This window comes from Lysobacter sp. N42 (genome assembly GCF_004344885.1).
Map to the genome: position 1 here is coordinate 57,672 of NZ_SKFB01000003.1, position 57,671 is coordinate 115,342.

Here is a 57,671-nt window from a genome sequence, read left to right on the forward strand (position 1 = left end):
CTTTGGTTAGGAACGCCAAGTCAGATTCGCGTACCATTGAAGAGCTTCCTACGTTACAAACCGTAAGGGTTGAACGATAGCCTAATGTTTTCGCCAAACGCAGAGCCGCAAGGGTGTCTGCGGTTTCGCCTGACTGAGAAATAGTGACGAGCAAGCTGCCTGGGAACACGTGCGACTTGCGATAGCGAAACTCTGAAGCAATTTCCACATTACAAGAAACACCAGCGAACTCTTCTAACCAATATCGCGCCACCATTCCTGCGTGGTAGCTCGTACCACAAGCAACAATTTGTACATGGCGAATGTCTTTAAATATGTCTTCTGCGTCCTCGCCGAAAGCGTCTAAGGTTACGTGATCACCATTCACACGACCTTCCAAAGTGTTGCGCACTGCAATCGGTTGTTCGTGAATTTCTTTCAGCATGTAGTGGCGATATTCGCCTTTTCCGCCCGCGTCGTACTGAAGATCAGACGTAATTACGTCGCGTTCTACTGGAGCGCCGCTTTCGTCGAATATGCTTACTTCTGTGCGTGAAACAGAAGCTACGTCGCCTTCTTCTAGGTAAATAAACTTACGTGTTACCGGAAGTAGAGCAAGCTGGTCTGAAGCAACGAAGTTTTCGTCGATACCTAAACCAATAACTAACGGGCTACCCGAGCGAGCAACTACTAAGCGACCTGGTTCACGCTGGTCCATAATTACCGTGCCGTATGCACCTTCTAGCTTTTTCACAGCAGATTTCACTGCCGCCAATAAGTCTTCTGCAGTTTTAAGTTCTTCATGAACTAAGTGGCAAATAACTTCGGTATCGGTATCAGAATTAAAGGTATAGCCCTTCGCTTGAAGCTCTTTGCGCAAACTCTCGTGGTTTTCAATAATACCGTTGTGAACAACTGCAATGGTGTCATTTGAAAGGTGAGGGTGGGCGTTGGCTTCAGTTACGCCGCCATGGGTAGCCCAGCGCGTATGCGCTATACCCGCGAACCCATTTAAACCACTTTCTTCTTGCGCGTCGCTTAACGCTTTTACTTTGCCGACACGGCGAAGCTGATGTAAACCGTCATCATTTAATACTGCGATACCTGCAGAATCGTACCCTCGGTACTCTAAGCGGCGTAATCCCTCTAATAAAATTCCTGCAACTCTACGCTCTGCCGTTGCACCTACAATTCCGCACATATTATTCTCCGCTCTTCTTCTCAGGCCTTTTCCAGCCCGTTATATTTCTTTGTTTTGCTCTGCCTACGGCTAAAGTGTTGTCGGGCACGTCAGCGGTAACCACTGAGCCAGCGCCTGTTGTAGAGCCATGGCCAATATTCACCGGCGCAACCAATGAACTATTAGAACCAATAAAAGCCTTTTCACCGATAACCGTTGCGTGTTTATTTACACCGTCATAGTTACAAGTAATGGTACCTGCACCAATATTTGCTCCTGCACCGACAATAGCGTCGCCAAGGTAAGTTAAGTGACCGGCTTTCGCGCCTTCACCTAGAGTAGACTTCTTCATTTCTACAAAGTTGCCCACCGCAGCATTTTTCTCTAGTTTCGCACCAGGTCTTAAGCGAGCAAAAGGTCCTGCTTGCGCACCTTCTTGTAATTCTGCACCTTCAACAATGCTATTGGCTTTTATGCGCGCGCCGTCTCCAATTTTACAATCACGTAAAATACAGTTAGGCTCAATCACTACGCCTTCGCCAAGTTCAACCTTACCTTCAAAAACCACATTAACGTCAACCACAACATCATTGGCAATAGAAACTTCACCGCGAACATCCACGCGCGCAGGGTCGATAAGTGTTGCGCCGTCTAGCATCAACTGTTCTGCCAAGCGAGCTTGGTACGCGCGCTCTAACGCCGCAAGTTGTACGCGGTTATTCGCACCTTCTACTTCAGCAGTTGCCTGCGGTTGTGCGCTGGCTATTTCAACACCTTCATTAGCCGCCATAGCCACGATATCTGTAAGGTAGTATTCGCCTTGAACATTGTTATTGTCTAACGCACTCAACCATTTCTTTAATGACTTGCCATTCGCCGCCAAAATACCTGTGTTCACTTCCTGAATACGGTGCTGTTCTGGTGTCGCGTCTTTGTGTTCAACAATACCAGTGACTTTACCCTCGCTATTACGCAAAATTCTTCCGTAACCCGTTGGGTCCTGAAGGTTCACGGTAAGCAGCGCAAGCTCATTTTTTCCTTTTGCTGCCAATAGTGCTTCCAGTGTTTCAACGCGGGTAAGTGGCACATCGCCATAAAGAACGAGTACGTTTTCGTCGTCTGCAATATGCGGTATGGCTTGCTGTACTGCATGGCCCGTACCTAACTGATCTTTTTGCTCTACCCAATTCACCGCATAGTGGCTTAAACGCTGCTGAAGAAGCTCGCCGCCATGACCATAAATAAGCTGAATATTTTCAGCACCTAGCTTTTTCGCGCTATCAATAACATGGGCTACCATTGGCTTTTGCGCTACAGGATGCAAAACCTTAGGTAAATTTGAACGCATTCTGGTGCCTTTACCGGCAGCAAGAATAACTACATTTAGTGCATTCGCCGACATTTTATTTCCTTGTGAGCGAGCCTAATGGCAATTTGTTTTTAAACTCGACTGAACCGCTTATTCTATCAGGGTTTGGCGCCTTCTCAAATGAGCCTTAACTGACTTTTTAACTTTTTGTTTACTTTTTGGTGGCGGATTTATAGGATATCTCGCTTTTTTCAAGCAGGTTCAACAATACGGAATCACTCAATTAAGGAAAACAATGAAAAAATTAGTTTTGTTAGGTACCGCGCTTTTGGCATTGTCGTCATTACCCTCATTCGCGAAAACCTCAAGCAACGAGGTCGCCGAAGCGAAGAAATTCACCGTGAGTGTAGGTTCTTATGCACGTACATTTTCAAACAGCAACACAGACGAGTCATTCGTAGGTTTCGCTGTAAGCGGAATGGGCGTATTTGCAGAGTCAGAAAGGTTTGATTTTGCCGGCCACGCTGTCGCAACTTTTCTTGAAAACGAGAACTTAAGCGCGCTGGAATCAAACGATTTCGAAATGAACGCGTTAATTGGCCAAAACTTAACAGGCTTAGGCTTTAAGTGGTACGCAGGTGCAGGGTTCTTTAACGATAGTTGGGAGTTCTCTGGTGGTTCACTCGACTTTTCAGGCCCACAACTAGCTGGCGGAGTCGGCTACAACACAGAAAAAGTTTCTTTCGATTTATTTATAAACATTCGTTCAGAGTCATCTTACGACGACATACCAAATATAGACTCTGTTGCTAGTGCCATGTTCTCTATTGGATTACGTTTCTAACCTAAAATTTTGAAACGAATACAAAAAACCCGGCCTTATGAGCCGGGTTTTTTCTTTTCATCGCCTTTGCGAACCTGTTTAGTTGCCTTTGCGTTTCTTCAGTTGCTGAAGTACTCGCAACTGTGCAATCGCGCGGGCTAGTTCGGCAGCCGCTTCTGCGTAAGACATATCCGGTGAGGAATCTGCTAACGCTTCGCGTGCTTGCTGCATTGCTTTCTCTGCAGCTTGCTCGTCGAGGTCATCACCACGTACTGCGGTGTCCGACAACACTGTAACTGAATCTGGTTGAACTTCCATAACGCCACCGGCGACATAAAAGAACTCTTCTTCACCTGCTTCAGTCACAATGCGAACCATGCCAGGTTTCAAGGCGGTCAGCAAAGGAATGTGACCAGGCAAAATACCTAGCTCACCTTCGCTACCTGTCACCTGGATAGACTGTACGTCACCGGTAAATAACCGATCTTCCGCACTTACTACATCCAGACGTACTGTTGATACCGCCATTACAAACCTCCCGTTCGATTACATTTTGTTGGCTTTTTCGATCGCTTCGTCGATGGTGCCAACCATGTAAAACGCCTGTTCAGGCATGTGGTCGTATTCGCCGTCTAGGATGCCTTTAAAGCCAGCAATAGTGTCTTTCAAAGATACATATTTACCTGGCGCACCGGTGAATACTTCCGCTACGAAGAACGGCTGAGACAAGAAACGCTGAATCTTACGAGCACGGTCTACAGTGCGCTTATCTTCTTCAGAAAGCTCGTCCATACCCAAGATTGCGATAATGTCTTTCAACTCTTTATAACGCTGAAGTACAGACTGTACGCCACGCGCTACGTCGTAGTGCTCTGAACCGATAACTTGCGGGTCAAGCTGACGTGAAGTTGAATCAAGTGGATCAACCGCTGGGTAAATACCCAAAGACGCGATATCACGAGACAATACAACGGTTGCGTCTAAGTGAGCAAAGGTTGTTGCTGGTGATGGATCGGTCAAGTCATCCGCAGGTACATATACCGCTTGGATAGACGTGATTGAACCTGTCTTAGTAGACGCGATACGCTCCTGAAGTACACCCATCTCTTCAGCAAGTGTAGGCTGATAACCTACCGCTGATGGCATACGGCCTAGAAGTGCTGATACCTCAGTACCGGCTAGCGTATAACGGTAGATGTTATCTACGAAGAATAGAACGTCGCGACCTTCGTCACGGAATTTCTCCGCAATAGTTAGACCAGTAAGTGCAACGCGCAAACGGTTACCCGGTGGCTCGTTCATCTGACCGTAAACCAACGCTACTTTATCAAGTACGTTAGAGTCGTTCATTTCGTGATAGAAGTCGTTACCCTCACGCGTACGCTCACCAACACCTGCGAATACAGAGTAACCGCTGTGCTCGATTGCGATGTTACGGATAAGTTCCATCATGTTTACGGTTTTACCTACACCGGCACCACCGAACAAACCAACTTTACCACCCTTAGTGAATGGGCAAATCAAGTCGATAACTTTGATACCCGTTTCAAGTAGCTCAACTGCGTTTGACTGTTCTTCATACGAAGGCGCTTCACGGTGAATAGACATACGCTCTTCTTCACCGATTTCACCTGCTTCGTCAATTGGCTCACCCAATACGTTCATGATACGGCCGAGAGTTTTTGTCCCGACTGGCACCATGATTGGCTCGCCTGTATTTTCTACGCTTAACTCACGACGCAAACCGTCTGTAGTACCAAGCGCGATAGCACGAACAACACCACCACCTAACTGTTGCTGAACTTCAAGGGTTAGTCCCTTGAGGTCACCTTCAGTGATGCGTAGTGCGTCGTAGATCTTTGGAACGCTGTCTTGTGGAAACTCGATGTCCACAACAGCGCCAATGATTTGGACGACCTTACCTTGACTCATGACTTATCCTCTAAATTGCAAAATCTTTCTGACCTTTGCCCGGTATTAAACCGCACCAGCACCCGAAACAATTTCTGAAATTTCTTGGGTAATGGCAGCCTGACGAGCTTTGTTGTATACCAACTGCAAGTCGTCAATAAGCTCCCCTGCGTTATCGGTTGCGGCTTTCATTGCAACCATTCGCGCTGCTTGCTCACTTGCCAAGTTCTCTACTACACCTTGGTAAACTTGGCTTTCGATAAACCGACGCAACAACACATCTAGAATAGATTTTGCATCCGGCTCATACAGATAGTCCCACGCATGATTGCGATCGACATCTTCTGATTTCGGCAAAGGCAATAACTGGTTAATCACCGGCTCTTGCGTCATTGTATTCACAAAACGGTTATACACGAGAAATAGGCGGTCAATTTTGCCATTCTCGTATTCTTTCAACATGGCACCAACCGTTCCAATTACGTCTTCAACCTTAGGTTTGTCACCTAAGCCTGAAGCTTGAGAAACGATGCTACCTGTTAACCGTTTAAAGAACCCTGACGCTTTACTGCCCACGGCAGCGAAGCTGACATCAACGCCTTTTTCATCCCACTGTTGAACATCACGAACTACTTTTCTGAATTCGTTACTGTTCAAACCGCCACATAAACCGCGGTCGGTAGAAACGATGATGTAACCTACGCGTTTAACCTCGCGCTCTTCCAACCATTCATGGCGGTACTCGAGGTTACCTTGAGCAATATGGCCGATCACTTTCCGAATGGAATCAGCATACGGACGGCTCGTGTCCATCTGTTCCTGCGCCTTTTTCATTTTCGACGCAGCTACCATTTCCATTGCGCTGGTGATCTTTTGAGTATTGTTAATACTCGCGATCTGAGTTTTTATCTCTTTACCAACGGCCATAATTAATCTCCCGCGTTACAACGTTGAAAGGCCGCAACAAAGTTACGGCCAAACTCATTACCAAGCTTGAGTAGACTTAAACTTCTCAATACCTGCTTTGATTTCACCTTCGATGGTGTCGTTGTAATCGCCTGTTTCATTGATTTTCGCCATGAGATCAGCGTGTTCGCTGTTGAAGTAGCTTAATAATGCTTCTTCAAAGTCCTGAATTTTGCTGTTATCAACACCTTTCAGGAAGCCTTTCTCTGCTGCATAGATAGAAACACCCATTTCTGCAACACTCATTGGCGCATATTGGTTCTGCTTCATCAATTCAGTTACACGTTGACCGTGTTCAAGCTGCTCACGTGTTGCTTCGTCTAGGTCAGAAGCGAACTGAGCGAATGCCGCCAATTCACGATACTGAGCTAGTGCAAGACGAATACCGCCGCCCAACTTCTTGATGATTTTAGTTTGTGCAGCACCACCAACACGAGATACCGAGATACCTGCGTTCACAGCTGGGCGAATACCCGCGTTGAACAAGTCAGTTTCCAAGAAAATCTGACCGTCGGTAATTGAAATTACGTTGGTAGGTACGAATGCAGAAACGTCACCTGCTTGCGTTTCAATGATAGGCAATGCAGTTAATGAACCTGTTTTACCTTTCACTTCACCCTTAGTGAACTTCTCAACGTAGTCAGCGTTTACACGAGCAGCACGTTCTAGCAAGCGAGAGTGAAGATAGAAAACGTCACCTGGGAATGCTTCACGTCCTGGTGGACGGCGTAGCAACAATGAAATTTGACGATAAGCAACAGCTTGCTTAGACAAATCATCGTATACGATTAGCGCGTCTTCACCGCGGTCGCGGAAGAACTCACCCATAGTACAACCAGAGTAAGCAGCCAAGTATTGTAGTGCAGCAGACTCAGAAGCCGATGCAGCAACAACGATGGTGTGCTCTAGTGCGCCGTGCTCTTCAAGTTTGCGTACCACGTTAGCGATAGTCGATGCCTTCTGACCGATTGCTACGTACACACACTTAATGCCAGTGCCTTTCTGGTTAATAATTGCGTCAACCGCCATTGCTGTTTTACCAGTCTGACGGTCACCGATGATCAGCTCACGCTGGCCACGGCCGATTGGAATCATCGAGTCAATCGCTTTGTAACCTGTTTGTACAGGCTCGTCTACTGATTGACGTTCGATAACGCCCGGTGCGATTTTTTCAACTGGCTCATAGCCATCAGCGTCGATTGCACCTTTACCGTCGATAGGCATACCAAGCGTGTTTACCACGCGGCCTAACAATGCACGTCCTACAGGTACTTCAAGAATACGACCCGTAGATTTAACTTTTACACCTTCTTGCAGGTCCCCATAAGGACCCATAACTACCGCACCTACAGAGTCACGCTCTAGGTTCAATGCGATAGCATAGCGATTGCCAGGAAGCTCAACCATTTCACCCTGCATACAGTCAGCTAATCCAGTAATACGGATAATGCCGTCTGTTACAGCAGTGATAGTACCTTCGTTGCGAGCTTCGCTAACAACTTCGAACTGGTCTATACGTTTTTTGATCAGTTCTGCAATTTCATTTGAATTCAGTTGCATGCTCTCGTCCCCGATTATGACTGCAGTGTATTGGCAAGCCTTGAAAGCTTGCTGCGTAATGTACTGTCGATGACTAAGTCACCGGCTTTAATTAGCAACCCACCAACTGTGGTTGGGTCGACACTGCAATTGAGCTTAACTTTACGTTCGAGTCGTTTTTCCAATGCTTGAATAAGGCTCTTTTCATGAGCTTTAGTCAATTTCACCGCAGACGTTACATCTACAGTTACTTCTTTGTTGTAATCTGCACGAAGCTCGCCGAATAAACGGGCAACTTCAGGTAACGCATGAATACGATCATTGGATGCCATCATCTTCACAAGATTCTGGCCCTTCTCGTCGAGCTGTTCGCCACACACACCAAGAAAAACTTCTAATGCGTGTTCGCGATTCAAAGCGCCTTTAAGAAAAACCTGCATTTCTTTGTTTTGTTCCACTTCAGAAGCGAACGCCAACATTTCATGCCATTTTTCAATCGCGCCCTGCTCAACAGCAAAGTCAAAAGCTGCTTTAGCATAGGGGCGAGCGACCGTTGTGTATTCGGACATCTGCTCAACCCCCGTGATTACAATTCAGCGACAAGTTTTTCAACAATGTCGCTTTGCTTCTGTGCATCAATCTCGCGCTCGATGATTTTCTCTGCGCCAGCAACTGCCAATACAGCAACTTGCTTACGCAATTCTTCACGAACTCGACTGCGCTCAGCTTCCACTTCTGCATAACCGGAAGCGATAATTTTTTCGCGCTCTGCGTTACCGCGTTGAGTTTCCTCTTCAACTAATGCTGCAGCGCGTTTCTTCGCTTGCTCAATTAGTTCAGCTGCTTGTGTTTTTGCAGCTTTGAGTTCGTCATCGGCTTTCGCACGAGCGTCTTCGAGGTCTTTCTCTGCGCGTTCTGATGCCGCAAGACCGTCAGCAATTTTCTTCTGACGCTCTTCAATGGCGTTAATCAGTGGTGGCCATACGAACTTCATGCAGAAGATCACAAAGACCACGAACGCAATAGACTGACCAATCAGAGTAACGTTGATATTCACAACGGATCTCCTCTATGTTGGTGACCGTCGAGTGAAATTAGCCTAACAAACCTACGAATGGGTTAGCGAATACGAAGAATAGTGCAATACCTACACCGATCATCGCGATAGCATCCGTAAGACCTGCCATGATGAACATTTTAGTTTGAAGCTGAGAAGCTAGTTCTGGCTGACGCGCAGTAGCTTCTAAGAATTTACCGCCCATAAGACCGAAGCCGATAGCAGTACCCACAGCGCCTAAACCAATGATGATGGCAACAGCTAAGATTGTGTAAGAAACGACTAGTTCCATTGATATCTCCAGTTTTTCAGATAGTTAAAGTTAAAAATTAAAGTTAAAACAATTAAAACGCTTTACTAGAGGAGCAGGGTTAACCCCACTCCAAATTACTAATGTTTTTCACTCGCCATACTTAGGTATACCACTGTAAGCATCATGAAGATGAACGCTTGCAGTACGATAACCAAGATATGGAAAACAGCCCACGCGAAGTGCATTGGCAACTGCGCCAAACCTACCATCGCGATTAGAATGAAAATAAGCTCACCCGCATAAAGGTTACCAAACAAACGTAGTGACAAGCTTAATGGCTTCGCCAATAACGTTACGGTTTCAAGAACCAAGTTGAACGGGATCATCGACCAGTGATTAAACGGGTTCATAGTCAGTTCTTTTACAAAACCGCCCAACCCTTTATGTTTCACTGAGTAGAAAATAATTAGAACGAATACACCCAACGCTAACGCCAAAGTGGTGTTCAAGTCTGTTGTTGGAGCAGCTTTCATGTAGCTCCAAGGGTGCATCATGATAGTTTCGATAAACCCATAACCACCAAGAATAGATACTGCTGCCGCTTCTAGTTCTGCACCAGAAAGGCCAGCAAGTTGAGCTGCGTATTGCTCTTTGCCTGCCATGTACTCATACAACGCAGTAGGGTTTAAGTAGTAACCCAACGTACCCGCAAGTACAGGAACCCAGTCTACTGGAATCAGTTTCATCAGGTTCATAAGGAATACCCAGACAAAAATAGTCAGGGCAAGCGGGGCAATAACTTTGCTTTTCGCATGGAACGACTCTTTAACCGTTGTAGCAATAAACTCTACAACCATTTCGACAAAGCACTGAAGCTTGCCAGGCACGCCAACTGTCGCTCTACGACCTACGCGTGCAAAGAGCCAAATAAATAAAGCACCGAGTACAATACCAATACCCAACGAATCGACATGGAATGTCCAGAAGCCTTCACCGGCACTCGCGTTCGTTAAGTGGTGGTTGATGTAGTCAGTAGGATTCATCTTTCCTTCTGCAGCCATGTTTCACAACCCAAGTTAGTTAATTTTAAGATTTAAAAACGGTGTAATCCATTGCAGTACTGTTATGGCTATAAACACGGCAAATAAAGGAAACCACGGGCCGTTTAATATAACAAAAGCAATAACGAACAGTACTATGGTGAAAAGCATCTTCAGCATTTCACCTAAATAAAAACTCTGCACCACTTGTGATGCTGCGCGCGCTCCGCCAAAACGAAACATGTAATGCGCGAAAATCATGTTGGGGATAAGGCCAATACAAGCACCAGCAAATGCGGTTTTCGCACCTTCAATCCCGAATATTAGTCCCATCAGAGCTACCAAAATAGCAGCTGCTATGGCTTGTACCAGTAACACCGTTCTAGCTATACGGCGACCCTTCTGATTCAGCATATTATTATTTTGAACTGTCATTGCTGAAACCTAGTTATGGGTTTGCGATACACGTACTAAAAACTGCGCCGATTATAAAGTTTTAGCGCCAAAATGCAACCTAAGTCGCGTCGAAATAGCCCTTGCACAGACTGGCTTTCACAGATTGATTAAAAAACAATTAACAAAACCAATACATTAAAGTCGAATTTCGAAAAACTAGCTGTACTTTAAGACATACCTTATGAAAGGTGTTCAAGAATCCCGTCAAGTTCATCAAGACTATTGTACGAGATCACCATTTTGCCTTTCCCTTTCCGATTGTGACTTATACTTACTTTCGCACCAATCCGATCAGCTAGGTCACGCTCTAATTTTTGTACATCAGCGTCTGGTTTTTGAGGTTCTTTCTTAGAGGTAGGGTTTAACGCGGTGTTGACTAATTTTTCAGACTCACGAACCGTTAAGCCTTTCGCTACAATAACTCGCGCTAATTCGCTTTGCTGTTCGCCCTCAACGGCCAACAACACTTTTGCATGGCCAAGCTCAATGTCGCCACGTTCTAAATGAGTTCGAACATCGTCGTTTAGTTGCAGTACACGAAGTAAATTGGTCACTGTAGTTCGTGACTTACCCACTGCTTCTGCAACAGCTTGGTGGGTCATATCAAATTCTTCAATAAGGCGTTGAAGTGCGAAAGCCTCTTCCAGCGCATTTAAGTCCTCTCGCTGAATATTCTCGATAAGCGCTATAGCTACAGCAGCTTCGTCGGGTACGTCTTTTACTAAGCAAGGTACAACGTCTAAACGCGCAAGTTGAGATGCTCTCCAACGACGCTCACCGGCAATAATTTCGTATTGATCGTTACCAACTGGGCGAACCACGATAGGCTGAATAATACCTTGCGCTTTAATAGAGCTTGCTAACTCTTCTAACGCTTCAGGCGACATATCTTTACGAGGCTGATAACGACCAGGACGTAAAAATTCTACCGGTAGCTTTCGTAATTCGCCTTTTTCGCTAACCACAGATTCATTCGACTGTTCTTGCTCATGACGAGCGGCTGCGTTAGCACTGGTCGTAAGTAACGCGTCGAGTCCTCTTCCTAAGCCACGTTTTTTAGTCGTCATTTTTTATCCTCAAGAAGCTTTTTGTGTGGTTTCGTCTCGGCGAATCACTTCACCTGCGAGCGCAAGATAAGCGCGACTACCTGTCGAACCTTTGTCGTAATACATGGCCGGTGCACCGAAACTAGGTGCTTCAGCTAAGCGCACATTGCGTGGAATAACCGTGCGGTAAACTTTATCTCCGAAGTGATTCTTCAGCTGTTCTGAAACGTCGTTTGCCAAACGATTACGCGGGTCGTACATGGTTCTTAGCAACCCTTCAATCTGTAAATTAGGATTCACTACCGCAGCAAGTTGGTCGATGGTGTCCAGAAGTGCAGTTAAACCTTCGAGTGCGTAATACTCGCACTGCATCGGAACCATTATAGAGTCTGCCGCAGCCATAGCGTTCACGGTAAGCAAGTTAAGCGAAGGAGGGCAGTCAATAAATATATAATCGTAGTGGTCACGAACAGGCTCTAACGCTCTGCGAAGCTTGGTTTCACGAGCAAATACGTCCATTAACTTTATTTCGGCAGCGGTAGCGTCGCTATTGGCCGCGATGAGATCATATTTACCGCTAGTTTCTGAAACCACAACGTCTTTTAAAGGTTCGTCTTCAACTAGAAGGTTAAAAATCGTTTTTTCGACTTCATACTTGTCAACGCCACTGCCCATAGTTGCGTTGCCTTGTGGGTCTAGGTCTATCAGTAAAACTTTGCGACGAGTTGCTGCCATAGACGCAGCAAGATTCACCGCGGTCGTTGTTTTTCCAACGCCGCCTTTTTGATTAGCAATCGCGATGACTTTTCCCACAATCGAATACCTTTTACAGGACTTATAATTATTCTGAATTTGCTGGCGAGATAACTACTACATGCCTTGCAGCGTCTAATTGAGGTACTGCAATAGGGTAGGTTTCCCGAACTTTAAAAGGTGCTTTAACTTGCTCAAACTCTGCTTCGTCGAGCTGGCCTTTCAATGCCACAAACACGCCTTTGTCTGACAGCAAATGATGACACCAGCCGAGCATGTCTGCAAGTGATGCGAATGCGCGACTGACGATACTGTCGAAGCCGCCTTCAAAAGCATAGTCTTCAACGCGTGATTGTACCGCAGTTACATTGTTTAATTTCAGTAAATGTACCACTTGGCGGATAAAAGAAATTCTTTTGCCTAAGCTGTCGAGCAGTACAAATTCTTTTTCGGGGTTCAAAATAGCAAGCGGCAAACCAGGTAAGCCAGGACCAGTGCCAACGTCGATAACCTTATCACCGTGTAAATGAGGGCTAACCGCAATACTGTCTAGAATATGGCGAACCAACATGTCTTCAGGGTTGCGCACCGAAGTTAAGTTGTAGGCGTTATTCCATTTGTGTAGTTGTTCCAGCAAAACCACAAGCTGTTGTTGCTGTTCTTTGGTTACCGACAAATATTTCAGTTCTTCGGCGCGTAATGCTTCAGACAATTGTTGTTCAATCACTTGCTTTGGAAAGGGAGTCGATTTACGCATTAGGCGAGTTTCTTCTCCGTTTTACGCAACAAACCCTGCTTCTTAAGATGCACAAGTAACATGGAAATAGCCGCCGGCGTTATGCCAGAGATACGCATAGCTTGCCCAATAGTTTCAGGCTGATGCGACGCTAGCTTGGCAACAACTTCATTCGACAATCCAGAAATAGAACCGTAGTCGAAGTTTGCTGGTAGTTTGGTGTTTTCGTGACGAATTGTTTTTGCAATTTCATCAACCTGACGTGAAATATAGCCCGCATATTTAATTTGAACTTCAACTTGTTCTGCAGCCTGAGGGTCAGACTCAACCAAGCCAGGACCGATACCTTCAACCGACATAAGATCGTTGTATTTCATCTCAGGTCTGCGAATAAGTTCTTCTAAATTAGCTTCTTTAGAAATAGGGCTTTTCAACATGGTGTTTAACGACTCTACCGCCGCATGGTCTTTATGCACCCAAGTAGAACGCAAACGTTGTTTTTCTTGCTCAATATTTTCCATTTTTGCTTCGAAACGAGCAAAACGTTCGTCGTCAACTAAGCCTAGCTCACGACCTTTTGCAGTTAAACGTATATCTGCGTTGTCTTCGCGTAGTAGTAACCTGTATTCAGCACGCGAGGTAAACATACGGTAGGGTTCTTTGGTGCCTAATGTTGCTAAGTCGTCTATGAGCACACCTGTGTAGGCCTCATCACGGCGAGGTGTCCAAGACTCTTTACCTTGAACTGCCAATGCTGCATTCATACCCGCGACTAAGCCTTGTGCACCAGCTTCTTCGTAACCGGTTGTACCGTTAATTTGACCTGCAAAATATAACCCCTCAATAAACTTAGACTCTAGCGACTGTTTTAAGTCTCTAGGATCAAAGAAGTCATATTCAATGGCGTAGCCCGGGCGCGTAATATGCGCGTTTTCGAAACCGCGAATAGAATGCACAAGTTCGACTTGCACGTCGTACGGCAAACTCGTGGAAATACCATTTGGGTAAAGTTCTTGGGTATTTAGTCCTTCGGGTTCAACAAAAATTTGATGCGAATTTTTGTCTGCAAAACGCATAACTTTGTCTTCGATAGACGGACAATAGCGCGGGCCCACACCCTCAATTACGCCAGAGTACATAGGCGATCGGTCTAAGCCACTGCGAATTACGTCATGGGTTTGATCGTTAGTATGGGTAATAAAACAACTAATTTGCTGCGGATGATCTTCAGATTTACCCATGTAAGAAAAAATTGGTGTTGGGAAATCACCGGGTTGTTCCTGCATTACGCTAAAATCAACAGACTTAGCATCAATTCTTGGCGGTGTACCTGTTTTAAGACGATCAACACGTAGAGGTAATGCACGCAGACGTTCTGCCAACGCAATCGCGGGCGGATCACCAGCGCGGCCGCCTTTGTATTGAGAAAGTCCAATGTGAATTTGACCACCCAAGAATGTTCCAACGGTAAGCACCACGCGTGAAGCAAGGAATTTCAGCCCCATTTGCGTAACAACGCCTTCAACACGAGGGCCTTGGCCTGTTTCTGAAACGATTAAGTCGTCGCAAGACTGTTGGAATATTTTAAGATTCGGTTGGCTTTCAAGAGCTTGGCGAATGTAATTGCGATACAGCGCTCGGTCTGCTTGAGCACGCGTAGCTCTTACTGCAGGTCCTTTTGACGCATTTAAGGTTCTGAATTGAATACCCGCATGGTCAGCACCGCGCGCCATAATTCCGCCTAGAGCGTCGATTTCTTTAACCAAATGACCTTTACCTATACCGCCAATAGCAGGGTTGCAGCTCATTTGGCCTAAAGTGTCGATGTTATGCGTAAGCAGTAGCGTGCTTTGCCCCATACGCGCAGCAGCAAGTGCAGCTTCAGTGCCTGCATGGCCTCCGCCGATCACAATTACATCAAAACGCATATCTGAACTCATAACTTACCTTTCAACACTTTTTAAAACTTGCATGAACTCTTGTGCAGCTGAATAGAACAAAGAGCTCGTAGATTTTTGCTTAAAGACTTATCAATCACTTACCAAATGTTCCGTAAAGAGAGCTTCAAGCTAGCCGAATATTATAACTCGGATCGGGGTTGGGAATAAATGATCAATCTATCGGTTATTTCTGAAATGCTAATTTCGGTTTCTAAGCGATGGTAGTAAAAATATATATATATTTATTTATAAAAGATTATTACTACTATTATTAGCTTCGCTATTTTCTGTGGGAAACCCAAATTTTTCTATATAAATAAGTTAGTTAAAGACTAAGTTTGGTTGTGATCAACTCGCTATGATCAGTATGAATATCCAGTAGGAAAAATCGAGGCTTTTCCACAATTGAAGTTATCCCCAAATTTATACCTCGATCAGATCACATTTAAGATCATAGTTTATCCACACGATCTTATTTCGGTAGATATGAACGTGAATTATATGTGGATAAGATCGTTCTAATTGGTCGATAATCTTATTTATCTGGATTTTAACTGTGGAAAAGATCTATTCACGACTACGCTATTTTATCGATCCACTGAGCTAACCACTGTATCGCGGAAGTTTCAGGTTCTAGGTCGAACATCATGTCTATTTCTAAAACATCATGTATAGGCACACCGCCGAGACTTTGAACAAGTGCGTCTGTGTCTCGGCCAGCTTGGCAAAATGTATCGTAGCTCGAGTCACCAATAGCGATAATGGCAAACTTAATATTGGAGAGATCAGGCTTTTCTTGGTTCAGTTGTTCCATAAAACCCTCAATACTTTCTGCATATTCACCTGCACCATGAGTTGCAACACAGAATAACCAAATGCCTTGTTTAGTCACTTCCGGTAAATTCGGAGCGTCGTGAAACGTGGTGGTGAAACCTTTTTGTTGAATCTCAGTTTCAAGTTCTGAAGCCAAAAACTCTGTGTTTCCTGCCGTCGTGCCAACCAATATTTCAATATGTTCTGCCATATAGTACTCCGTTTCCTATTTTTAATAGGTGAAAGTTCTTTAGCGCTATTTTAGCAAACTTAGCGCGACAAAAAGAGTTGAAATGGTTGAGATCACTTTACGCGGTGCGTATCATTTGCACTCTTTTCTATTTGGTTCCTTGCCTAATTAAGGTCATTAACGCCAAATAAACTATGTTTTTTAGCATGTATTGAGTGAAAGTACTGTGAAATAGTTAAAAATTCAGTTTTTTTACTCTACCTAATCTTATTGAAGTGGCGAAAGGCTGATTATTTCTAGTTTTTAGCTACATTTAACACTTGGTTATTTTGCAATCACTTGCTCAAAGTACCGTATCAAACGACACAAACACTTGGAAAACCGTTATGAAAAGTAATTGGAAAAAGGAATGGTTTGGCACCATTCGCGCAGACGTTCTTGCTGGAATGGTTGTTGCGTTAGCGCTCATTCCAGAAGCAATCGCGTTCTCTATTATTGCAGGCGTCGACCCGAAAGTGGGTTTATATGCGTCTTTTTGTATTTGTGTCGTTATGGCGTTTATTGGTGGTCGTCCTGGGCAAATATCGGCGGCTACTGGTGCAATGGCCTTGTTAATGGTTACCTTGGTGAAAGAGCATGGACTTGAATATCTATTAGCAGCAACCATTTTAACCGGTGTTATTCAGCTTATATTTGGCCTTCTTAAGCTGGGTAGCCTTATGCGTTTTGTGTCACGCTCTGTGGTTACTGGGTTTGTGAATGCCTTAGCAATACTTATTTTTATGGCGCAATTGCCAGAGCTTATTAACGTAACCTGGCATGTATATGCCCTAACTGCCGCAGGTTTGGCGATTATTTATGGTTTACCTAGAATCACTAAGATAGTGCCTTCACCGCTAGTAACCATAGTTTTACTTACTGCGGTAACTATCTACTTTGGTATCGACGTGCGTACTGTAGGTGACATGGGCGAACTCCCAGACAGCTTACCGGTATTCTTCTTACCGAATATTCCGCTTAACCTCGAAACGTTAGAGATTATTCTACCTTACGCATTCCCACTGGCGATTGTGGGTTTACTTGAGTCGATGATGACGCAAACCATCGTTGATGACTTAACAGACACCAAGTCCGACAGAAATAAAGAATGTCGTGGCCAAGGTATTGCTAATATTGGTGCGGGTTTAATGGGCGGCATGGCTGGTTGTGCAATGATCGGGCAATCCGTTATTAACGTGAAGTCGGGTGGTCGCGGTCGCCTCTCAATGTTAGTTGCCGGTGTCGGCCTCATTATCTTGGTTGTGTTTTTAAGTGACTGGGTGCGTCAAATACCGATGGCTGCGTTAGTAGCAGTCATGATTATGGTGTCGATTGGTACGTTTAGCTGGCAGTCGATTAAAGACCTAAAGAAGCACCCTATGAGTACCAATGTGGTGATGATAGCCACAGTGGTTATTGTGGTATGGACGCATAATCTAGCGTTAGGTGTGTTTATTGGTGTGCTACTGGCGGCGCTTTTCTTCGCGGCTAAAGTGGGTAATTACATGCATATTTCTTCAACGCTTTCTAAAGACGGAGAACATCGGGAATATCAGGTTATTGGTCAGGTATTCTTTAGTTCCTCTGAGAAGTTCGCGGAATCTTTTGATTTTGGAGAAGCGCTTGCTAAAGTGACCATTGATTTAGACCGAGCACACTTCTGGGACATTACGTCTGTAGCTGCGTTAGACAAAGTCGTACTGAAGTTTCGCCGTGAAGGTACGGAAGTTGAAGTTAAAGGCATGAACAAAGCAACAGCTACCGTAGTCGACAAATTCGGTGTTGCAGATAAGCCAGATGCTATTGACAAGCTTATGGACCATTAAGGAGATTGAACATGACTACACATACTGTTGCATGTATTGACGGTTCATCATTAAGTGATGTGGTTTCCGACTATGCGGCTTGGTCTGCAAAGCGATTAAACAATTCATTAGTGCTGCTTAACGTGTTAGACGACCCTCGCGGAGTCGACGAGTCTGACTTTAGCGGCAACATTGGTATGGACGAGCGCCAGCGGTTACTCTCTGAATTGGCAGAACTTGAAGAAAAGCGAGCTAAGCTGTCGCGCCAACAAGGACATACCTTTTTAGAAGCCGCAAAAACCCATGTGGAAAAAACAATTGCCGAGCCACTACTGCGCCAGCGCCATGGTGATCTAGTAGATGCTTTATTAGAAATTGAAGATGAAATCAGATTGTTAGTCATTGGCAAACAAGGCAAACGTGGTAATGGCGTAGGTCAGAAAATTGGTCACCAAGTAGAGCGCGTTATTCGTGCGATGACCAAACCGGTGTGGGTAGTGAGTGGTGAGTTTAAAGCGCCTGAAAAAATCATGATTGCATACGACCACAGTGCTACAGCCAAGAAAGCCGTAGATATGGTTGCAGGAAGCCCGTTATTCCGCGAATTACCCGTAGACTTGGTTATGGTGGATAATGACTCTATTGAACATCAGTCACAAGTTAACGAAGCCGCGGAAAAGCTAAAAAGTGAAGGTTTCTCAGTAACCACGCACATCATTCAAGGAGAAGTAGAGTCGGCAATTAATAGCTTCGCCGAAACTAATCAAATTGATGCCATTATTATGGGTGCCTATGGTCATTCGAGAATTCGTGAATTCCTAGTAGGAAGCCATACCAATGCTCTTATTGGTAGCGCTAAGGTTCCTCTACTATTGCTGCGGTAAAGTGATTAGCCATGGAGTATTGGCTCGACAAACTTGCTTGGATTGAACCCTGGTTGCCCTGGATAGTGAGCATAAGTGTGCTCATTATCCTGCTGTCACTTGTGTTGGTTCCAATGCTTGTCATAAAAATGCCCACTGACTATTTTGTTGAAAAGAGTCGGCCAAGGCATTGGACCTTATCGCGCAGGCTTTTGTACCTCATTAGAAACTTATTCGCACTTATATTGCTATGTGCAGGCATACTTATGCTCGTGTTGCCTGGGCAAGGGCTACTCACTATTTTACTCGCAGTAGTTATTTCTGACGTACCTGGGAAGTTCTACGTGGAACGTTGGCTAGTTTCCCACAAAAGTGTAATGCGGGCGTTAAATTGGATACGTAGGCGTTACAACAGGCCTGAACTAATTAGTCCGCTATAGGCTCTTCGATAAATTTCAAAGATACAGCCTGTCCTGTTGAATTCATGCCGCTCACAAACCAGTGTTTATTGATTGGGTTCTGAGTAACACGTCCTTTCAATTCGTATGTTTCTCCGTTGTCGAATTCAACCTCTAACGTGCATGGGTGGTTGGCTTCCTTTTTAAAATGAAACACCTCAACCCGAATGGGCTGAGGTGTCTTTTCTGCACGTCTTCTTTTGTGCCAACTTAGTTGGCGTATTTCAAAGGGCATGTTTAGTCTTTTGCTGCGTTGTCCACAAACAGGGCAATAGCGCCGTCGCCCGTTACGTTACACGCCGTACCGAAGCTGTCTTGCGCCATGTAAAGCGCAATCATGAGTGCTATGGCGCTGTCGCCAAAACCGAGCATAGAGCCCAATAAGCCCACTGCTGACATTACTGCACCACCTGGAACACCCGGTGCAGCAAGCATGACTAAACCAAGCATAAAAATGAACGGAAGCATGGTAAGTAATGAAGGTACTTCTAAACTGCCATGTAAAACCATTACCGCAACAGCACAACTGACGATGGTAATGGTTGAGCCTGCTAAGTGCGTAGTTGCACAAAGTGGAACGGTAAAGTTGGCCACTTCATCTTTAACTTTATTGTTTTTCACTGCTTGTAGCGTTACTGGAATAGTTGCCGCACTCGACATTGTTCCTAGCGCCGTGAAGTATGCAGGAAGCATATTTTTAATGAGAAACAATGGTGATTTACCCGCCTTAGCACCTGCCATAAGAAACATCACGGTAAGGTAAACCCAGTGCAGTACTACGGCTAACACAAGAATAATGCCGAAGGTTTTTAGTGTTTCAAATACAGTGCCACTAGAGGCCATCTCAGCGAATACGCCGGCAATATAAACCGGTAGTAGTGGAATAATGATTTTCACGAGCACACGTTCAATAATGCCGCGGCCCTCGTCGCTAATGGTATGAAGCTGATTAGCGTTGGTTGCGTTAATACCCAGACCAAGAATAAATGCTAAAACCAAAGCGGTCATGACGCCAAATACCGGTGTAACGTCGATAGTAATTAACGGCTCTAAAGCTTGCGCTGCTGCTTGGGTAAGTTCGCGACTTTCGTTGGCCAACATAGGCACCACAAAAGAGGCCACAAGAAATGCCCCTACACCGGCAATAATGGTTGAAAGGTAAGCTATGCCTAACGTTCTACCTAATAATCTGCCAGAGTTTTTCGGCAGTCCAGCAATACCACTGGTAATAAAGAATAGAATAAGTAGTGGAATAATGAAGAATAGCAATTCGCCGAAAAGCGACTTGAAGGTAATTAAAATGCGCGTAAGCACGTCTGGTGCAAACAAACCAATAAGTGTACCGGCAACAATACCGATCACGAGTTTAATGATTAACCCCATAATGAATTCTCGTTGTTGTTAGGAGAGTGGCAGAAGCATAACACGGGTTATGCGTGTGTCGCATCCGACCTGATAAGGCTTTCAGCAATAAATCGATTACCAGCATTCTCGCCTTGCCGATACCCCATATCTAATGCAGAAAGCTCCATAGTAAAGCGCGATACCGGGAAGTTAGACGGCGGCGCAATAATGTTGATGTCGCAGTCTTTGGGTGGGTTAGCAATAAATTCGAGTGCCTCATTGTATTGAGTGCCTCTACGCACAACGGCTTCAAACAAAGCTGGGTGGTCTTTGAATAAGGGTTTAAGTAAGCCGGGAAAACGGTCAGAGTTTTTCTTAAAACCAAGCGGTTGCGACAATATCACCGTAATTTGTTTAGCTCCCTGTTCGTACGCATGGACCACCGGAATAGAATCGGCAAGTCCGCCGTCAGTCATAGGTTCTTCTTCAATAGGTGGAAACTCCCGGAAAACTACCGGCATAGCGCAAGACGCTGGGAAAAGATCAACAAGGTTGTCTTTGTTGGCCGTGAAATAACAAGCTTCACCGGTTTTAACACTGGTGGTGACTACTGTAAGTGGAATTTTACGCTTCATAAAAGCGTCGATGTCGAGTGGAAGCTCGTCTAACGAACTATGCCAAAGCCAACTTACGTCACAAAAGTGTCCGCCTCTTAAATAGCGGCGAATGTTCATGAATTCGTCGCGGCGAGCATATTCGGTAATTATTTTATAGCTACGCTGATAATTCCCGGCCAAATAACCAATAGAGTTGGTTGAACCTGCTGAAACACCAACGACAGCGTCAAACGGGTAAAAGTCTTGCTCTATAAAAGCGTCTAACACGCCAGCAGCAAAAATACCTCGCATAGCACCACCTTCAACCACTAAGGTATGCTTACGGTCGCTGTCTACGGGTTCGTCGGTAGTTTCAATGAGTGGCTCAGCCATGTGACTCCTTGTCTTTTAGAAGCAATATTGTCGCAACGTGTGTACAACACCTATATCATTATGAGAGTTCCACGATAAAGATCAAACATGCCTATGTTTTCGTTTTTAAAGTCTAATTTGGGTCAGTATGCCGTTATCACTGGCAACTACTGGGCGTTTACGCTTACCGACGGCGCTCTACGTATGTTGGTTGTGCTCTATTTTTACCAATTAGGGTACAGCGGATTAGAAGTCGCTTTGTTGTTCGTGTTTTATGAGTTCTTCGGCATTGTGACCAACTTATTTGGGGGTTGGCTGGGTGCAAAGTGGGGATTAAATCGAACCATGAATATAGGCTTAGCGTTGCAAGTGCTTGCGCTTTCGATGCTGCTGGTTCCTACTGCGTGGCTCTCTGTGATCTGGGTTATGGCGGCGCAAGCGCTTTCGGGCATTGCCAAAGATCTCAATAAAATGAGTGCCAAAAGCACCATAAAAACCTTAGTGAGAGACACTGAGCAGTCTAAACTTTACAAATGGGTCGCTATTCTTACGGGTTCGAAGAACACGTTGAAGGGTGTTGGCTTTTTCCTTGGCGGCTTAATGCTCACGCTAGTCGGTTTTCAAGGCGCAATTCTAATTATGGCCATCTCCTTAACTGCGGTTTGGGTTTCAAGTTTATTGCTACTTAAGGCAGACACCGGTAAAGCCTCGTTTAAACCTAAGTTCTCTGATATTTGGTCGAAGAGCAGGGCGATTAACATGCTGTCTGCGGCACGTTTGTTTTTGTTTGGTGCGCGCGACATTTGGTTTGTTATTGCATTACCGCTTTTCTTGGCAAGCCAGCTTGCTTGGTCACACTGGCAAGTAAGCGCTTTTCTTGCGTTTTGGGTTATAGCTTATGGCTTTGTGCAAGCACTTGCGCCTCGGTTTGCTCAAGCAAAACATCTATCGTTTTGGGGCATTTTACTGGCGCTAACACCTGCTGCTATTGGCTTTTATTTAGCGAACCAGCAAGCAGAAACCACCAGCCAAGTATTAGGTTATGCACTGATATTAGGACTTGGGTTATTTGGGCTTTTGTTCGCCGTAAACTCGTCTATTCACAGTTATTTAATTGTGTCTTCAGCAAGAGCCGATGGCGTTTCGCTCGATGTGGGTTTTTACTATATGGCGAATGCTGCAGGAAGGTTATTGGGTACGGTGCTTTCGGGTTGGATTTACCAAACAGCAGGGCTGGTGCCCTGCTTAATTGTGTCTAGTTTATTCTTATTGTTGGCAACCGCCATTGTTGGCGGTTTACCCAAAACTGCTGATGTGTAGAGAATTAGTTTGCTTGCTGAAACCGAGCTATGAAGGCTTCCGATTCGGCAATAGACGCTTCCATATTCTCTATTAACGTTGCGACGTCGCTTTGAATACGACCCAACTCACCTTCTAGCGCGCCAATCGCCTGCGCGTTCAAGTTATGTTTAAGAAACAATACTTGGTCGCGGAATGCGCTAAGTACAGGTGCCATACGCGATTCAGCCTGGCGCATACGTGAAATTAAGCTGTCGTACTGGCGCTGTGTTTCACGCATTTGCTGTTCACTCATACGACGGTAATTCGCGTTTTCGTATTGGTTAAGTTCGTCTTCCCATTCTTCAAAAAGATCGTGCGCTACACGCTCTACGTCGTTAATGCGGTCAGTTACGTCTTCTGCGGCTTTTTCACTGTCTTCAAACGCATTGTTTAAACGACTATAAGTTCTGCTGAGTTCTGTTTCGGGTGTACCTACCACAGTTTGAAACTGTTCCAAAGCAGAGCGAAACGTTTCTTGTGCTTCATTCTGTGCATCTCGAGCATTGCCCACCCGATCCACCAAAATATCACGTTTTTCAATGCCGAACTTTTCCATGGTGTCGTAATACACGGTAGTGCAACCGAATAAAAACAACGACATAACAAGGGTAACAAGCGCTTTCATCTGACATTCCTATCATTTAGCCAAACACGTTGGGAATATTCTTTCATACCCCAAACGGAAAAGGTACAAAGTTAAATACAGTGTAAACGTGAATGAGTTGTTTTGCATAAGTTTGGCAGTGGTTTGCTGCTGAGAATTCAAAGCAAAGTTATTACCCAACTTATAAACCCGCACAGTAGCACCAGAAGCCAAGGTGACAATTTCCAATACTTCAATGCAATAAATGCAGCTAAAGCTAGTGCTAGAGACTGGGCGTTAGTTATCGAGCTTGTCCACACTGGGTTGTAAAAAGCAGCAAGCAGTAAACCGACAACGGCAGCGTTCACTGCGCTCAGAGACGCTTGCATTGTTGTGTTGGTTCGCAGCGTCTGCCAAAACGGGAGCGCGCCGAATACCAACAGAAACGAAGACAGGAACATAGCTACAAGGCACAGTAAGGCTCCTGCCCAGCCGTTAATTGAGGCTCCGAGGAAGGCCGCGAAGGTAAATAGAGGGCCTGGTACTGCTTGTGCCGTTCCATAGCCGGCCAAAAAGGTGGTTTCGCTCACCCACCCGGTGGCAACAACTTCGGATTGCAATAGAGGTAACACAACATGACCGCCGCCAAATACTAGAGCACCAGCGCGGTAGAACGCGTCGACAACTGCAAGCCATTGTTGAGGGAAAAAGAACTGTAACGTGGGCAGCGCTAGAAGTAAGGCCAAGAACAACACCAACCAAAGCACCCCACTTCGCTGGCTTATGGGTACGTGAAAGTGGGTTTGCTGCAGTTGAGGTTCAGTTTTAAAAAGGAAGCGACCTACAATCGCTGCAATTCCAATAACAGCGACTTGCCCCCAGGTCACGGGTAGTAATAAAACTGTTAGTGCAGATAAAAGCATTAATAGAGTCTTTGCTTTTCCACGACACAAGCTTTGAGCCATACCCCATAACGCATGGGCTACAATGGCAACAGCCGCAATTTTTAAACCTTGTAAGACACTTAAAGGAATACTGTCACCGAAGTGGGCAAGACCTAATGCAGTAAGAGTCATCATGAGTGCAGAAGGAAGCGTGAAACCAACCCAAGCGGCTAGTGCGCCCGAATAGCCACTGCGAGTAACCCCGAGAGCAATACCCACTTGGCTACTTGCAGGACCAGGAAGAAACTGACAAAGCGCGACTAAGTCTGCGTAATTGGCGTCTGAAAGCCATTTTCTGCGATTCACAAACTCTTCGCGAAAATAACCTAAGTGCGCAACAGGGCCGCCGAAAGAGGTTAAGCCCAGCCGCAAGAAAATAAGAAATATGGATAGTGGGTGAACACGGTTTTCTGTGTTATCCATGCATTATTTCCCGATACAGAAAGACCCAAATATCTTGCCGAGCAAGTCATCACTGGTGAATTCGCCGGTAATCTCGTTCAGGTGAGATTGAGCGAGACGTAGTTCTTCAGCAAGTAATTCGCCTGCTGCGAACTCATGGAGTTGCTCTTGCCCGGTTTCAAGATGGCTTTTTGCTTTTGCGATGGCGTCGAGGTGCCTGCGCCGCGCCATAAAGCCACCTTCTATGTTGGTGTTTAACCCCATGCTTTGTTTTAAGTGATCACGTAGCAAATCTATGCCGTTGCCTGTAGAAGCGCTTAAAGATATTACGGGTATACCTTCGTAGTCGGCTTCGCCTATGCTTTCACCGGTTAGGTCTACTTTATTACGAACTACGCTAAAGGGCATGTTTTCTGGTAATCGGTGGAAAAACTCCGGCCAAATATCATGTGGGTGTATTGCATCGGTTTCGGTGCTGTCTACCATAAATAACACGCGGTCCGCTTGTTCAATTTCCTGCCACGCGCGTTCAATACCGATTTGTTCTACTTTGTCGGGGCTTTCCCGAAGGCCTGCGGTATCTATAATATGAAGCGGCATACCATCGATTTGAATATGCTCGCGAAGTACGTCGCGAGTCGTACCTGCTATGTCGGTTACAATCGCTGACTCCCTACCGGCAAGGGCATTCAGCAAGCTCGATTTACCTGCATTGGGACGCCCGGCGATAACGACGCGCATTCCCTCTCGCAAAAGCTGACCTTGTTTGGCTTCTCCCTCAACTTTGCTCAGTGATTCTAAAATTGCGCTTAAGTCGCCAGCGACTTTACCGTCGCCGAGAAAGTCGATTTCTTCTTCTGGGAAGTCGATTGCTGCTTCTACGTACATACGTAATTGAATAATGGCGTCTACTAGTTGGTCGACACGATGTGAAAAAGCACCTTGCAAGCTTTGTAGCGCCATTTTAGCTGCTTGTTCAGAGGTGGTTTCAATAAGATCGGCAATGGCTTCGGCTTGCGCTAAGTCGAGCTTGTCATTGAGAAAAGCGCGCTCACTAAATTCACCTGGTCTTGCGGCTCTGGCAAGTTGCGTCTCAAGTATGGCGCGAATAAGCATGTCTATAACGACTGGACCACCGTGCCCTTGCAACTCCAAGACATCTTCACCTGTGAATGAGTTTGGGCCCTCAAAATAAAGTGCTATGCCTTGGTCTAAAAGCGTGCCTTGGGGATCTTTAAACTCGGTGTAATGGGCAAAACGTGTTTTCGGTGTAAAGCCTAATATGTGCTTCGCTATGGCTTTTGCGTGAGTACCACTTACACGAACAATACCCACACCACCTTTCCCAGGAGGAGTGGCTTGGGCGACTATGGTGTCAAAATCAGTGGAATGTGAGTCGTGCGTACTCATGCCGTGCTACCTTTGAGCGTTGAAAGGCATAGTATAACGAGTAAAACAAAGGGTTGCAGTATTAGTGTTGCGCGTACTGATCGCGAGAAATAATTTCGCGGATTTGTTCGGTAAGGGGTTCTACCAAGTCTTCATGCGACTTGTGAATATAATGATAAAGCTCCCAACGCTCTAAGTCAGGCTGTACAAGATAAACATTGGGCAGATTCATTTCTTCAAATACCGGTGCTGCAATATCGCCAGGTACTACGAATACTTCTGACCGACCGTTTGCTAACCGGCGGAAGCCTTGTTCAATAGTGGTTACCGGATTCCAAGGGATATCACCTAATCTACTGGCAAGTACGTTTGTTCCAGCGACAAGGTCGATTCGTCTTCCAGCCAGTTGTTCCCAGCTTGTTGGCTTAAAGTCGGGATCATTGGTGTAAGCGACAGCTGAAGTGTAATGATAAGGCACTTGAATGCGAATCATACCGTCGGAAATAACCTCGTTGGTTCTTGCTAGTTCGGCGTCGATAATTCTGCCGCGATTACTCTCATACCAGCTTCGTGCATAGGGCAAGTTCAGAAGTTCAACTTCATATCCAAGGTTTCTATAAGCTTCTGACACAATTTGGAATGTTCTGTGACTTTCTGACACTTCGGTCATAGAGCCTATGACTAATGTCGGCTTAGTAGAAGTGGAGCGTGACTGAATGCTGTCGACAATAGCGTTGTCTACATCAGGGGTTAGGTAAACACTGCTGTCGCTTTCTGTTGTGTTCGAGTGAAGTTTTGCAGCCGCGAGCACGGAAGTGACTAGCAGAAGAGCTAGTAAAACTTTCATTATGTTCACTATATTCCTTGCGCTAACCACTTGCGATTTCCAACCTTGTAACAGCGTTTTATTAATCCATTATCACGCTAGATGTTTTGTTTCTAAAATTCTAATCAAAAACATTAACGAATGTTAGAGAATTGTAACATCTGCTTTTTTTGCTGTCACCAAAAGAAAACCCCAAGCTCATCAATGAACTTGGGGTTTTTAGAGTCTTTACGCTTACTTAGCTTAAGCTTTTTTCGTGCCTAAGCCTTTTTTGTCCAGTTGGCGATATATCCAAAGCATTTGGCTAATCGATATAAGGTTACTCACCAACCAGTAAAGCACTAGGCCTGCAGGGAAGAATAGGAAGAATACCGTAAACATAATCGGCATCAGCTGCATAATCTTCTGCTGCATTGGGTCGGTCATCGGCGTTGGCTGTAGGCGTTGCATAAGGAACATGCTGGCGCCCATGAGTACCGGTAAAATGTAATACGGGTCTTTACTTGAAAGATCGTTAATCCAAAGCATAAAGTCTGCGTGGCGGATTTCCGGGCTTTCTAGCAGCACCCAGTAAAGCGCTAAGAAAATAGGAAGCTGTAACAACATAGGCAAGCAACCACCAAGTGGGTTTACCTTTTCGTCTTTGTACATCTTCATCATCGCTTGCGACATTTTCTGTCTGTCGTCGCCAAAGCGCTCTTTCAATTCTTGCATGCGCGGTGCAATTTTGCGCATTTTTGCCATAGAGGTGTATTGCGCTTTTGTTAGTGGGTATAAAGCACCTTTTACAACAAGCGTAACCAGAATAATGGCAAAGCCCCAGTTGCCTACAAAGCTATGTAGGAATGAGAGCAACCAGTGAATAGGCTGTGCTAACCACCACAAGAAGCCGTAGTCTACGGTTAGGTTCAGGTGCTGCGCTAGCTCTGCCAAACGGTCTTGGTTTTTCGGACCCATATAAATGCTGCTTTCGAAGGTTTCTGTAGCACCTGCAGCAATCGTTTGTGTTGGACCAACGTAACCAATAAGCGCATTGCCAGAATTCGCTAAGTTAGTTGTGTACAGACGATTGTTCGCTTGTTGATTCGGTACCCAAGCCGTTACAAAGTAGTGCTCGAGCATAGCTATCCAACCAGCTTCTGTTTGACGGCTTAGATTTCTCTTCTCAATGTCTTTAAAGCTGTACTTTTCATAGCGTTCGTCAGAAGAAGAGTAAGCAGCACCGCGGTAGGTAGGCATAAACATGCTGCCACTATCCGCATTAGCTACAGTTTGTTTCAACTGACCATAAGGCGCCATTTGAATGTCACCACCGGTGGTATTTCGAACTTGGTGAGCTACTTCAATCGCGTAGTCGCCGCGGTTGAAAGTAAATGTTTTAGTTACTTCAACGCCGTTTTCGGTAACGTAAGTCAGTGGAACTACGAAGCGGTCTTCGCCGTTCATTACGTATTCGCGCTGCGAAGCTTGATAAAGTGGACGGTTATCCGCTCGGTCGATACCGTTAGGACCGATTAAACCACTTTGAGCGATGTGCACATGTCCAGGGTCTTGGAAAAGAATGGTGTAGCGCTCTTGTTCGCCCAGCGTTCTGGCGTGCTCAAGGAGTTCACTGCGCACAATGTCACCACCGCGAAGCGCAATTTCAATTTCAAACACGTCGGTGCGAATAACAACGGTGTCGCTATTATTGGTTTCGCTAGCTTCTGGTGTGCCCGATGCGTCGGCAACAGGTAAGGTAGAAGACTGAGAACCTGCCTCTGGAACTGAAAATTCGGCATTGCCACTCGTTGTTTGAGCAACCGTTTGAGTGTTCTGTGCTGCCGGGTTAGAAGCGTTCACACCGGGAGTATTGCTTGGGTCTTCAAGAAGCCATTGCTGGTACATGAAGAACGACAATACAAGTAGCAAGATAACTAATATTGTACGACGCGAATCCATAATTAATGTGTCTCTTTTTTCGTGTTTTTTTGTGAATTTTTTTCTGGCACCGGGTCGAACCCACCGGGATGACCAGGGTGACATTTACTAATTCTTCTAGCCGCTAACGCAATTCCTTTTATCACACCATGAGTGCGAATGGCTTCGATTGCATATTCAGAACATGTAGGAACAAAACGACACCGCGGCCCTAATAGTGGACTAATTAGGAGCTGGTAGAGTCGGATAAGTCCGATACATATTGCTTGCAGCGCTTGCTTAATTTTCGCCATAAATAATCGCTTAAATCCCTTAGCGCAGACTTGTCTAACTCTGTCACTCCAGGTTTGGCGATGACGATAATATCAAAGCCAGTTAATTTGTGCTGCTTTAACCGAAAAGATTCACGAATAATTCTTTTAATTTGATTTCTCTGCACGGCAAGCTTTGCATTTCGCTTGCTTACGGTAATACCTAATCTAGGATGCGAGAGCTGATTGGGTTGCGCAAGCAAAGTTAAATGCTTACTGACCGCTTTGACAGGAGGTTGGTTAAAGACTTGCTGGAAATGCGCGGGAGTTAACAGACGTAACTCCCGAGGATAGGCAAACTGCTTATTCACTCAGAGACCTGAGCTAACTGCAATTAAGCAGTTAGGACTTTACGTCCTTTCGCACGACGACGTGCTAGAACTTTACGTCCGTTTTTAGTTGCCATGCGAGCACGGAAACCGTGGTCACGCTTACGCTTTAATACACTCGGTTGAAATGTTCTTTTCATTGCTCTAATTCCGCTTAGTTAAATACTTGTTCACTATTGTCTTAGTGAGGTGCTCAGCGAAGTTAACTACTTGAGCTAACTTCCTTCACTCACGTTCGTTCACGTGAATGTAAAATTACGTGGTTGAACCGTGTGTCAAAATGAGCGCGGATTCTACCGTTAAAAAGGATCTGTGTCAAACCTAAAAGCGATCTTTTCCCTGTGGATAACTGCGATAAAATGCAGGTAAAAAGGTGGCTTCCAAGCAGCGAATTTCGTATGATGGGGGAATAGTTTTCGCGGTGATCAAAGACGTACAAAACGTTCTTTATAAGAGTATAAAAATACACCGCTAGGTCATTTTTTAGCCTTTTAAATTGAGCAGTTCAAACACTTAGCATGCTATGCGTGTATGTGAAGCGCTTTACGTACGGCTCTGTTTAAAGTGGTTCAGGAGAGATGAGTGGGTTCTTCTTTGTGGCAGCAATGTCTTTCTCGCCTTCAAGGCGAGCTTGCGTTGCAACATTTCAATACTTGGATTCGTCCATTACAAGCAAGTATTCAAGAGAATACCTTGTTTTTGTACGCACCAAACCCGTATGTCATGGAATGGGTTAAAGACAAATACCTGAAACAAATTATCGGTTTCTTGCGTGAGAGCGCGGGTGACAAAGCACCTAATGTGGAATTGAAAGTAGGTTCTATAAAAGAACAGCCGAGTCAGGCGTCAGAGAAACCTCGCAAAACTGAGCCAACAAATAAAAGGCAGCAGCCTGTAACAGCAGAGAAAGCAGACCGCCCAAGCTCATTGAATAATAGTAACTTGGTTAAAGCTCATCGCTTTGAAAACTTTGTTGAGGGTAAATCTAACCAATTAGCTAGAGCAGCAGCTTCACAAGTTGCAGAGAAGCCGGGTGAAGCCTACAACCCCTTATTTATATATGGCGGTACGGGATTGGGTAAAACTCACCTTCTGCACGCCGTTGGAAATGCCATCCTAGAGAAAAAGCCCGACGCGAAGGTTTATTACTTGCGGGCTGAGCGCTTTGTGCAAGAAATGGTTTATGCCATGAAGCACAACAAAATCGACGTATTCAAAGAGAGTTATCGCTCTGTGGAGGCGTTGCTCATCGATGACGTTCAATTCTTCGCTAAGAAGGAGCACTTCCAAGACGAGTTTTTTCACACTTTTAACTGGCTACTTGAGGGTAACCAGCAGGTTATTTTAACCAGCGACGTTTATCCAAAGGAGATAGAAGGCCTAGACGACCGACTAAAAAGTCGTTTTGGTTGGGGTCTTACCGTGGCGATAGAGCCGCCTGATTTACCCACTCGTGTAGCTATACTTGAGAGAAAGGCGGAAGAGCGGAAAATAAAATTGCCTCCGGAAGTGTCCTTCTTCATTGCAAAGCGGCTGAGAACTCACGTACGTGAGCTTGAAGGTGCACTGAACCGTGTTGTAGCAAACGTGAATTTAACGGGCCGAGACATTACTATTGAATTTGTTAAAGACGCGCTTCGTGATTTGTTGATGGCACAAGACAAAATGATCACGATTGACAATATCCAGCGCACAGTGGCCGACTACTACAATATTAAAATTACCGATATTGTCTCAAAGCGCCGCAGCCGCTCAATTGCGAGGCCAAGACAGGTGGCAATGGCATTAGCGAAAGAGTTAACGAACCATAGCTTGCCGGAAATTGGTGAAGCTTTCGGGGGGCGAGACCATACAACGGTTTTACACGCGTGTCGTAAGGTGAAAGAACTCATTGAAGAAGACCACGAAATTCAACAAGATTATAGAAACTTGAATAGAACATTATCTGTATAGAATTTCACTTTGTAGGTAAGCATTTAAGTACTAGGTTCGCAAAGAATAAAAATAGGAGAGCCAAATAATGAAACTGAACATAAGCCGTGACGCACTACTTAAACCCTTGCAAGTTGTGAGCGGTGCTGTGGAAAAGCGCTCAACTTTACCTATTCTTGGCAACGTATTGATCCAAGTTAGTGAAGACTCACTTCGAATGACGGGCACAGATTTAGAGGTTGAGTTGGTTTCGGCTATTACTTTAGAGCAGGCTACGCCTGGAGAGTTAACGGTGCCAGCGAAGAAGCTCCTAGATATCGTGCGTACGCTTTCTGAAGGTTCAGACATAGTACTTGAAGGCTCTGAAGATAAGGTGATTGTTCGCGCAGGGAAGAGTCGCTTTACGTTAAGCACATTGCCAGCTGCAGACTTTCCAAACATTGAAGACTGGCAAAGCGAAATTCAGTTTCAAATTTCACAAGGTAAGCTTAAAGCGCTTATCGAAAAAACGCATTTCTCCATGGCAAACCAAGACGTTCGTTACTATTTGAACGGGATGCTATTCGAAGTGAACGACAATGTATTACGCACTGTAGCAACAGACGGCCACCGACTGGCTATGGCTTCTGAAGAGTTAGAGCAAAGTTCATTACCGCAGAACCAAGTTATAGTTCCTCGTAAGGGCGTTACAGAGCTTCTTCGTTTGTTGGACGATTCGGACTCAGTAGTAGAGCTTTCGATTGGTCAAAACCATTTACGTATTAATACTGCGGGAATGTCTTTCACGACTAAATTGCTAGATGGTCGCTTCCCTGACTATCGACGTGTTATTCCAAACGGCGGTGAACGCATTGTTACTGGCGATAGAGATCTGTTAAAGCAGTCATTCCAACGGGTAGCCATTCTTTCTAACGAGAAGTTTCGTGGCGTACGCGTAGCGCTTACCGCAAACGAGATGAGTTTGGCAACAAATAACCAAGAACAAGAGCATGCGGAAGAGAAAGTAGAAGTCGACTACCAAAATGCTGAAATGGAGATTGGGTTCAATATCAATTATGTGGTTGATGTACTGAATGCAATTGAGGGCGATACGGTTAAGTTTATTTTAACAGACGAAAATAGCAGCGCGCTTGTTGAAGATAACGCGGACGACAGAGCGCTTTACGTGATTATGCCAATGCGCCTGTAGTGTGAAATGCATATTAGTACGCTTTATATCGAGAAGCTAAGAAACTTAACGCAGGTTAATTTAGACAACGTTGGCACAGTTAATATCGTTTTCGGGCAGAATGGCTCAGGGAAAACGAGTGTTTTAGAGGCAATATACTGCCTCGGTTTTGGTCGTTCGTTTCGAACTCATCAAAGCAAACAAATCGTGCAAGCGACAGAAGAAGCGTTTACGGTGTTTGCAAAACTTAAAGCGGACACTGCGGATAACAGAGAACATAGAATTGGTTTTTCACGGTCGAGAACTGGCGAGTCGCAAATTCGCATAGACGGTGAAAGTAGGGTTCGGTTTTCAGAGCTAGCGCAATATACGCCTGTTCAATTGATTACTCCAGAAGGTGTAGCCCTTGTAACTGATGGACCAAAAGCAAGGCGTCAGTTCATGGATTGGGGCTTGTTCCACGTGGAACATGCGCAATATCAGCATTGGGTGAATTATTCACGATTGTTGAAGCAGCGTAATACATTGTTGAGAGAAGGGAAGTACTTCTCAGATGGCGGAAGTTACTGGGATAAAGAGCTCATTAAAGCCGGAGATGCGCTTACTCAAGCACGAAAGGCGTATCTGCATAGCTTAAACGAGTATTTAGCAGAATATACCAATAGGTTTTTGCCAGATATTAAATTCGAGTTCAAACTCCTTCCTGGCTGGAGCGAAAAGTATGAAAGCTTTGAGGAGGCTTTGGTTGATAAGCTGGAGTTGGACACAAAGCAAGGTTTTACTAGTGTGGGCCCTAGTAAAGCTGAATGGCTGATTAAGGCTGACGGTGTAGATGCCAAAGAACGCCTATCGAGAGGCCAGTTAAAATTGTTGGTGGCGGCTCTGAGGTTTGTTCAGGGCGACCATTATAAAGCGGTTACCGGTAAGCAATGTGTTTATCTGGTTGACGATCTACCGGCAGAGTTAGACGTCATTAACCAAGAGAAATTATGCAAAGCATTGGCAGATACAAAAAGCCAGGTTTTCGTAACGACAATAGAGAAAGAGAATCTTCTCATGCATTTTAAAAATGATGAGACCCGACTGTTCCACGTGGAACATGGAACAGTTAAAGAAATAACGACAGGATGAAAGTATGTCTGAAGAACAAAATAGCTATAACGAATCCAGTATTAAAGTTTTAAAAGGTCTGGATGCGGTACGTAAACGACCGGGGATGTACATTGGTGATACCGATGACGGCTCAGGTTTGCACCACATGGTTTTCGAAGTGGTGGACAATTCCATCGATGAGGCGTTGGCGGGGCATTGTAATGAGATATATGTAACTATGCACTCAGATGGCTCTGTATCTGTTCGAGATGATGGTCGTGGTATTCCTGTCGATATTCACCCTGAAGAAGGGGTTTCAGCCGCTCAAGTTATTATGACGGTACTTCACGCAGGGGGTAAGTTTGATGATAACTCATACAAAGTGTCTGGTGGGTTACATGGCGTAGGTGTCTCAGTTGTAAACGCCCTCTCGAAACGCCTCGAGCTCACGATACAACGCGCGGGTAAAACCTGGAAGCAAGGTTACGTGCACGGTAATCCAGAGAAAGACATTGAAGTAATCGGTGATACTTCCAAGTCAGGTACAGAGATTAGATTCTGGCCAAGTGAAGAAACATTTAGTGACGTAACGTTCCATTACGACATCTTAGCAAAGCGCCTCCGCGAACTTTCATTCCTTAACTCAGGTGTGTCTATTCGTTTAGTGGACGAGGGTTCAGATCGCTCAGACCACTTCAAGTATGAAGGGGGTATCGCAGCGTTTGTTAGTTACTTAAATGACAAGAAGACCCCTATTCATCCGTCTGTTTTTCAGTTTACGCATGAGCGTGAAGACGGTATTGCTGTTGAGGTTGGCTTACAGTGGAATGACTCATTCCAAGAGCACATCTATTGCTTTACCAACACTATTCCGCAAAGAGACGGCGGAACGCATATGGCGGGATTCCGTTCTGCGTTAACCCGTACTTTGAACAACTATATGGAGCAGGAAGGTTACTCTAAGAAGGCGAAAACTAATGCGTCTGGTGATGATGCACGTGAAGGTTTAACTGCAGTTATTTCCGTGAAGGTACCGGATCCTAAGTTCTCTTCACAAACCAAAGACAAGCTTGTTTCTTCGGAAGTGAAGAGTGCGGTAGAACAAGCCATGGGTGAGAAACTCCAGGAATTCTTGTTGGAAAACCCAACAGATGCGAAAGTTATTGTTCAAAAGATCATAGACGCAGCGCGTGCTCGTGAAGCTGCGCGTAAAGCGCGTGAGATGACTCGACGTAAAGGGGCGTTGGACTTGGCGGGTCTTCCCGGCAAGCTAGCTGACTGCCAAGAAAAGGATCCAGCGCTTTCTGAACTTTATATTGTGGAGGGTGACTCTGCAGGTGGTTCTGCGAAGCAAGGTCGTAATCGGAAGAACCAAGCTATCTTACCTTTGAAAGGCAAAATCCTTAACGTTGAGAAGGCCCGCTTCGACAAAATGCTATCGTCGCAAGAGGTCGCTACATTAATTACTGCGATGGGCTGTGGTATTGGTAGGGAAGAGTATAATCCTGATAAGACTCGTTACCATCGTATTATCGTTATGACCGATGCCGATGTTGACGGTTCTCACATTCGGACATTGTTGCTTACGTTCTTCTATCGTCAAATGCCAGAGCTGATTGAACGTGGGTATATTTATATTGCACAGCCGCCACTTTATAAGGTGAAGAAAGGTAAGCAAGAAACCTACATTAAAGACGAAGCTGGACTTATCCAGTACCTAACTAGCCTTGCCCTAGATAAAGCATCACTTCATGTGAACGCAGATGCTCCGGGCATTACTGGTGTTCAACTAGAGAAAATGGTTCGTGATTACCAGTTCGCTGTAGACACCATAGAAAGGTTAAGTCGTCGCTTGCCTAAGCATATGCTAGAGCGCCTTGTGTATGCAGAGCGATTAACGCCGGAACTTTTAAAAGATAAAGCATACGTAGAAAAGTGGGCGGAGAACTTTACCACTAACCTTATGGACACAGAGAAGGATTCTGCAACCTTTAGTGTGTTCGTAGAAGCTGATGAGGAACGTGGCGTACACTTACCAGTAGTTCGCGTTCGTAGGCATGGTGTAGATCGTGACTTCAACCTGACATACGAGTTCTTGGTATCGCGTGACTATGACCGTATTGCGAGCATTGGTGGTGAAATTAACGGCCTTGTGGAAGAGGGCGGTTATGTACAGCGCGGTGACAAGCAAGAGCCTGTAGAAGACTTTGTAGAAGCAATTGAATGGCTTATCAAAGAATCTAAACGTGGTTTATATGTGCAGCGTTACAAAGGTCTAGGTGAAATGAACCCAGATCAGCTTTGGGAAACTACAATGGACCCAGAAAGTAGACGTATGATGCAAGTTACCATCGAAGACGCGATTGGTGCTGACCAATTGTTTACTACGTTAATGGGTGATCAGGTTGAGCCAAGAAGAGCGTTTATTGAAAGTAACGCGCTTAAGGTAGCTAACTTAGACGTATAGTTCCACGTGGAACAATCATTGAATAGAAGGCCTCTGCGACAGCGAGGCCTTTTTTTTGGCTGCATGAATTGTACAAACGAGGCACAATGCAGATCCCCGTATCTGGTTCTCAAAACGTATTTAGGGGTGTTCCACGTGGAACAAGACATAAAAAAACGCCCCGTAGGGCGTTTTATATGAACTGGAATTAACAGTTAAGATTGCAACAACCCAATATCTGCCACATTAAGAAATGCTTGGTGGAGCTTACTTAACAGAGCTAGTCGGTTATGTTTAACCTTCTCGTCGTCGGCATTCACCATTACATTGTCAAAGAATGCATCGATAGGTGCGCGTAGTGTAGCCAGCTCCTCTAGAACCGCTTTGTAGCCGTCTGAGCTGTCTTTTTGAAGGCTAGATAGTGCATCGAATAGCTCTTGCTCTTGAGGCTCTTGAAACAGCGCCTGAGAGATACTCAAGGTACTTAAGTCTGCTTCCGACTTCGACAAGATGTTACCGACACGCTTATTCGCTGCTGCAAGCGACTCAGCCACGTCGTTAGCCTTAAACGTCTGAACTGCTTTAACACGTTGATCAAAGTCCAATGGTACTAATGGACGACGCGCAAGAACCGCTTGAATAACGTCTACCGATATCCCTTGTTCCTGATACGAGGTACGGAAACGACCAAGAAGGAAATTGACAATCTCGTCCTGAATATCTTCGCTAACTTCAATGACACCTTTGTAGCTTTCTACGCTAGCTGATACGAGTTGGTCCAACCCTACATGAAGTTCCTTTTCGACAAGAATGCGGAGTAGGCCGATAGCAGCTCTGCGCAGCGCAAACGGGTCTTTATCGCCCTTAGGTGTTTGACCAATTCCGAATATACCTACCAACGTATCAAGTTTATCTGCTATTGCTACCGCAGCACCCTCTAGTGTGGAGGGTAATTCGTCACCTGCAAAACGAGGACGATATTGAGCTTCAATAGCAAGGCCTACGCCCTCAGCTTCACCATCGTTGTTGGCGTAATGCATCCCCATTACACCTTGAACTTCCGGGAATTCTGAAACCATGTCTGAGACCAGGTCGGCTTTTGCTAGTAAGCCTGCGCGGCTTGAAACTTCGACGTTCGCGTTAATGAGGTTTGCTACCTTGCCTGCAACCAACTCCAACCGGCGAGCTTTATCGCCTACAGTGCCTAACTTCTTCTGGAATAGCACGCTATCTAAGCGGGTAAGCCTAGAAGCGAGCGTAGACTTCTTATCTGTCTCATAAAAGAATTGCGCGTCGGCTAAGCGAGGACGAATAACCTTTTCGTTACCTGAAATAACTGCGCTAGGATTGCTAGACTCAATATTGGAAATGAAAACAAACTTTGCGTGAAGCTTGCCGCTGTTATCAACAAGTGGGAAGTAGCGCTGGTCATCCTTCATGGTGTAAATGAGTGCTTCTTTAGGAACATCAAGAAACGACTCGTCAAAGGAAGCCTCGAGTGCGACCGGGAATTCTACGAGTGCGGTTACTTCGTCGATTAAGTCCTCGTCCCAAACTGGTGATAGGTTAGCTGCTCCAGTAAGGGCCAGAGTTCTATCTACGACCATTTTGCGACGTTTCGCGAAGCTCGCGATAACGTTATTCTTCGTTAGGCTATCTTCGTACTGGACTGCATCGCTAATCTCTACAGTTGGCTCACCATGAAAGCGGTGGCCGAGTACTACGTTGCTAGCCTGAATGCCAAACAACGACATTGGAACTACTTCATGGTCAAGCATTACGGTAAGGTGCTTGAGGGGACGGATAAATGCGTGTGAACCTTCACCCCAACGCATCATTTTAGGTACAGGCAAAGACTTCGCTGCCTTCTCTACAAAGCTAGGTAATAGCTTGGAAATCGACTGGCCCTCAACTCGTGCGTTATAAACCAACCACTCGCCTTTATCTGTCGCCAAACGACCAGCCTGATCTACCTCGATACCCTGACCACGAGCCCAACCTAAAGCTGCTTTAGTTGGGTTGCCGTCCTGGTCAAATGCTGCGCTTATTGCAGGACCTTTACGCTCAACGTCTTCGTCTGGTTGTTTTACCAATACGTTATGAACCAGCACGCCCAGGCGACGCGGAGTTGCAAAGCTTTCTACGCTACCATCATTGTCCTGGTCTAGAAGGTTAGCTTGTTGCAGCTGGGTAACAATACTGTCTGTAAAGCTTTCACTTAATTTTTTAAGTGCCTTTGGTGGAAGCTCTTCTGTGCTTAGTTCGATAAGCAGATTGCGTGTTTCTATAGTCATTATTTTGCCTCCTGCTTATCAATTTTTGTTTTTGATTCCGGTGCTAACGGAAACCCTAACGCCTCGCGAGCTGCATAATATGCCTCGGCACACCCTTTAGCTAGGGTGCGAACACGCAGAATATAACGCTGGCGTTCGGTTACGGAAATGGCATGGCGGGCATCTAATAAATTGAATGCATGTGACGCACGCATAACTTGCTCGTACGCAGGTAGAGGGAGGTTGTGTGAAAGTAAGTGCTCACATTCCTTTTCCGCAGAATCAAATCGTGCGAACAATACATCTACGTCTGCATGCTCAAAGTTGTAGGTCGACTGCTCAACTTCGTTTTGGTGAAATACATCGCCATACTTAATTACACCGCGTGGACCGTCTGTCCAAACCAGGTCGTAAATGCTGTCCACACCTTGAATATACATTGCTAAGCGTTCAAGCCCGTAGGTGATCTCGCCAGCTACAGGGCGGCACTCTAACCCACCAACTTGCTGGAAGTAGGTGAACTGAGTAACTTCCATACCGTTTAACCACACTTCCCAACCTAATCCCCATGCGCCTAGGGTCGGTGATTCCCAATTGTCCTCTACAAACCGAATGTCGTGCTCTAATGGGTCGAAACCAAGCATCTTTAAGCTTTCAAGATATAGCTCTTGAATGTTGTCTGGTGAAGGTTTCATTAGCACTTGGAATTGATAATAGTGCTGAAGTCGGTTCGGGTTCTCGCCATAACGACCGTCTGTAGGGCGTCGGCAAGGCTGCACATAAGCGAAGCTTGCTGGCTCAGGACCTATTGAACGTAAGAACGTCATCGGGTGAAAGGTTCCTGCACCCACTTCCATATCAAGGGGTTGCACAACCGCACAGCCATGCTGCGCCCAAAAGTCTTGTAGGGCTAATATGAGCCCTTGAAACGTTTTTACGTCGAATTTTTCCATGGGAGAACTCTCAAATTCATTCGGTATAGAGGTAATGATTCAAAACTGTGCGATTATACCCCGACATGGCACTATATTTACAGGCTCTAGGCCAAATCAGACACTAAAACGAAAAGGCGATACACGCGTATGGCAGCAATCAACGATGGAAAAGAAAGATGCCCATGGTGCGGTGATGCGGAAGACTATGTGCATTACCATGACACAGTGTGGGGTGTGCCGGAATACGACAGCCAACAACTCTTTGCTAAGCTCTGCTTAGACGGTCAGCAGGCAGGTCTTTCCTGGATAACTATATTGCGAAAGCAAAAAGCCTATGAAGAAGCGTTTTTAGGGTTCAACCCTCATAAACTCTCAGCTATCACAGATAATGAGCGCTTAGCGTTCATTGAGAAGCAGATGGGCAATGCTGGAATCGTACGTAACCGCCTTAAGATTGAATCTATTTTCAGAAACGCCGATGCCTTTGTAAAACTAGAGCGCGAGGGCGTTAATTTCTCAAATTACCTGTGGGGCTTCGTAGGTGGTGAGCCGCGTGTAAATGCTTTTGCGAGTATGTCAGATGTGCCGGCTGAAACCGACGAGTCTAAAGCTATGTCGAAAGCTTTGAAAAAAGCCGGCTTCAACTTCGTTGGGCCGACTATTTGTTATGCCTTTATGCAAGCCGTGGGTATGGTGAATGACCACTTAACCACCTGCTTTCGGTATCCTAACGAATAAACCTAACTGATTTGATCTGTTGATTTGTGTGCACGGGACTGAATACCCGCCACTGCGCCAAGCCATGCTAGAATGGCTGCAAACAGAAGTAGGAGTCGTATTAGATGAACATTGAACGTGTAGATTATGCCAACGAAAAACATGCTAGCGCGTTGCTAGATATGTTGAACCATTACGCCGAAGACCCGATGGGTGGTGGCGAGAGCCTGTCTGCGGCAACAAAGGCAAAACTAATTTCAGAAATGGCGAAACGGGACACCGTGTTTAGCTTCTTAGCCTGGAATGACGACGGTGAAGCTATCGGCATTGTAAATTGTGTAGAGGGCTTTTCTACGTTCGCAGCAAAACCTCTGTGTAACGTGCACGACATTGCTGTGCGTGAGGGTTACCGAGGCCAGGGCATTGCACAAAAGCTGTTTGATGCAGTGAAGGCAGAAGCGGCTAGTCGAGGTTGCTGTAAATTGACGTTAGAAGTGCTTTCTGGAAATGAGCCTGCACGATTGTCTTACAAAAAATACGGATTTAAGCCTTATGAACTCGACCCTGAAATGGGCCAAGCTGAGTTTTGGGAACTTAAGATTTAACCCTTCTGTATAAGGTACTGGTAAGGAGTCTCCTGGGTCATTTGTGACAGTAGCTCGTGTTCCATAAAGGTACAAAAAGCGGGTATATCTCGTGTTGTTGCTGGGTCATCAGCAATAACCAGTAATGTTTCACCAGAGTCCATCTTGCGAATTTTTCCGCGAATCAGCATAACGGGCTCGGGACAACGAAGTCCAAGGGTGTCTAGCTCGTGATCGGCACTACCAATGCGGTTCATAGGAATCTCAACTCGGGGTTCGTTAACGGACTTATTCAAAGACTTCTAGTAACGAAGCGCTTTGATAACGAAATATAGCAAATAAAAAAGGCGGCACAACACTTGTGCCGCCTTTTTCTTAGAGGAAAACAGTTATACGCGTTCGTATACTGTTGCGATACCCTGACCTAGACCAATACACATGGTCGCTAAGCCTAATTTCGCATCTTTTTGCTCCATCAGGTTAATTAGCGTGGTACTGATACGTGCGCCAGAACAACCTAGAGGGTGTCCTAAGGCGATTGCACCTCCGTGCAGGTTCACTTGGTCCATCTTGTCTTCAATCTTCAAGCCTTTGAGAACGGCTAATGCTTGCGCCGCGAAAGCTTCGTTGAGTTCAAACAAGTCGATGTCGTTAATATCTACACCAGCACGTTTTAGCGCTTTCTGGGTGGCTGGTACTGGTCCGTAACCCATGATTGACGGATCGCAACCGGCAATGGCCATGCCGCGAATTTTAACTCGTGGTTTCAACCCAAGCTCTTTCGCTTTGTCTGCTGACATAACAAGCGTTGCCGCCGCACCGTCAGAAATCGCAGAAGAAGTTCCCGCTGTTACGGTACCATTCGCAGGGTCAAATACAGGGCGAAGCGCTGCAAGTGTTTCTGCGGTGGTTTCCGGACGAATAACTTCGTCGTGGTAAATCTTCTTCAATACGCCTTGCTCGTCGTGACCGAAAATAGGATAAATTTCGTTGTCGAATTCACCATTTACGGTTGCTTGGTGGGACAGGCGATGGGAGCGCGCGCCGAACTCGTCTTGTTCTTCACGGCTAATACCAAACTTCTTGCCGAGTAACTCGGCGGTTAAACCCATTGAGCCAGCTGCCTTAGCTACAGAGCGGTTCATACCAGGGTGGAAGTCTACCCCGTGCATCATAGGAACGTGTCCCATGTGCTCTACACCACCCGCGATAAAGATATCACCGTTTCCGGTTTGAATCGCACGAGTAGCGTCGTGAATCGCTTGCATTGAAGACCCGCACAAGCGGTTTACGGTAACCGCACCTACGTGGTGAGGGATACCGGCGACCAATGCGCTGTTACGCGCTACATTAAAGCCCTGTTCTAAGGTTTGTTGAACACAACCCCAGTAAATGTCTTCTAGGTCGTCTGCGCTTACTTCAGGGTTTCTTTCTAGCAAACCTTTCATCAAAGCTGCAGATAAGTCTTCAGCGCGAACGTTGCGAAATGCTCCACCTTTAGAACGACCCATTGGGGTTCTGATTGCATCTACAATAACGACGTCTTTCATAACATTCTCCGTTCGCAATTAGCTTTTGAAGTAAGTGCCGCCAGCTGCTGCTTTTTCACGCAGGCCGTCAGTCACTTCATAAATTTCACCTAGATGAGCATACTTGTCTGCAAGTTCTACAAACTTCTGCAAGCCAAGTGTTTCTAGGTAACGGAAAGCACCACCTCTAAATGGAGGGAAGCCTAAGCCGTAAATCAATGCGATATCCGCTTCTTCAGCCGAATCAACAATGCCTTCTTCCAAGCAGCGAACCATTTCGTTCACCATTGGAATCATGCAGCGCGCAATAATCTCGTCTGCTTCTGCTGCATTTGGCTTCTCGCCAATAACTTCGTAAACGTCTTCTGCAACTTCTTTAGTTGGTCTGCCACGTTTGTCTACGCCATAAACATAGAAGCCTTTACCGTTCTTCTGGCCATAACGCTTCGCAGCTGCAAGCTTGGCAATAGCGCCGTCGTCGTCGCGAGGCATACGTGTTGGGAAGCCTGCTGCCATAACGTCGGTTGCGTGGTCTGCCGTATCTAGACCAACCACGTCGCACAAGTATGCAGGACCCATAGGCCAACCAAACTGCTTCTCCATCACCTTATCGATACCTGGGAAATCAATTCCGTCGTCTAGCAACTTGCTGAAACCAGCGAAGTAAGGGAACAACACGCGGTTAACTAGGAAACCCGGGCAGTCGTTCACTACAATCGGTGTTTTACCCATTTGCAACGCATATGCAGTTACCGCAGAAATTGTTTCGTCGGTGGTGTGCTTACCACGAATAATTTCCACCAATGGCATTTTGTGCACTGGGTTGAAGAAGTGCATACCACAGAAACGTGATGGGTCTTCCAAGCTTTGTGCAAGCTGGTTAATTGAAATAGTTGAAGTATTCGAGGTAAGAATTGCATTCTCACCGACTACTTTCTCTACTTCAGAAAGCACAGACGCTTTAACTTTTGGATTTTCGACAACAGCTTCTACAACAATGTCTACGTTCTCTAGTTCGTCGTTGTGAAGTGTTGGTGTAATGCTGGTAAGCGTTGATGCCATTTTCTTAGCGTCAACTTTACCGCGTTGCATGCCTTTACCAAGAATTTTAGATGCTTCTTGCAAGCCCAGATCGAGCGCGTCTTGACGAATGTCTTTCATGACAACCGGTACGCCTTTCACAGCTGACTGGTAAGCGATACCGCCACCCATGATGCCTGCGCCGAGTACACCAGCGCGGTTCAATTTAATCTCAGAACCTTTAGCTAGTTTCTTGCTCTTGCCCTTAACAACTTGGTCTGCAAGGAAAATACCTACCTGTGCGCGGCAAGCGTCGGTTTGCGTAAGCTTAACGAAAAGCTCGTTTTCAATAAGCAAGGCGCCTTCCCGTGCTTCACCTGCGCCACGCTCAACAACTTCTACCGCAGCATGAGGAGAAGGGTAGTGCTTGCCTGCTTTCGCGAAGACCATGCCTTTAGCTGTGCTGAAGGTCATCAAACGTTCTGTGTCGTTTGCTTTTAGCGCTTCAAGCTTAGGCTGACGGGCTGCTTTCCAGTCTAATTCGCCAGCAATTGCGTCGCGTACCATCGCAAGAGCTGCATTTTTCAAGTTTTCCGCGTCGACTACAGCGTCTACTAAGCCAATAGCTAGAGCTTTCTGAGGCTTGTAGTTCATACCTGTAGTAATGGCTTCAAGTGCGTTGTCTGGACCTACTAGGCGTGGCATACGTACCGTTCCACCAAAGCCTGGAATAAGCCCCAATTTAACTTCAGGAAGACCTATCATGGCGGTGTTGTCTGCAACACGGAAGTCACACGCCAAGATAGTTTCACAACCACCGCCCAGCGCGAAGCCGTTAACTGCAGCTACGCTTGGGAATGGTAAATCTTCTAATTTGTCGAATACTCGAGATGCTTTGTGCACCCAAGTTTTCGTGGTTTCAACGTTTGCAAACAACGTTAAAAACTCTGTAATGTCTGCGCCAACAATAAATGTTGATTTCGCGCTTGTTAGAATAAGCCCTTTAACTTCAGAGCTTTGGCTTAAAGCGTCTAAAGCGTCGCTGAACTGATTCAATGTGTTTTCATCAAACTTGTTCACGGAACCCGGTGCGTCGAATACGAGCTCAGCAATGCCTGGCTCGATAATGTCAACACGTAGGTTTTCACCTTGGTAAATCATCTTAGGTCTCCTGAAATGCGAACAGAAAAACTGTCAACAAATACTTATTTCGCTTGAGTTGTTGCCATACTGTGGTACAAGAGTATGGCAAACAGATGGCAGTAATCATCCCACAATGCGAAAAGAAATTAAACAGGTGTTTAAAAAACCGCGCAATAAGCGCCAACAACTCTTAAGCATAACGTGTTCAAGCCGATTGATCACGAATATCGCGTCTGTGTGTCTACTCTTATTAGCGGCTCACCCCTTGCAGGCGCAAAACACTCAACTTCCACCTTCTATGCCGTTAGAGCAGCAACGCGAGCTGTTTTTAGAAACCGAGGACGCTATTGAGTCGCGACGTTTCAGAGAGGCTCGCGAAGGTATGGAGCAATTACAAGGTTATGCGCTTTATCCATACCTAGAAGCGGACTATTTAGAGCAGAATTTAAGTTACGCAAACGAAAGCGTGATTGCAGAGTTTTTAAGTCAATATGAAGGAACACCTGTCGACAACGGGTTAAGGTATCAGTGGTTAAATTTCTTAGCCAACAACAATGACGAAGAGCGATTTCTAACCTATTACCAAGGAAGCTCTAGCAGCCGCTTGCAATGCACGTATTTAGATTTTCTCTGGAAGACAACGGACAACCTTGCAGTTTTATGGCCTCAAGTTGCAAACCAGTGGGTTAGTGCGGAGTCGCAACCACGTAATTGTGACCCCGTATTTGCCGCATGGGAAAATGCCGGTCAGCGAACGGAAGCGTTAGTGTGGGAACGATTAGTGCTAGCGTTGAATGCCCGAGAGTGGGGTTTAGCTCGATATTTAACTCGGCAATTACCGCAGAATTCACGCTATTTGGGCGAGTTATACCGTCGGGTGGAGGTAAACCCGCTGACCCTTATGCGCTTTGCTGACTTCCCTAACAACGACCCCCGTGAACAAGACATTGTTGTAGCCGGAATGAAACGTCTGATTTGGCGTGACACCGATAAAGCTGCAGAAGCATGGCAGCATTTCCAAACCATATTCCCGTTTGCACCAGAAACTCAATGGGACATGAGCGAGCGATTTGGCATTACTTTAGCCGTCAGAAATGAAGAGGGCGCATTAACGTGGTTTAACCGTGTCCCTGCTTCTAAACTCTCTGAGTCGGGCTTGCAGTGGTTTTTGGCGTCTTTATTGCGTGCTGAGCGATTCGATCATGTTGTTATGTTTATTAATAGCTTACCTGCAGAGCAGCAAGAAAAGGCACAATGGCAGTATTGGCGAGGCCGTGCGTTAGCGGAGCTAGACTTTCATGAAGACAGCGAGGCAGTGTGGCAGGTGCTGGCGCAAGAGCGTAACTATTACGGTTTCTTGGCAAGCGCTCAACTCGGTATCGCCCCAAGCTTAGCGCATGTTCCGTTAACTTATGAACCTTCGGCAATGGCTACGCTAAAAGAGCAACCCTCGGTAAAACGCGCTTTTGAGTTATTTGCTATTGGGCGCTCACTACAAGCACGCCGCGAATGGAATATGCTGGGGTACCGTGGTACTTACGACGAGCAGGTTCTCAGTAGTATCGCTGCTCATGAGGCTGGTTGGCATGACCAAGCTATCTTTGGACTCGCCCACACCGGGCAATTCAATGACGTAGAGAAACGTTTTCCATTGGCATATATGTCACTTATCTCAAGTCATGCGAATAGTCACGACTTAGACCCTGCATGGGTTTTTGCATTAGCGCGGAGAGAAAGCGCATTTAGACCAGATGCAATTTCTAGGGTGGGAGCTCGTGGGTTGCTGCAAGTGATGCCTGATACCGCTAATTATGTCAGCCGCAGAACGCCCGGTCCGAATTTAGGACGTGTGTCGAATTATCGGTTAATGCAGCCAGAAGAGAATGTGAAAATAGCAACACGTTATATGTCTGACCTTATGCGTAGGACAGGGAATCATTGGGTTATTGCAACAGCTGCGTATAATGCAGGACTAAACCGAGTAGAAGAGTGGTTACCCGAGTCGCCGATGCCTTTCGACATTTGGGTTGAAACCATACCTTATGAAGAAACGCGTGATTACGTGAAAAATGTTTTGGCCTACCAGCAGATATATACGAACCTGCTCGGAAAAGATGCTAACGTGTTGTCTTCGTTAGTGAATACTCACATGGTTGCAGACGACAGTTAAGCAAAGGTACTGGAAAAATAAAATGGATTATCAGTCTCTTTATCCGGCCCATATAAAAGAACTTAAACAGCGCTCTGATCGTCTTTGCGAGCGCGAGCAAATAGATATGCTGGCCATTCATGCGGGCCAGCACAAACGTTTGTTTATGGACGATATGGAGTATCCGTTTAAGGCAAACCCATACTTTAAGGCTTGGTGTCCGTTTACTCAGTTGCCGCATAGTTGGGTGCTTCTCTCGCCAGCTAAAGACAAGCCGGTTTTGGTTATTTTGCACTCAGACGAATTCTGGGTTGAGCAGCCTGATTTAGATAATGCGCCATGGATGTCGATGTTCCATGTGGAACTGATCTCTCGCCCCGACGAAGTAGACAAGTTACTGCCGTATGACAAGAAAAACACGGTATACCTTGGTGAGCATATTGAAGTAGCGCAAGCCTTAGGATTTCTGCAGTTTAACCCAGAGCCCGTAACTAGCTTTCTAAATTACCACCGCGCTTTGAAAACCGACTATGAGTTAAATTGCATTCGCAGAGCCAATGAAATAGGTATTCGCGGACATCGAGCGGTTGCACAGGCATGGCAAGACGGTGAGAGCGAATTTGACTGTTTACTTGCGTATATGAAAGCCACTCAACAAGGTGAAAACGAAGTTCCGTACAACCATATTATTGGTCAAAACGAACATGCGGCTATCCTGCATTACCGTGGTAAGTCCCGGAAAAGTCTAGAGCAGGGCTTTCACCGTAGTTTAATGATTGATGCTGGCGCCGATTGGAATGGTTATGCTTCGGACATAAGCAGAACCTACGCAGGTAAAGACGCAAGCGAAGAGTTTGTAGAATTAATAGTGGCGATTGACCAAATTACGCAGGCCATTGCGCAAGAGGTAAGACCCGGCATGAGCTTTGGAGATATTCAGCATAAAGCTCAACTTCAAATCTCTCAGCTCCTTTTCGCCTTCGGCTTTTGCTCACTCGATCCTGAAGAAATGGTTAAACGAAAGATAAGCCAAGTGTTTATGCCACATGGCATTGGTCATTTACTGGGTTTACAGGTTCATGATGTGGGCAGTAACTTAGGTGACGAACGCGGAACAGTGGTGCCTGCCCCTGAGCAATTTCCAACCCTCAAGTCCACGCGCACCTTCGAGCCTAAAATGGTGTTTACTATAGAACCAGGTCTATATTTTATAGATGTACTGCTTAACCGCCTGCAAGACTCAGAAAATGGCAAACACATGAATTGGAAGCGCATTGCAGAGTTTAAACCATATGGTGGCATTCGAGTGGAAGATAATATTGTTCTGCATCGGGACCGCAACGAAAACATCACGCGTGAATTGGGTCTGAATTAATGCAAATTCGTACCATACTCAGAATGCTTGGCTTATTGGTGGGTATTTTCAGCTTCACCCTATTACCACCAGCGGTTATCGCTTACTTCTATGAAGACGGCGGTGGTTGGGCGTTTAGCTCGGCCTTTTTGCTCAGCCTAGTGGTTGGGTTTTTAATGTGGTTTGCCAACCGAGATTATCGAAGTGAACTGAAGACCCGAGAAGGGTTTATTATTGTGGTGATGTTCTGGGTGGTGCTTGGTACGGTGGGGGCAATTCCGTTCTGGATGCCAGACGACTACACGCTAACCTTTACCGACGCTATGTTTGAGTCGTTCTCTGCCTTAACAACGACAGGGGCAACCGTACTTACAGGTATCGAAGAGTTACCTCACTCTTACCGTTTCTACCGCCAGCAACTGCAATGGATGGGCGGTATGGGAATCATTGTACTTGCCGTGGCGATACTACCGTTATTAGGCATTGGTGGGCTTCAGCTATATCGGGCTGAAACTCCAGGGCCAATGAAAGACAAAAAGCTTACGCCGAGAATTGCTGATACCGCGAAGCAGCTTTGGTATATCTATCTAAGTATGACCGTTGCGTGTGCTGTAGCGCTCTGGCTTGCAGGTATGAGACCGTTCGACGCAATTGGTCATGCGTTTTCTACCGTGGCCATTGGAGGGTTCTCTACTCACGACGCTAGTATCGGATATTTTAATAGCTGGGTTATTGACTTAATTATTGTTTTCTTCCTACTACTTGCTGCGGTTAATTTCTCGCTCCATTTCGCGGCATATAGAGGCAAAAGCATAAAAACATATTGGCGAGATCCGGAATTCAAAGCTTTGATAGGCATTCAAGGTATTCTTATGCTTATTACCGTTTTAACGCTGTGGTGGAAATCTGATCTGTCCGTAAGCAGTGCCTGGATAGACGGTATATTCCAGTCTGTGTCGATTAGCACCACCGCTGGCTTTACCACCACCGACTACACCTTATTCCCTCTGTTTTTGCCTATCTTACTTATTTTCTCGAGCTTCATTGGGGGAAGCGCAGGTTCTACCGGTGGTGGCTTGAAAGTCATTCGTGTTGCACTGCTATATCGCCAAGGTAAGCGCGAGATCAATCGTCTGATTCATCCAAAAGGTACATTTACGGTGAAGTGGGGAAAGCGTGCTTTACCCGATAGAGTGGTGCAGGCTGTTTGGGGCTTTTTCGCTGCCTACGCATTAATCTTCGTAGTGCTGATGCTCGGTTTTATTGCAACCGGGTTAGACGATTACTCAGCGTTCGGTGCTACCGTGGCCACATTGAATAACTTGGGTCCAGGTTTAGGTGAGGTGGCCAGTAACTTCCAAAGCGTAAGTGACGGTGGTAAGTGGATAGCCATTATCGCCATGATGTTTGGCCGACTAGAGGTGTTTACGCTCTTGGTATTGTTCACACCTACATTCTGGAAGCACTAGAAATATAGTGCTCCAGGTGTGAATAGCTGCTCGATTTCTTCGACGTACTTCTTGTCGACGAGGAACAATATAACGTGGTCGTCGTCTTGAATAACGATGTCGTCGTGTGCAATCAGCACTTCATTGCCGCGCACCAACGCCCCCACGGTTGTTCCCGGCGGCAAGCTTAGCTCTCTAATTTCTTTCCCGACTACTTTTGAAGTGCTTTCGTCGCCTTTCGCTATAAGTTCGATAGCTTCTGCAGCACCTTTACGTAATGAGTAGTCGTTCACGAAGAAGTCACGGCGAATATGTCGCAATAATGCTGAAACCGTAGCTTGTTGTGGTGAAATAGCGATGTCGATATCGCCACCTTGAACAAGGTCTACGTACGCATTGCGCTGAATAAGTACTAGCGTTTTCCCCACGCCCATACGTTTGGCCAGCATCGCCGACATGATATTCGCTTCGTCGTCGTTGGTAACCGCTATAAACACATCTATTTCTTCAATGCGCTCGTCGCTTAATAACTTCTGGTCTGCTGCATCACCTTGCAATACCAAGGTGCTTTCCAGCTCGGAGCTTAATTCCTCGGCACGTTGTTGGCTGAGTTCCACCAATTTTACCCGATGGGTTTTTTCTAGCGCACGCGCTAAACCTGAGCCAACATGACCGCCACCTACAATCATTACGCGCTTGTAACGTTGCTCTAAAGGTTGCAGTTCTTCCATAACCACTCGAATGTGGCGGGTGTCAGCAACGAAGAATACCTCGTCGTCGGCTTCGATAATGGTTGTGCCTAATGGCTTAATGGCATGCCCTTGGCGAAATATTGCAGCAACGCGAGCGTCGATATTCGGAATATGGTCGCGCAAAGTGGAAATAGCTCGTCCAACCAACTTTCCGCCGTAGCATGCCTTCAAGCCCACCAAACTGACTAAGCCTTCTGCAAACTCAATAACCTGCAGAGCTCCGGGGTAATCGATCAGGCGTTTAATGTAATTCGTAACCAGTTGCTCGGGTGCAATAACGTGGTCTACGGGCATTTGGTCTTTGTGGAATAGCGTGTCGGCATAACGAATATATTCTGGTGAGCGAATTCGTGCGATTTTGCGATAAACCTTAAACACGCTGTGCGCTACTTGGCATGCAATCATGTTTACTTCATCTGCACTACTTACGGCTACCAATAGGTCAGCGTCTTCTGCGCCCGCACGTCTTAAAATGTCTGGATGAGCGCCGTTACCTTCAATGACGTTGAGGTCGTAGTGATCTTGAAGCTCATTTAGAAAAGCCGGGTTCTGGTCGATGACAGTAATTTCATTGCGCCCAGACACTAAACTTTGCGCTAATGTTGTTCCGACCTGACCTGCACCGACAATAATGATTTTCATGTTAAAACCGACTTGTTGTTATGCTTTATTGAATGTTTTCAGCCTACTGAATAAACAATGTTATTGCAGTAAAAATTACCAAATTCCTGTTTAGTTTTTCTTAGCTTTTTCTAAAATCGCATAAAAGAAACCGTCGCCCGCGTCTTCACCTGGAAGAATTTGGCCTCCACGGACATGAACGCTGCTGAACGTGGTGTCTATAACGTAGTTTGCGTTATCGTGTTTGGCTATAAAATTTTGAATTTGTTTGTCATTTTCTTCGGGTAACAACGAGCAAGTGGCATAAACTAAGCGCCCTCCGGGTGCGAGCATAGACCAACAAGCTTCAAGAATGTCACTCTGTAGCTGCACTAGTGCTGCAATATCCGCGTTCTGGCGTAGCCACTTGATGTCTGGATGGCGTCGAATTACACCGGTAGCAGAGCAGGGCGCGTCGAGTAAAATACGGTCATAGGGTTTGCCGTTCCACCATGTCTCTGGGGCGCTAGCGTCTTGGCATAATACGTTAGCATTTACGTTTAGGCGCTCGAAGTTTTGTTCCATGCGCTCGATTCGCGAAGCTTCTAGTTCTACAGCGTCGAGCTCTATGGTTTCCGCCAGCTCTGCGATATGTGCGGTTTTTCCACCAGGTGCAGCACAGGCGTCCAATACTCGTTGCCCTGGCTTAGGTTCTAACAGCCGAGCTGCCCATTGGGCGCTGATGTCTTGTACCGAAAGAAAACCTTCATCAAAATGAGGTAACTGCTTTACGTCTATGGGTTTTTCTAACCGAATAGCACTACTTAGTGTTGGGTGTTGAATCGCCCCAATACCTTCTTTTTGTAAAAGCTCTAAATACGCACTGGGTTCAATGTGTTTGACGTTTACACGCAACCATAAAGGCGGCTTCTCTTGGCTTGCAGCGAATACCTGCTCTGCATGCTCTGGCCAAGCTTCAGTCACACGTTCTCGCAACCATCTAGGGAAACACTGTGCTAGTGAATACCGCTGTAGAACTTGTGTTTCCAAAGCTTCTTGCTGGCGCTGGTAGGAACGAAGCACTCCGTTCACAAGCCCTGTAAGTGGCTTTTGCTTAAGTATGCGTGCAGCTTCGACAGTTTCAGCAAGTATTGCGTGAGGCGGGGTTTGTAACGATCTAAATTGGCATAAACCCACTAACAATAGACTGTGAATAATTCGAACTTTCTTTTTTAGCGGCTTGTCGACCAGCTGTTGAATGAGCCATTCATAACGCGGTAGTTCGCGCAAAACCTGAAAACACACTGTTTGAACCCAGCCTTTGTCTGCGCCCTCTAGGCTGGCTTGAACTTCGGGAAGTACGGCTGTTAATGACCGCTTTTGTTCGAGCACCGCAAACAATGCTTTTGCAGCGGCTGCTCTCGCAGCGCCTTTTTTATTTGTGTTTTTGCTACTTGCGGTTGTCATTCATTGTCGCTCAACGGCGCCTCATTCAACAATGAATCGCCCACTTTGAAATTGTCTTTCCGTGCATTAAGAAGTTCATGGATGGCCATGGGCTTCTTACCCGGCAACTGTACTTGCACTAGCTTCAGAGCACTGCCTTCACATTGCACAACTAAGCCATGTTTGTCGGCTTTTATAATCGTACCTGGTGCCTGACTGTTATCACTTTCGATAGGTTCGGCGTGAAGAACTTTAACTCGCTCCCCAGCGCGTAAAAATTCACTACCCGGCCATGGTGTGTACGCTCGCATGTAACGTTCTACAACAGCGGCAGGCAAGCTCCAGTCTATTCTCGCTTCCTCTTTGCTGAGCTTCTTCGCGTACGTTGCTTGGCTATCGTCTTGCTCTTGTGCGTGAACTTGACCTTGCTGTATTTGCTTTAATGTTTCCACTAACGCGACAGGCCCAGTTTCTGCCAGCTTTTCATACAGCGAGGCACTAGTTTCGTCAGCTGCAATCGGAGTTTTCTCAACGTGAAGCATAGGGCCCGTGTCTAAACCGGCGTTCATTTGCATAATGGTAATACCGGTTTCTTGGTCGCCCGCCCAAATAGCTCGCTGAATAGGAGCTGCGCCACGCCACTTCGGTAAAATTGAGCCGTGTACGTTAATGCATCCTAGTCGAGGAATGTCTAACACTGCTTGGGGTAGAATTAGGCCATAAGCAACCACTACCATAATGTCGGCTTGGTAGCTTTGAAGGGTTTGCTGGGCTTCAGGTGTTTTTAACGACACTGGTTGTTCAACCGGAATGTCATGTTCAAGTGCGGTAACTTTCACTGCTGAGGGCTGTAACTTTTTTCCTCTTCCTGCAGGGCGGTCGGGCTGGGTATAAGCAGCTACAACCTCAAATTGCTTATCGTTTAAAAGCGCTTGTAAGTGACGCGCAGCGAAGTCTGGTGTTCCGGCAAAAATAACGCGCACTTTGTTTCCTCTACGCTTGAGCGACTTTTTCGGCTAAGCGAGCTTCTTTCTCTAATTTCTTGCGAATACGGTCGCGTTTCAGCGGAGACAAATAATCCACAAACAGCTTACCGTCTAAATGGTCAATTTCATGTTGAATACAAATGGCTAGCAAACCGTCTGCTTCGCGGGTGAACTCTTCACCGTTGCGATCGAGAGCTTTTACCGTCACAGTTCCTGCGCGTTCAACCTTGGCATAAACACCTGGAAAGCTTAGGCAGCCTTCTTCATTGGTAAAGTGACCTTCTTGCTCAACAATTTCTGGGTTAATGAACACCAAAGGCTCGTCTTGATCTTCACTACAGTCGGCAACAAATAGTCTTTTATGCACGTCGACTTGGGTTGCGGCTAAACCTACGCCCTGAGAGCTATACATAGTTTCTAGCATGTCATCGATAGTTGCGCGCAATGCATCGTCTACGACATCAACGGTTTTTGCCACAGTGCGCAAACGCTCGTCTGGATATCGTAAAATCGTCATCGTTGCCATGGGTATAACTCCTCTCGTTCGGTGAACCCAATATTTTAACGGGTTTAACGCTGAATTCATAGTCAATCATTCGCGCTTCCCTAGTATAGAAATTAGGATAATAGTCTTTAATTTCAAGGGCGCGGCTACAATGAAATGGACTTCTGAAAGCTTAGAGCAATGGCTTCGTATTTATTATGCAAAGGGAACTTTGCAAAAAAAGATTCAGACGGTTTGGAGGAATACATCATTCTTGGTAAATACACCTCTACAATGCCTCCCCAAAGCCATTCTGAACTCGTTGCCGGAAGTAGAGCCCAGAGTTCTGGCAAGAACCTGGAAATGGCTTAATAATGATGAAGAAATACCACGAGACATTATTCTCAACTTACCCAATAGCGCGGGGCCGAATGAATACCCAACTCAGCTTAAGGAGATACATGACGCGCCCTGCATGCTGTTTGTTGAGGGTGACAGTTCATTACTCAACAGTACCCAGTTAGCTGTGGTGGGAAGTCGAAAAGCACCCAATGTCGCGTATTTGGCTATTCAGCAATTCCTGCCCGAATGTATACGCCATGGTATTTGCATTACCAGTGGCCTAGCCATGGGCGTAGACTCCAGCGCCCATCAATTATGTGTAGAGCAAGGTGGTAAAACTATAGCGGTATTGGGCTGTGGAATTGATTTATGCTACCCACCCAGAGCGAAGCAATTACGCAAAGATATTCTGAATAGCGGTTTAATTGTTAGTGAGTACCCGCCAGGAACCGCTGCGAAAACTGAACACTTCCCACGCCGTAACCGTATTATAAGTGGGTTAAGTCATGCTGTTTGGGTGGTTGCCGCAACGCCAAGAAGCGGCTCCTTAATTACCGCAAGGCTGGCGCTCGAGCAAAACCGTGAAGTGTTAGCTATTCCCTATGGCGTGTTTGAATCTGCTGGGCTCGGTTGTAACGAGCTTATTAAAAATGGCGCTAAATTGGTGAATAGTTCTGCCGATTTAATAGAAGTGTATGCGCTTTTTATTTCAAACCTTGAAAGTGGCAGTGAACACCCCCACTTAACTGGGGTAGGGGATAAACAGCAAGAAATGTTCGCTACAGGGTTGGCAAAGCCCGAAATGTTAGCTAACGTAGGTTTTGAGACCACGCCGTTAGAGCAAATTCTTGAACGCAGCGGCAAAACAGTAGCCCAAGCTATGAATTCTCTTGTGGGTCTCGAACTAGATGGATGGATCAAAGCTGTTCCTGGCGGTTATGTCAGAGTGAGGAGGTAATGACGTGTTTGATATCCTCATGTATTTATTTGAGAACTTTATCCATTCGGAAATGGAAGTCGTAGTCGACCACGACGAACTGACCGATGAGTTAACCCGTGCCGGATTTCATTCACAGGAAATCACTAAGGCATTGGCGTGGCTAGAGCGTCTCGCGGATCTGCAAGATAGCCAAGACAAACCTTATTTAATGCAAGCAGTGCCTGTTACTTCTTTCCGTGCGTATACGCCGGAAGAGTTGGCGCGTTTAGATAGTGAATGTCGCGGCTTTATGATGTACCTCGAGCAGATTGGTGTTTTAGACTTCACCACACGTGAAATGGTTGTTGACCGTGTAATGGAGTTAGACACGCCGCAGTTTGCGCTTGAAGACCTGAAGTGGGTTATTCTCATGGTGTTGTTTAATGTTCCTGGTCACGAAGACGCCTATACCCGTATGGAGGAGCTTCTTTTTGAGGAGCCCGAAGGCGTAATGCATTAGCGTTGTGCCATGACGGACCAAGATAAACTCATTCCGGGAATGAACCGGAACCTGTCTGAACACCGAGAGCCTTGCCCGAAATGTGGGGCTCCTATGCACCTTCGACACTCTAAAAAACATGCCGGCAAAGGTAAGTCGAACTCTTTTTGGGGCTGTTCAGCCTATCCGGAGTGTGACCACACCCAACCTCTGCATGAAAAAAGTGACTTTGAAGCCCAGCCTTTGCCCGGTGAAGTATGCCCTGAATGTGACGCTCCGCTTTTATTGAAAAAAGGTCGATACGGTTTCTTTATCGGTTGTAGTGCTTTCCCTGACTGTCATTACATGGTCGACCCTAACGCTCCAGCGGAACAATCTGCGCCGCATTGCCCTAACTGCAACAAGGGGCATTTAGTTTTGCGCACGAGCAGATATGGGAAATCTTTTTATGCTTGCGACGCTTATCCAGAATGCAAATACTCACTTCCAGAACCTCCGGTAGAGCACCCATGCCCAGAATGTGGTTGGAAAGTTATGATCAAGATCAAATCACAGGGCAGAATTACCTATAAATGCCCGCAAAAATCATGCGGTTTCAAAACTGACTCGTTATAATGCAGCAGCATTAAACGGGAGAATCAAATGCTTCACGAATCTGCAGAACCGGGCATGCTTACCGACGAGCAAATTGCCGCGGCAAAACAAGCTATAGAAAACCATGGTGTTATTGCTTACCCCACTGAAGCCGTATTCGGATTAGGCTGCGCGCCTTACGACGAAATAGCGGTACGTAAGGTATTAGAGCTTAAGCAACGCCCCATAGAGAAAGGCGTGATTTTGATAGCTGCCGATTACAGCCAGCTGTTGGACTATGTCGATGACTCAAAAATTGGTCAAGACGCTCGTTTTAAGGTGTTTTCTCACTGGCCCGGACCCATTACCTTGCTTCTTCCCGCAAAGGCTTCGGTACCCAAATTCTTAAAAGGCGAGCACGACACTATTGCTGTGCGGGTTACGGCTTTTGAACCGGTGCGTAAGTTGTGCCGAGTATTAAACACGCCTTTGGTTTCTACCAGTGCAAATCGTTCAGGGCAACCTCCGTTTACCGATGCAGAACAAGTCATTGAAGAATTTAAAGACGAGGTTTCTTGGGTGTGGCAAAGCTCTGTTGGACAAGCTAAAACCCCAAGCAAAATTATTAATCCATTCACCGGAGAGGTATTCCGCGCATGAGTGAACATGCTTATTTAGAACAGGTTAAGTCATTTCTTTTAAAGCTACAGGACGAAATCTGTACGGGTATTGAATCGCTGGATGGCAAAGCTGAATTTCAAGAAGACGCTTGGAAACGTCCTGGCGGTGGTGGTGGTCGTACTCGTGTTATCGCTGGCGGTGATGTTATTGAACAAGGTGGCGTGAACTTTTCACATGTATATGGTGAAGAAATGCCTGTGTCTGCAACAGCGCATAGGCCTGAGCTTGCCGGGCGAAGCTTCCATGCCTGCGGTGTTTCTTTAGTACTTCACCCCAATAACCCGTTTGTTCCGACCACGCATGCGAACGTGCGCTTTTTTATCGCCGAAAAGCCCGGTGAAGACCCTGTTTGGTGGTTTGGCGGCGGTTTTGATTTAACGCCTTTCTATCCATTTGAGGAAGACGTTGTGCATTGGCACGAAGTAGCACGTGACGCAGTGGCTCCGTTCGGCGAGAACTACTACCCAGATTATAAAAAATGGTGTGACGAGTATTTCTACCTAAAACACCGAGAGGAAACACGCGGTGTGGGCGGTTTGTTTTTTGATGACTTAAATACCAATGCCGAAGGCGAACTCGACTTCGAACACGCATTTGGCCTCATGCGAGCTGTGGGCGAAAACTTCTTACCGGCTTGGTTACCTGTCGCGCAAAAACGGAAAAATACAGAGTTCGAGCAGCGCCATAGAGACTTTCAATTGTATCGCCGTGGTCGTTATGTTGAGTTCAACCTTGTCTACGACCGAGGAACCTTGTTTGGCTTGCAGACTGGCGGAAGAACAGAGTCTATTTTAATGTCTATGCCACCATTAGCGCGCTGGGAATACGCATATCACCCTGAGCCAGGTAGTGAAGAAGCAAAACTATATGAATTCTTAAAACCACGGGATTGGCTATAATTATCTGTTTTTCGGGGATATGTTGCCTGAACCCGGAATAAGTATTAAGCTTAATTCTGTTTGAAAAATGAACAGGTGAAAGAGGTATGACAATTCAACTCTTTATATTAGTGGTTCTTGCCGCGATTGTTGTTGTGATTTTTATGAATCGTAAAAAGCAACAGTCGTCTTCAGAAGGCGAAGCCTC

The 57,671-nt window shown here is 45.9% G+C and carries 55 protein-coding genes (2 of these 55 cut by a window edge); 19 read left to right on the forward strand and 36 right to left on the reverse strand.

The window, feature by feature from the left end; translation table 11 throughout:
* Both glmS and glmU read right to left on the reverse strand, forming a co-directional pair.
* On the reverse strand, window positions 1-1,180 hold the 5' portion of the coding sequence (glmS, locus tag EYQ95_RS07855; RefSeq protein ID WP_111915589.1) for a glutamine--fructose-6-phosphate transaminase (isomerizing). It extends 650 nt beyond the left edge of the window; only the first 1,180 of its 1,830 coding nucleotides appear in the window; the start codon lies at window positions 1,178-1,180; its stop codon lies beyond the left edge, outside the window.
* 1 nt (window position 1,181) lies between these two features.
* Window positions 1,182-2,561 (reverse strand): bifunctional UDP-N-acetylglucosamine diphosphorylase/glucosamine-1-phosphate N-acetyltransferase GlmU, encoded by a 1,380-nt coding sequence (gene glmU / locus EYQ95_RS07860; protein WP_111915588.1) that lies wholly within the window; start codon window positions 2,559-2,561, stop codon window positions 1,182-1,184.
* A gap of 202 nt (window positions 2,562-2,763) precedes the next feature.
* Between glmU and EYQ95_RS07865 the strand changes: the two genes are divergently transcribed.
* On the forward strand, window positions 2,764-3,312 hold the full coding sequence (locus tag EYQ95_RS07865) for a hypothetical protein (protein WP_111915587.1): 549 nt from the start codon (window positions 2,764-2,766) through the stop codon (window positions 3,310-3,312).
* A 78-nt stretch (window positions 3,313-3,390) separates the two neighbouring features.
* Here EYQ95_RS07865 and EYQ95_RS07870 read toward each other — a convergent pair whose 3' ends face one another.
* The 14 genes from EYQ95_RS07870 to EYQ95_RS07935 form a co-directional block, all read right to left on the reverse strand.
* Entirely contained in the window at window positions 3,391-3,819 is a 429-nt protein-coding gene (locus EYQ95_RS07870) for a F0F1 ATP synthase subunit epsilon (protein WP_111915586.1), read from the reverse strand.
* Window positions 3,820-3,837: 18 nt separating this feature from the next.
* Window positions 3,838-5,223 carry a F0F1 ATP synthase subunit beta gene (atpD, locus tag EYQ95_RS07875; protein WP_111915585.1) on the reverse strand — a complete coding sequence of 462 codons (1,386 nt, stop codon included), beginning with the start codon at window positions 5,221-5,223 and terminating at the stop codon, window positions 3,838-3,840.
* 45 nt (window positions 5,224-5,268) lie between these two features.
* Entirely contained in the window at window positions 5,269-6,129 is an 861-nt protein-coding gene (gene atpG, locus EYQ95_RS07880; RefSeq protein WP_111915584.1) for a F0F1 ATP synthase subunit gamma, read from the reverse strand.
* A gap of 57 nt (window positions 6,130-6,186) precedes the next feature.
* Window positions 6,187-7,728: a F0F1 ATP synthase subunit alpha gene (atpA, locus tag EYQ95_RS07885; protein WP_111915583.1), complete on the reverse strand. Its 1,542-nt coding sequence runs from the start codon at window positions 7,726-7,728 to the stop codon at window positions 6,187-6,189.
* A 14-nt stretch (window positions 7,729-7,742) separates the two neighbouring features.
* The gene (atpH, locus tag EYQ95_RS07890) at window positions 7,743-8,276 is read right to left on the reverse strand and encodes a F0F1 ATP synthase subunit delta (RefSeq protein WP_111915582.1); all 534 of its coding nucleotides are present in this window, start codon (window positions 8,274-8,276) and stop codon (window positions 7,743-7,745) included.
* Window positions 8,277-8,293: 17 nt separating this feature from the next.
* Window positions 8,294-8,764: a F0F1 ATP synthase subunit B gene (atpF, locus tag EYQ95_RS07895; RefSeq protein ID WP_111915581.1), complete on the reverse strand. Its 471-nt coding sequence runs from the start codon at window positions 8,762-8,764 to the stop codon at window positions 8,294-8,296.
* Between the two features lie 37 nt (window positions 8,765-8,801).
* A complete protein-coding gene (gene atpE / locus EYQ95_RS07900; RefSeq protein ID WP_111915580.1) occupies window positions 8,802-9,056 on the reverse strand; it encodes a F0F1 ATP synthase subunit C in 255 nt (84 codons plus the stop codon).
* Window positions 9,057-9,154: 98 nt separating this feature from the next.
* Window positions 9,155-10,078 (reverse strand): F0F1 ATP synthase subunit A, encoded by a 924-nt coding sequence (gene atpB, locus EYQ95_RS07905; protein ID WP_111915579.1) that lies wholly within the window; start codon window positions 10,076-10,078, stop codon window positions 9,155-9,157.
* A gap of 15 nt (window positions 10,079-10,093) precedes the next feature.
* Entirely contained in the window at window positions 10,094-10,492 is a 399-nt protein-coding gene (locus tag EYQ95_RS07910; protein WP_207801097.1) for an ATP synthase subunit I, read from the reverse strand.
* Window positions 10,493-10,692: 200 nt separating this feature from the next.
* A complete protein-coding gene (locus EYQ95_RS07915) occupies window positions 10,693-11,580 on the reverse strand; it encodes a ParB/RepB/Spo0J family partition protein (protein WP_111915578.1) in 888 nt (295 codons plus the stop codon).
* Between the two features lie 9 nt (window positions 11,581-11,589).
* Window positions 11,590-12,372, reverse strand: coding sequence for a ParA family protein (locus tag EYQ95_RS07920; protein ID WP_111915577.1), 783 nt, complete (start codon window positions 12,370-12,372; stop codon window positions 11,590-11,592).
* 28 nt (window positions 12,373-12,400) lie between these two features.
* Window positions 12,401-13,069 carry a 16S rRNA (guanine(527)-N(7))-methyltransferase RsmG gene (rsmG, locus tag EYQ95_RS07925; RefSeq protein WP_111915576.1) on the reverse strand — a complete coding sequence of 223 codons (669 nt, stop codon included), beginning with the start codon at window positions 13,067-13,069 and terminating at the stop codon, window positions 12,401-12,403.
* Window positions 13,069-14,988: a tRNA uridine-5-carboxymethylaminomethyl(34) synthesis enzyme MnmG gene (mnmG, locus tag EYQ95_RS07930; protein WP_111915575.1), complete on the reverse strand. Its 1,920-nt coding sequence runs from the start codon at window positions 14,986-14,988 to the stop codon at window positions 13,069-13,071. Before mnmG ends, rsmG begins: the two co-directional genes overlap by 1 nt.
* A 577-nt stretch (window positions 14,989-15,565) precedes the next feature.
* Complete coding sequence (locus tag EYQ95_RS07935; RefSeq protein ID WP_111915574.1) at window positions 15,566-16,012, reverse strand: flavodoxin domain-containing protein; 447 nt, start codon at window positions 16,010-16,012, stop codon at window positions 15,566-15,568.
* A 365-nt stretch (window positions 16,013-16,377) separates the two neighbouring features.
* Here EYQ95_RS07935 and EYQ95_RS07940 point away from each other — a divergent pair, with 365 nt between their 5' ends.
* Window positions 16,378-17,856, forward strand: coding sequence for a SulP family inorganic anion transporter (locus EYQ95_RS07940; RefSeq protein ID WP_111915573.1), 1,479 nt, complete (start codon window positions 16,378-16,380; stop codon window positions 17,854-17,856).
* 11 nt (window positions 17,857-17,867) lie between these two features.
* Entirely contained in the window at window positions 17,868-18,719 is an 852-nt protein-coding gene (locus tag EYQ95_RS07945) for a universal stress protein (protein WP_111915572.1), read from the forward strand.
* Window positions 18,720-19,124: 405 nt separating this feature from the next.
* On the opposite strand, the gene EYQ95_RS07955 is transcribed toward EYQ95_RS07945, so the two are convergent.
* From EYQ95_RS07955 to EYQ95_RS07965, 3 genes are read right to left on the reverse strand one after another with little or no spacing between them, the layout of a single operon-like run.
* A complete protein-coding gene (locus EYQ95_RS07955; protein ID WP_111915570.1) occupies window positions 19,125-19,391 on the reverse strand; it encodes a hypothetical protein in 267 nt (88 codons plus the stop codon).
* A 2-nt stretch (window positions 19,392-19,393) separates the two neighbouring features.
* Window positions 19,394-20,539 (reverse strand): dicarboxylate/amino acid:cation symporter, encoded by a 1,146-nt coding sequence (locus EYQ95_RS07960; protein WP_111915569.1) that lies wholly within the window; start codon window positions 20,537-20,539, stop codon window positions 19,394-19,396.
* Between the two features lie 47 nt (window positions 20,540-20,586).
* Window positions 20,587-21,489, reverse strand: a complete 903-nt coding sequence (locus EYQ95_RS07965; RefSeq protein WP_111915568.1) for a patatin family protein — start codon at window positions 21,487-21,489, stop codon at window positions 20,587-20,589.
* Between the two features lie 87 nt (window positions 21,490-21,576).
* Between EYQ95_RS07965 and arsJ the strand changes: the two genes are divergently transcribed.
* On the forward strand, window positions 21,577-22,788 hold the full coding sequence (gene arsJ / locus EYQ95_RS07970; protein WP_207916283.1) for an organoarsenical effux MFS transporter ArsJ: 1,212 nt from the start codon (window positions 21,577-21,579) through the stop codon (window positions 22,786-22,788).
* A gap of 4 nt (window positions 22,789-22,792) precedes the next feature.
* On the opposite strand, the gene EYQ95_RS07975 is transcribed toward arsJ, so the two are convergent.
* The 8 genes from EYQ95_RS07975 to rpmH all read right to left on the reverse strand — a co-directional run bounded on the left by EYQ95_RS07975 (window position 22,793) and on the right by rpmH (window position 29,653).
* On the reverse strand, window positions 22,793-23,434 hold the full coding sequence (locus EYQ95_RS07975) for a DUF2959 domain-containing protein (RefSeq protein WP_111915567.1): 642 nt from the start codon (window positions 23,432-23,434) through the stop codon (window positions 22,793-22,795).
* A 137-nt stretch (window positions 23,435-23,571) separates the two neighbouring features.
* Window positions 23,572-24,759, reverse strand: coding sequence for a chromate efflux transporter (chrA, locus tag EYQ95_RS07980; RefSeq protein WP_111915566.1), 1,188 nt, complete (start codon window positions 24,757-24,759; stop codon window positions 23,572-23,574).
* 3 nt (window positions 24,760-24,762) lie between these two features.
* Complete coding sequence (gene mnmE / locus EYQ95_RS07985; protein ID WP_111915565.1) at window positions 24,763-26,148, reverse strand: tRNA uridine-5-carboxymethylaminomethyl(34) synthesis GTPase MnmE; 1,386 nt, start codon at window positions 26,146-26,148, stop codon at window positions 24,763-24,765.
* A 61-nt stretch (window positions 26,149-26,209) separates the two neighbouring features.
* Complete coding sequence (locus tag EYQ95_RS07990) at window positions 26,210-26,974, reverse strand: ABC transporter substrate-binding protein (protein WP_111915564.1); 765 nt, start codon at window positions 26,972-26,974, stop codon at window positions 26,210-26,212.
* 222 nt (window positions 26,975-27,196) lie between these two features.
* Entirely contained in the window at window positions 27,197-28,894 is a 1,698-nt protein-coding gene (gene yidC / locus EYQ95_RS07995; protein ID WP_111915563.1) for a membrane protein insertase YidC, read from the reverse strand.
* A gap of 2 nt (window positions 28,895-28,896) precedes the next feature.
* On the reverse strand, window positions 28,897-29,166 hold the full coding sequence (yidD, locus tag EYQ95_RS08000; RefSeq protein ID WP_111915562.1) for a membrane protein insertion efficiency factor YidD: 270 nt from the start codon (window positions 29,164-29,166) through the stop codon (window positions 28,897-28,899).
* Window positions 29,100-29,495, reverse strand: coding sequence for a ribonuclease P protein component (rnpA, locus tag EYQ95_RS08005; RefSeq protein WP_111915561.1), 396 nt, complete (start codon window positions 29,493-29,495; stop codon window positions 29,100-29,102). The genes yidD and rnpA overlap by 67 nt, the downstream gene beginning before the upstream one ends.
* A gap of 23 nt (window positions 29,496-29,518) precedes the next feature.
* Window positions 29,519-29,653: a 50S ribosomal protein L34 gene (gene rpmH / locus EYQ95_RS08010; RefSeq protein WP_072154405.1), complete on the reverse strand. Its 135-nt coding sequence runs from the start codon at window positions 29,651-29,653 to the stop codon at window positions 29,519-29,521.
* A 442-nt stretch (window positions 29,654-30,095) separates the two neighbouring features.
* Here rpmH and dnaA point away from each other — a divergent pair, with 442 nt between their 5' ends.
* The 4 genes from dnaA to gyrB all read left to right on the forward strand — a co-directional run bounded on the left by dnaA (window position 30,096) and on the right by gyrB (window position 36,172).
* Complete coding sequence (gene dnaA, locus EYQ95_RS08015) at window positions 30,096-31,466, forward strand: chromosomal replication initiator protein DnaA (RefSeq protein ID WP_111915560.1); 1,371 nt, start codon at window positions 30,096-30,098, stop codon at window positions 31,464-31,466.
* Window positions 31,467-31,533: 67 nt separating this feature from the next.
* On the forward strand, window positions 31,534-32,634 hold the full coding sequence (gene dnaN / locus EYQ95_RS08020; RefSeq protein ID WP_111915559.1) for a DNA polymerase III subunit beta: 1,101 nt from the start codon (window positions 31,534-31,536) through the stop codon (window positions 32,632-32,634).
* 6 nt (window positions 32,635-32,640) lie between these two features.
* On the forward strand, window positions 32,641-33,744 hold the full coding sequence (gene recF, locus EYQ95_RS08025) for a DNA replication/repair protein RecF (RefSeq protein WP_111915558.1): 1,104 nt from the start codon (window positions 32,641-32,643) through the stop codon (window positions 33,742-33,744).
* A 4-nt stretch (window positions 33,745-33,748) separates the two neighbouring features.
* Entirely contained in the window at window positions 33,749-36,172 is a 2,424-nt protein-coding gene (gene gyrB, locus EYQ95_RS08030; protein WP_111915557.1) for a DNA topoisomerase (ATP-hydrolyzing) subunit B, read from the forward strand.
* Between the two features lie 194 nt (window positions 36,173-36,366).
* On the opposite strand, the gene glyS is transcribed toward gyrB, so the two are convergent.
* On the reverse strand, window positions 36,367-38,445 hold the full coding sequence (gene glyS, locus EYQ95_RS08035; RefSeq protein WP_111915556.1) for a glycine--tRNA ligase subunit beta: 2,079 nt from the start codon (window positions 38,443-38,445) through the stop codon (window positions 36,367-36,369).
* The gene (glyQ, locus tag EYQ95_RS08040; protein WP_111915555.1) at window positions 38,445-39,377 is read right to left on the reverse strand and encodes a glycine--tRNA ligase subunit alpha; all 933 of its coding nucleotides are present in this window, start codon (window positions 39,375-39,377) and stop codon (window positions 38,445-38,447) included. The genes glyS and glyQ overlap by 1 nt, the downstream gene beginning before the upstream one ends.
* A 129-nt stretch (window positions 39,378-39,506) precedes the next feature.
* Here glyQ and EYQ95_RS08045 point away from each other — a divergent pair, with 129 nt between their 5' ends.
* Both EYQ95_RS08045 and EYQ95_RS08050 read left to right on the forward strand, forming a co-directional pair.
* Entirely contained in the window at window positions 39,507-40,097 is a 591-nt protein-coding gene (locus EYQ95_RS08045) for a DNA-3-methyladenine glycosylase I (protein ID WP_111915554.1), read from the forward strand.
* Between the two features lie 104 nt (window positions 40,098-40,201).
* Window positions 40,202-40,681 carry a GNAT family N-acetyltransferase gene (locus EYQ95_RS08050; RefSeq protein WP_111915553.1) on the forward strand — a complete coding sequence of 160 codons (480 nt, stop codon included), beginning with the start codon at window positions 40,202-40,204 and terminating at the stop codon, window positions 40,679-40,681.
* Here the strand turns inward: EYQ95_RS08050 and tusA are convergent.
* The 3 genes from tusA to fadB all read right to left on the reverse strand — a co-directional run bounded on the left by tusA (window position 40,678) and on the right by fadB (window position 44,370).
* Complete coding sequence (gene tusA / locus EYQ95_RS08055) at window positions 40,678-40,917, reverse strand: sulfurtransferase TusA (RefSeq protein ID WP_111915552.1); 240 nt, start codon at window positions 40,915-40,917, stop codon at window positions 40,678-40,680. The genes EYQ95_RS08050 and tusA overlap by 4 nt on opposite strands.
* Window positions 40,918-41,049: 132 nt before the next feature.
* Window positions 41,050-42,210 carry an acetyl-CoA C-acyltransferase FadA gene (gene fadA / locus EYQ95_RS08060; protein WP_111915551.1) on the reverse strand — a complete coding sequence of 387 codons (1,161 nt, stop codon included), beginning with the start codon at window positions 42,208-42,210 and terminating at the stop codon, window positions 41,050-41,052.
* A gap of 18 nt (window positions 42,211-42,228) precedes the next feature.
* A complete protein-coding gene (gene fadB, locus EYQ95_RS08065; protein ID WP_111915550.1) occupies window positions 42,229-44,370 on the reverse strand; it encodes a fatty acid oxidation complex subunit alpha FadB in 2,142 nt (713 codons plus the stop codon).
* Window positions 44,371-44,485: 115 nt separating this feature from the next.
* Between fadB and EYQ95_RS08070 the strand changes: the two genes are divergently transcribed.
* From EYQ95_RS08070 to EYQ95_RS08080, 3 genes are read left to right on the forward strand one after another with little or no spacing between them, the layout of a single operon-like run.
* Entirely contained in the window at window positions 44,486-46,522 is a 2,037-nt protein-coding gene (locus tag EYQ95_RS08070) for a transglycosylase SLT domain-containing protein (protein ID WP_111915549.1), read from the forward strand.
* A 22-nt stretch (window positions 46,523-46,544) separates the two neighbouring features.
* Window positions 46,545-47,876, forward strand: coding sequence for a Xaa-Pro dipeptidase (pepQ, locus tag EYQ95_RS08075; protein ID WP_111915548.1), 1,332 nt, complete (start codon window positions 46,545-46,547; stop codon window positions 47,874-47,876).
* Window positions 47,876-49,324: a TrkH family potassium uptake protein gene (locus EYQ95_RS08080; RefSeq protein WP_111915547.1), complete on the forward strand. Its 1,449-nt coding sequence runs from the start codon at window positions 47,876-47,878 to the stop codon at window positions 49,322-49,324. Before pepQ ends, EYQ95_RS08080 begins: the two co-directional genes overlap by 1 nt.
* Here EYQ95_RS08080 and trkA read toward each other — a convergent pair.
* From trkA to def, 4 genes are all read right to left on the reverse strand, one after another.
* Window positions 49,321-50,697, reverse strand: coding sequence for a Trk system potassium transporter TrkA (trkA, locus tag EYQ95_RS08085; RefSeq protein ID WP_111915546.1), 1,377 nt, complete (start codon window positions 50,695-50,697; stop codon window positions 49,321-49,323). The two genes, EYQ95_RS08080 and trkA, sit on opposite strands and share 4 nt — an antisense overlap.
* Before the next feature lie 90 nt (window positions 50,698-50,787).
* The gene (gene rsmB, locus EYQ95_RS08090; protein ID WP_111915545.1) at window positions 50,788-52,122 is read right to left on the reverse strand and encodes a 16S rRNA (cytosine(967)-C(5))-methyltransferase RsmB; all 1,335 of its coding nucleotides are present in this window, start codon (window positions 52,120-52,122) and stop codon (window positions 50,788-50,790) included.
* On the reverse strand, window positions 52,119-53,084 hold the full coding sequence (gene fmt / locus EYQ95_RS08095; protein ID WP_111915544.1) for a methionyl-tRNA formyltransferase: 966 nt from the start codon (window positions 53,082-53,084) through the stop codon (window positions 52,119-52,121). The genes rsmB and fmt overlap by 4 nt, the downstream gene beginning before the upstream one ends.
* Window positions 53,085-53,094: 10 nt before the next feature.
* Entirely contained in the window at window positions 53,095-53,613 is a 519-nt protein-coding gene (gene def / locus EYQ95_RS08100) for a peptide deformylase (protein ID WP_111915543.1), read from the reverse strand.
* 130 nt (window positions 53,614-53,743) lie between these two features.
* Between def and dprA the strand changes: the two genes are divergently transcribed.
* The 6 genes from dprA to EYQ95_RS08130 form a co-directional block, all read left to right on the forward strand.
* Window positions 53,744-54,871, forward strand: a complete 1,128-nt coding sequence (dprA, locus tag EYQ95_RS08105; RefSeq protein WP_111915542.1) for a DNA-processing protein DprA — start codon at window positions 53,744-53,746, stop codon at window positions 54,869-54,871.
* Between the two features lie 4 nt (window positions 54,872-54,875).
* Window positions 54,876-55,352, forward strand: coding sequence for a DUF494 family protein (locus tag EYQ95_RS08110; RefSeq protein ID WP_111915541.1), 477 nt, complete (start codon window positions 54,876-54,878; stop codon window positions 55,350-55,352).
* Window positions 55,353-55,361: 9 nt separating this feature from the next.
* A complete protein-coding gene (locus tag EYQ95_RS08115) occupies window positions 55,362-55,946 on the forward strand; it encodes a type I DNA topoisomerase (RefSeq protein WP_207916285.1) in 585 nt (194 codons plus the stop codon).
* 27 nt (window positions 55,947-55,973) lie between these two features.
* Window positions 55,974-56,564 (forward strand): L-threonylcarbamoyladenylate synthase, encoded by a 591-nt coding sequence (locus EYQ95_RS08120; RefSeq protein WP_207916287.1) that lies wholly within the window; start codon window positions 55,974-55,976, stop codon window positions 56,562-56,564.
* A complete protein-coding gene (gene hemF, locus EYQ95_RS08125) occupies window positions 56,561-57,484 on the forward strand; it encodes an oxygen-dependent coproporphyrinogen oxidase (RefSeq protein WP_111915540.1) in 924 nt (307 codons plus the stop codon). Before EYQ95_RS08120 ends, hemF begins: the two co-directional genes overlap by 4 nt.
* A gap of 86 nt (window positions 57,485-57,570) precedes the next feature.
* Window positions 57,571-57,671, forward strand: the beginning of a protein-coding gene (locus tag EYQ95_RS08130) for a hypothetical protein (RefSeq protein ID WP_111915539.1). 478 nt of this gene lie beyond the right edge of the window; 101 of the gene's 579 nt are visible here — the first part of the coding sequence; the start codon lies at window positions 57,571-57,573; its stop codon lies off the right edge, out of view.

What these genes read in the sequence shown, in the direction of transcription:
- EYQ95_RS07990 (WP_111915564.1), bottom strand. Translation starts at nt 26,974, where the DNA reads ATGAAAGTTTTACTAGCTCTTCTGCTAGTCACTTCCGTGCTCGCGGCT.
- EYQ95_RS07975 (WP_111915567.1), bottom strand. Translation starts at nt 23,434, where the DNA reads ATGAAAGCGCTTGTTACCCTTGTTATGTCGTTGTTTTTATTCGGTTGC.
- arsJ (WP_207916283.1), top strand. Translation starts at nt 21,577, where the DNA reads ATGCCTATGTTTTCGTTTTTAAAGTCTAATTTGGGTCAGTATGCCGTT.
- EYQ95_RS07955 (WP_111915570.1), bottom strand. Translation starts at nt 19,391, where the DNA reads ATGCCCTTTGAAATACGCCAACTAAGTTGGCACAAAAGAAGACGTGCA.
- rpmH (WP_072154405.1), bottom strand. Translation starts at nt 29,653, where the DNA reads ATGAAAAGAACATTTCAACCGAGTGTATTAAAGCGTAAGCGTGACCAC.
- atpA (WP_111915583.1), bottom strand. Translation starts at nt 7,728, where the DNA reads ATGCAACTGAATTCAAATGAAATTGCAGAACTGATCAAAAAACGTATA.
- glyS (WP_111915556.1), bottom strand. Translation starts at nt 38,445, where the DNA reads ATGACTATAGAAACACGCAATCTGCTTATCGAACTAAGCACAGAAGAG.
- trkA (WP_111915546.1), bottom strand. Translation starts at nt 50,697, where the DNA reads ATGAAAATCATTATTGTCGGTGCAGGTCAGGTCGGAACAACATTAGCG.
- dnaN (WP_111915559.1), top strand. Translation starts at nt 31,534, where the DNA reads ATGAAACTGAACATAAGCCGTGACGCACTACTTAAACCCTTGCAAGTT.
- atpB (WP_111915579.1), bottom strand. Translation starts at nt 10,078, where the DNA reads ATGGCTGCAGAAGGAAAGATGAATCCTACTGACTACATCAACCACCAC.
- EYQ95_RS07935 (WP_111915574.1), bottom strand. Translation starts at nt 16,012, where the DNA reads ATGGCAGAACATATTGAAATATTGGTTGGCACGACGGCAGGAAACACA.
- EYQ95_RS07940 (WP_111915573.1), top strand. Translation starts at nt 16,378, where the DNA reads ATGAAAAGTAATTGGAAAAAGGAATGGTTTGGCACCATTCGCGCAGAC.
- yidC (WP_111915563.1), bottom strand. Translation starts at nt 28,894, where the DNA reads ATGGATTCGCGTCGTACAATATTAGTTATCTTGCTACTTGTATTGTCG.
- EYQ95_RS07965 (WP_111915568.1), bottom strand. Translation starts at nt 21,489, where the DNA reads ATGGCTGAGCCACTCATTGAAACTACCGACGAACCCGTAGACAGCGAC.
- glyQ (WP_111915555.1), bottom strand. Translation starts at nt 39,377, where the DNA reads ATGGAAAAATTCGACGTAAAAACGTTTCAAGGGCTCATATTAGCCCTA.
- mnmG (WP_111915575.1), bottom strand. Translation starts at nt 14,988, where the DNA reads ATGAGTTCAGATATGCGTTTTGATGTAATTGTGATCGGCGGAGGCCAT.
- fadA (WP_111915551.1), bottom strand. Translation starts at nt 42,210, where the DNA reads ATGAAAGACGTCGTTATTGTAGATGCAATCAGAACCCCAATGGGTCGT.
- atpH (WP_111915582.1), bottom strand. Translation starts at nt 8,276, where the DNA reads ATGTCCGAATACACAACGGTCGCTCGCCCCTATGCTAAAGCAGCTTTT.
- EYQ95_RS08120 (WP_207916287.1), top strand. Translation starts at nt 55,974, where the DNA reads ATGCTTCACGAATCTGCAGAACCGGGCATGCTTACCGACGAGCAAATT.
- EYQ95_RS07945 (WP_111915572.1), top strand. Translation starts at nt 17,868, where the DNA reads ATGACTACACATACTGTTGCATGTATTGACGGTTCATCATTAAGTGAT.
- EYQ95_RS08045 (WP_111915554.1), top strand. Translation starts at nt 39,507, where the DNA reads ATGGCAGCAATCAACGATGGAAAAGAAAGATGCCCATGGTGCGGTGAT.
- def (WP_111915543.1), bottom strand. Translation starts at nt 53,613, where the DNA reads ATGGCAACGATGACGATTTTACGATATCCAGACGAGCGTTTGCGCACT.
- EYQ95_RS08115 (WP_207916285.1), top strand. Translation starts at nt 55,362, where the DNA reads ATGACGGACCAAGATAAACTCATTCCGGGAATGAACCGGAACCTGTCT.
- EYQ95_RS07870 (WP_111915586.1), bottom strand. Translation starts at nt 3,819, where the DNA reads ATGGCGGTATCAACAGTACGTCTGGATGTAGTAAGTGCGGAAGATCGG.
- EYQ95_RS08050 (WP_111915553.1), top strand. Translation starts at nt 40,202, where the DNA reads ATGAACATTGAACGTGTAGATTATGCCAACGAAAAACATGCTAGCGCG.
- mnmE (WP_111915565.1), bottom strand. Translation starts at nt 26,148, where the DNA reads ATGAGTACGCACGACTCACATTCCACTGATTTTGACACCATAGTCGCC.
- EYQ95_RS07960 (WP_111915569.1), bottom strand. Translation starts at nt 20,539, where the DNA reads ATGGGGTTAATCATTAAACTCGTGATCGGTATTGTTGCCGGTACACTT.
- EYQ95_RS07915 (WP_111915578.1), bottom strand. Translation starts at nt 11,580, where the DNA reads ATGACGACTAAAAAACGTGGCTTAGGAAGAGGACTCGACGCGTTACTT.
- atpE (WP_111915580.1), bottom strand. Translation starts at nt 9,056, where the DNA reads ATGGAACTAGTCGTTTCTTACACAATCTTAGCTGTTGCCATCATCATT.
- dprA (WP_111915542.1), top strand. Translation starts at nt 53,744, where the DNA reads ATGAAATGGACTTCTGAAAGCTTAGAGCAATGGCTTCGTATTTATTAT.
- fadB (WP_111915550.1), bottom strand. Translation starts at nt 44,370, where the DNA reads ATGATTTACCAAGGTGAAAACCTACGTGTTGACATTATCGAGCCAGGC.
- tusA (WP_111915552.1), bottom strand. Translation starts at nt 40,917, where the DNA reads ATGAACCGCATTGGTAGTGCCGATCACGAGCTAGACACCCTTGGACTT.
- atpD (WP_111915585.1), bottom strand. Translation starts at nt 5,223, where the DNA reads ATGAGTCAAGGTAAGGTCGTCCAAATCATTGGCGCTGTTGTGGACATC.
- yidD (WP_111915562.1), bottom strand. Translation starts at nt 29,166, where the DNA reads ATGGCGAAAATTAAGCAAGCGCTGCAAGCAATATGTATCGGACTTATC.
- atpG (WP_111915584.1), bottom strand. Translation starts at nt 6,129, where the DNA reads ATGGCCGTTGGTAAAGAGATAAAAACTCAGATCGCGAGTATTAACAAT.
- EYQ95_RS08080 (WP_111915547.1), top strand. Translation starts at nt 47,876, where the DNA reads ATGCAAATTCGTACCATACTCAGAATGCTTGGCTTATTGGTGGGTATT.
- EYQ95_RS07910 (WP_207801097.1), bottom strand. Translation starts at nt 10,492, where the DNA reads ATGACAGTTCAAAATAATAATATGCTGAATCAGAAGGGTCGCCGTATA.
- glmU (WP_111915588.1), bottom strand. Translation starts at nt 2,561, where the DNA reads ATGTCGGCGAATGCACTAAATGTAGTTATTCTTGCTGCCGGTAAAGGC.
- rsmB (WP_111915545.1), bottom strand. Translation starts at nt 52,122, where the DNA reads ATGACAACCGCAAGTAGCAAAAACACAAATAAAAAAGGCGCTGCGAGA.
- rsmG (WP_111915576.1), bottom strand. Translation starts at nt 13,069, where the DNA reads ATGCGTAAATCGACTCCCTTTCCAAAGCAAGTGATTGAACAACAATTG.
- EYQ95_RS08070 (WP_111915549.1), top strand. Translation starts at nt 44,486, where the DNA reads ATGCGAAAAGAAATTAAACAGGTGTTTAAAAAACCGCGCAATAAGCGC.
- EYQ95_RS07865 (WP_111915587.1), top strand. Translation starts at nt 2,764, where the DNA reads ATGAAAAAATTAGTTTTGTTAGGTACCGCGCTTTTGGCATTGTCGTCA.
- gyrB (WP_111915557.1), top strand. Translation starts at nt 33,749, where the DNA reads ATGTCTGAAGAACAAAATAGCTATAACGAATCCAGTATTAAAGTTTTA.
- pepQ (WP_111915548.1), top strand. Translation starts at nt 46,545, where the DNA reads ATGGATTATCAGTCTCTTTATCCGGCCCATATAAAAGAACTTAAACAG.
- hemF (WP_111915540.1), top strand. Translation starts at nt 56,561, where the DNA reads ATGAGTGAACATGCTTATTTAGAACAGGTTAAGTCATTTCTTTTAAAG.
- recF (WP_111915558.1), top strand. Translation starts at nt 32,641, where the DNA reads ATGCATATTAGTACGCTTTATATCGAGAAGCTAAGAAACTTAACGCAG.
- chrA (WP_111915566.1), bottom strand. Translation starts at nt 24,759, where the DNA reads ATGGATAACACAGAAAACCGTGTTCACCCACTATCCATATTTCTTATT.